Raw genomic sequence first — 57,671 nt, 5'->3', positions numbered from 1 at the left:
TCCGGTTCTAACTTTTCAATTGCAAAATCAATTTTTTTTGCCTTATCTCTAATTGATCTTGGTAACCAGTCTTCTTTACGAAGACCATCCAATATATTACCACTTATTCTAATTGAAGCATATGTTTCAAACTTTAAATCTCTTTTCGGATCAAATTTCTCTAATGCGTCATATAAGCCCATCATTGCTAAACTGTGTAAATCATCTCTGTTGACATTTGAAGGTAATCTTTGAGCCATACGATTTACTTGGAAATGAACTAGTGGCATATAAATCCGCATTAACGCATCTCCAGCATCTAGATCACGATCTTCAATCCACATTTTCCAATAACTTTGTGAAACATTTTTTTGAACTTGCAACACTTCTTTCACCTCAGCGAATTACCATATTATGTTTAATACTTGATTGACAATTTGATTTTAAATAGTGAGTTTTTGGTGAATATTAAATTTTTGGTCATCATTTTAATAAAAGGAATTAAAAATTTACACAAGTTTTTTCGTGCTATTGAAAAAGAAGTTCTCGATTAAATAACCCTACTATTAAACGGTTAAATAGTAATAAATATGAATCTATTAATTTTATTCAATATTCGTTACGGATCAATCCAATTCGCATTCAAAAGCACCACGTATTTGTATAATTTTATTTTTTTCTATCCTTTTAAAAATTATATTATTAAAATTCTTTAATTTATTCACTCATTCTTTAAAATAATGTGAAATTTTCTTTAGCACAATAAAAAATATTAATTTTTTTCATTTTTTCAAAATAATTGTACCTATATTCCAGAATTCTATTTTTAGTATAAGGATGACCTAATTTTAGTTATACTTAATAAAGAACAAATTTTAATCGTACAAAAATCTTTATTTATAGTATTAAAAAAGTAGCCTTTTTTGAATAATTGTTGTTTGTAATTAACTGTTTATGACAATAATTTATTAAAGCTAACGAGGTAGACATAAAAATAGAGTTAAGAATAAAGAAAGTAGGCTAACTCTAGAAACTTTCCCTATTTGTTTGATATTTTCCTTCTTTATCTTCGTCTAAAGGAGAGTATGGATCTGGAGTGGAAATAAACTGAGATATACTAGAAAAACAACAATATATTTGAAAACAGCCAACAGTATATAAGCAAATAACACCATTACAATTCTATTATCTAATTCCCTCTCAAAAATAATTTTTATATTTTATCACTATAATCAAGTAAATATTTTCTTATCATACCATAATTTTCAATTCGTCTATATACATCATTTATACAAAAAAAAGGAAAATAGCCTCTATTTAACTAATCTTTTTATTCTAATATAAAAATTTGTTCATTTCTAACCATTTTTAATTTAATAAAGACTAAAAAAAACCTTTTCCCAAGTTTACATTGAGAAAAGGTTTAAACTTAATTTTATCTTTTAGTTTACTTTAAGAAGTGACTTTATTAATTAGTTAGATTTTAATTTCTCTAACTCTAATAAGAATTTATCATTTAGTACTTTAATATAAGTACCTTTCATACCTAATGATCTAGACTCGATAACACCAGCACTTTCTAATTTACGAAGTGCATTTACGATAACAGATCTAGTAATACCTACACGGTCAGCAATTTTACTAGCTACTAATAAACCTTCATAGCCATTTAACTCTTCAAAAATATGTTCAATTGCTTCTAATTCGCTATAAGAAAGAGATGAAATAGCCATTTGTACAACAGCTTTACTTCTAGCTTCTTCTTCAATTTCTTCTGCTTTTTCACGTAGAATTTCCATACCTACTACTGTTGCGCCATATTCAGCTAAGATTAAATCATCATTTTCAAAATCGTGATTAATTCGAGCTAGAACAAGAGTACCTAAGCGCTCACCACCACCGATAATCGGTACAATAGTTGTTAAACCGCCAGAAAATAAATCTTTATTTTCAACTGGGAATGCAGTGTGCTCACTATTGATGTCTATATTTGATGATGTTTCATTAATATTAAATAGGTTTTGTGTGTATTCTTCAGGGAATTGGCGATCGCTGAACATTTTTTGCATGCGCTCATTTTCGATTTTTTGGTGAAGACCGTAACCTAATAATTTCCCTTTACGACTTAAAATAAATACGTTTGATTCAATAACTTCTTCTAATGTATCTGCCATTTCTTTAAAGTTAACTGGCTTCCCTGCAGATTGTTGTAATAACTTATTAATCTTTCTTGTTTTTTCTAATAATTGCATCTTTCTAAATGCCTCCTATTTAATTGTACGTTTCCATTGAACCGATTGAATTCAAAAGTGTTCATAGCTAGATCATAAAATGAATTGACTTATATCTTTATCTTTTGCAATATTTGCGAGCTTTTCATTTACATATTGTGGTGTAATCATAATTGTTCCCATTTGAATTTCAGAAGCTTCAAACGATAGGTCTTCAAGAAGTTTTTCCATAATAGTATGCAATCTTCTTGCGCCTATGTTGTCAGTTGTCTGATTAACTTCAAATGCTATTTCTGCTATTCTACGTATAGCATCGTCAGAAAATTCGATTTGTATACCTTCTGTAGACAATAAAGCTTTATATTGTTTAATAATTGAAAAATCAGGCTCAACTAATATACCAACAAAATCTTCAACAGATAATTTACCTAATTCTACACGAATTGGGAAGCGACCTTGTAATTCAGGTATTAAATCTGATGGTTTGGAAATATGAAATGCACCAGCTGCTATAAATAGAATATGATCCGTTTTAACCGATCCATATTTTGTCACAACTGTACTTCCTTCAACAATTGGTAAGATATCTCTTTGTACTCCCTCTCTCGAAACATCTTGAGTAGAGTTTTGCTTACTCGCAATCTTATCAATTTCATCAATGAAAATAATCCCTAATTGCTCAGCCCTATAAACTGCTTCTTGTGTTACTTCGTCCATATCGATTAATTTCTGAGCTTCTTCATTCGTTAAAATCTTACGAGCTTCTTTAACAGTAAGCTTTCTTTTTTTAGTTTTCTTTGGAAATAGACTACCTAATGACTCCTGGAAGTTCATTCCCATTTGTTCCATTCCAGTTCCTTGCATAAAATCTAGCATCGGAGCTTGTTGTTGCTCTACTTCAATAGACACAAGATCTTCTTCTAGTTTTCCAGATAATAGTTGAAATTCTATATTTCTTCTTTTAGATGTTAATTCTGTATCATTCTCTTCTTGCTCAGCATTCGAGTTTTGTGAATCTTGATTAAAAAGCATCTCAAGTGGGTTTTTGAATGAAGCTTGTTTTTTCGTACTTGGTGCTAGAAGTTTTACTAATCTTTGATTCGCATTTTTTTCAGCTTGATCTTTCACCTTATTCATACGCTCTTCTTTTACAATTCGAATAGAAGTTTGGACTAAATCACGAACCATTGATTCTACATCTCTACCTACGTAACCAACTTCTGTAAATTTAGTAGCTTCAACTTTAATGAATGGCGCTCCAACTAGTTTTGCCATCCTTCTAGCAATTTCAGTTTTACCAACACCTGTTGGTCCAATCATTAAAATATTTTTTGGTGAAATTTCATCACGGAATGACTCTTCAAGTAAACTTCTACGATATCGATTTCTGAGTGCAATTGCTACTGCTTTTTTCGCTTGTTGCTGTCCAACAATATATTGATCAAGTTTTTCAACAATTTGACGAGGCGTGAAAGAAGTACTCATAATACACTCTCCTATTCTAATTCTTCTAAAATTATATTTCCGTTCGTATACACACAAATATCACTTGCAGTTTTTAAACTAGCATATGCAATTTGTTTTGCTGAAAGATTTCCCCCTGCGTTTTCCTTTAATGCACGGCCTGCTGCGAGAGCGTAATTCCCTCCAGAACCGATTGCAAGAATTCCATCGTCAGGCTCAATTACTTCCCCAGTACCAGAAATTAATAATAATGAATTATGATCCATTACGATTAGCAATGCTTCAAGTTTATGTAATACTCGATCTGTTCTCCATTTTTTTGCTAATTCAACAGCAGCTCGTTGAATATTACCATTATATTCAACTAACTTGCCCTCAAAAAGTTCGAATAAAGTAAATGCATCCGCAACAGATCCTGCAAAACCAGCTAAAACTTTTCCATTAAAAAGCTTTCTAACTTTTCTTGCAGTATGCTTCATTACTACTGCATTACCAAAAGTTACTTGGCCATCGCCAGCCATGGCACTTTTACCATCGTGTCTGATTGCGAAAATCGTTGTAGCATGAAAATTGGACATGTGAATCCTCCTTAGAAACGTCGATTAATTTCTAAAATTGAGCGAATTTATGCTCTAGGATGATGTAAATTGTATACTTTTTGTAATCTTTCCTTCGTTACATGTGTATAGATTTGAGTAGATGATAAATTCTCATGTCCAAGCAATTCTTGAACACTACGAATATCAGCACCGTTATCAAGCATATGCGTAGCAAAGGTATGCCTTAACATATGTGGATAGATTTTATTAGTCAACGAAGTATCTTTGATCATTTTTTCTAATATACCGCGGACACCTCTTGTCGTTAGTTTTGTACCACGGTGATTCAAAAAAAGATCATCATTCATTTGCTTGTTAGCTACTATCAGTCTATTTCGGCCATCTTCTATATATGTATGAAGAGCTTTTTCTGCATAACTGCCAAAGGGAATATACCGCTGTTTATTCCCTTTGCCAGTTACTAAAATAGTCCCAATTTGAAAATCTATGTCTTTTAATTTCAAATTACAGCATTCGCTTACTCGGATTCCGGTAGCATATAGCAATTCTAAAAGAGCTTGATTTCTTTGTCCAAGTTCCGTATCTAGATCGCTAATCTTAAATAGTTTTTCAAGTTCTTCCTTGTATAAAAATCTTGGTATCATAGTTTCTTTTTTAGGAAGTGACGCTAATACAAAAGGATTCTCTTTTGCTTCATTTTCTCTCATAAGAAAACGATAGAAACTTCTTAAACAAGAAATATGCTTTGAGACTGTACGTCTTGATAGCTGTTTGTCATGCAAAGTTGTTAAATAGAGACGAACATCAGAATAAGTAACTGAAGAAAATGAAATAATGGATTGTTGCTCCATAAAAACTAGAAATTGTTCAACAATTTTTTTATAACTATTTAATGTGTATTGTGAAGAGTTTTTCTCTAATTGTAAATACTGAATGAATAATTGACACAATATTTTAATATTCAAGGTAATTTCTCCTCACAAGCCACTACATACTAACATATTAAGTAGCTATTTGCAATTTATTTTCTTAACATTCTACAAAATTCATAATTGATTCTAATGCACGGTTTGCATATGCTTCATATCGTTCTTGTTTTCTTTTAATTTTCACATCAAGCTTAGGGAACAGACCGAAATTAGCGTTCATAGGTTGGAAGTGTTTTGCACTTGTTGTCGTTATATAATTAGCCATACTTCCAATTGCAGTTTCCGCAGGGAATTCAACTAACTCTTTCTCCATTACGAATCTAGCTGCATTTATTCCTGCTACTAAACCAGATGCTGCAGATTCTACATAACCTTCCACTCCAGTCATTTGACCTGCAAAGAATAAATCTTGACGCCCTTTAAAACGATATGTTGCCTCTAATAGTTTCGGTGAATTAATAAACGTATTTCGATGCATTACACCATAGCGTACAATTTCAGCATTCTCAAGCCCTGGTATTAATTGCAATACTTCTTTTTGAGGGCCCCATTTTAAATGCGTTTGGAATCCTACTATATTATATAAAGTTCCAGCACTGTCATCCTGACGTAGTTGTACAACTGCATGCGGCGTCTTACCAGTCTTTGGATCCTCTAAGCCTACTGGTTTCATTGGTCCAAATAATAACGTTTGTTTACCACGTTTAGCCATTACTTCAACTGGCATACATCCTTCAAAGAAAATCTCTTTTTCAAATTCTTTTAAAGGAACTGTTTCTGACGTAGTTAATGCTTCATAAAAACGATCAAATTCCTCTTCCGTCATTGGGCAATTTAAGTAAGCTGCTTCACCTTTATCATATCTTGATTTTAAATATACTTTATTTAAATCAATACTTTCTTTTTCTACTATAGGAGCCGCTGCATCATAAAAATAGAAATAATCTTCACCCGTTAATTCTTTTAATTGCTGAGATAACTCAGGTGATGTTAAAGGACCTGTTGCGATTACAGTTGGTCCTTCAGGAATTTTAGTCATTTCTTCGTTATGCACAGTTACATTTGGATGATTTTTTACATACTCAGTTACACGGCTAGCAAACTCATGTCGGTCTACAGCTAATGCACCACCTGCTGGTACAGCGCACTCATCAGCAGATCGGATAATAACTGAATCTAATCTTCTCATTTCCTCTTTTAATACACCTACAGCGTTCGTTAATGTATTCGCTCTTAGTGAATTACTACAAACTAATTCAGCAAACTTGTCAGTATGATGAGCAGGTGTTTGTCTAACTGGTCTCATCTCGTATAAATGTACTTTAATTCCTCTTTTTGCGATTTGATAAGCAGCCTCGCTTCCTGCTAAACCTGCTCCAATTACATTAATAAATTGTTCTTTCATTGTTAACTCCTTCTACGCTGATTCAATCTAAATTACGTAATAATATTTTATAATTTTTTTCTTAAAGATTTCTTAATTAAAAGTTGATATGAAAAGTAAAAGTGAGCAAATTAATTGCTCACACTTTTATTTAGACAAAGTCTCAGTAAATATGAATTTCAGTCTGATTGAGAACGATTGACTTTCGATTCGCGAATCCTGATGAGGAACTAAAGTTAACCTAAACGGTAATAAACTCCTCAGCAGGCAGGCGAATCAACGAGGAAAGCAAGCGTTTTTGCTGGTCGTCTAAGTGTGAGAAAATTAATTGCTCACACTTGTTGATCTTCTTTGTAGTCACATGATACACATTGAACTTGGATACCTTTTTTCATTTTCTTTTCAACTAATAAGTTTTCACATTTCGGACATGGTCTCGCAATTGGCTTATCCCATGATAAGAATTCACATTCAGGATAATTCGTGCATCCATAGAATATTCGATTCTTTTTCGATTTACGTTCGATTATATTCCCATCTTTACATGTAGGACATTTGACACCAATATCTTTAACGATTGCTTTTGTATTTCTGCAATCTGGAAAGTTTGAGCAAGCCATGAACTTACCGTATCTGCCCATTTTAAATACCATCGGGCTTCCACATAAATCACAGTCTTCACCAGCAGGTTCATCTCTAATTTCAACTTTTTGCATTTCTTTCTCAGCTATTTCTAAGTGCTTCTCAAAACCTCTATAAAATTGATCGATGATTTGAATCCAGTTCACATTGCCGTCTTCAATTTTATCAAGGTCACCTTCCATTTGAACCGTAAACTCAATATTAATTACTTCTGGGAAAAACTCTACGACTAAATCAAATACTATTTGACCTAGCTCAGTAGGGACAAATCTTTTATTATCTAATGAAACATAACCACGTTTTTGTATCGTTTCTAAAGTTGGTACATAAGTTGATGGACGACCAATACCTAACTCTTCAAGAGTTTTTACTAATCTAGCTTCCGTGTAACGTGGAGGTGGTTGAGTAAAATGTTGTTCAGGTAATAGATCTTCTAATTTAACTTTCTCACCTTCAGCTAACGGTGGAAGGATACGGTCTTTTTCTTCTGTGCCATCATCATTACTTTCGATATACACCTTCATGAAGCCAGGGAATTTAACTACTGACCCATTAGCTCTAAATATTACATCATTATTAATTAAGTCAACTTTAACCGTATCTAGTACTGCTGATGCCATCTGACTAGCAACAAATCGTTCCCAAATTAATTTATAAAGACGATATTGATCGCGGCTAACATGTGCTTTGATTGTATCAGGTGAACGTAAAGTTGACGTTGGTCTAATTGCTTCGTGTGCATCTTGAACTTTATCTGATTTTTTTTCATTTTTTTTATTTGTAGCAACAAAATCTGCACCATAAGTATCAATTATATAAGATTTTGCTTCCTCAGTCGCAACATCGGATATTCTAGTCGAATCAGTTCTCATATATGTGATTAATCCGACCTGTCCTCCACTACCTAGGGAAATTCCTTCATATAATTGCTGTGCAATCATCATCGTTTTCTTTGCACGCATATTTAATTTTCTTGCTGCTTCCTGCTGTAGTAAGGAAGTAGTAAAAGCAGTGGCTGGATTACGTTTACGTTCTTTTCTAGTGACACTTTGAACTTCAAAGTGATCACCTTTAATTTGCGATAAAACATTTTTTACATCAGTTTCAGAATTTAATTCCAATTTTTTACCATTAACTCCGTAAAAAGAAGTATCAAATGTTTCTTTCTTTGTTAAAGCCTTACTTTTAATTGTCCAATATTCTTCAGGTATGAAGATTTCAATCTCTTTTTCTCGTTCGATGATTAGTCTAAGAGCGACAGATTGTACTCGACCAGCACTTAAGCCCTTTTTCACTTTCTTCCATAGTAATGGGCTTATGTTATACCCTACTAAACGATCTAGTACACGTCTTGCTTGCTGAGCGTCTACTAAATTCATATTAATTGGTCTAGGTTTTTTAAAAGACTCTTTAATAGCATCTTTTGTAATTTCATTAAACACTACACGACAATCTGATGATGTATCGATATTGAGTGTATTCGCAATATGCCACGCTATTGCTTCACCTTCGCGATCTGGATCGGCTGCTAGATAGATTTTTTTTGCTTTTTTCGCAGCAGATCTTAAATCCTTTAAAACTGGACCTTTTCCACGGATAGTTATGTATTTTGGGTTGTAATCGTTTTCTATTTCAATCCCCATCTGGCTTTTAGGTAGATCTCGAACATGTCCCATTGATGCGATTACTTTGAATTTTTTACCTAAGTATTTTTCGATTGTTTTAGCCTTTGAAGGGGACTCCACTATAACTAAATTTTCTGCCATCTTTTAAGCCTCCCGAGAGTTTCCTATTCATTACTCTCTGTATTCCTTATTTCTTACTTTTATTCTTATGTATTCTCAAAATCGATTCATAATAAGAAGAGTTCAATTTATATTTTTGATTTTCCTTCATACAATTTCAAATTGTATAGTTTATTCTATACATTAGTCAAATTTTATTTAGATATAAAATAACACAAGTCGCATTAGTATTGTCAATATTTTGTAATATAAACATATTTTTTTATTTTTTAGTATATTCCTAAAATTCCTCCAAAATATCATTTGTACATGTAATTAATTTCGCTCCATCCTGAATTAGTCGATGATTTCCTTTATATTCTTCCATTATAATCGGACCTGGCACTGCAAATACCTCTCTATTGTATTGAATTGCAAAATTTGCAGTAATCATCGTCCCGCTCTTCTCTTTAGCCTCTAAAACGATTAAACCTTTTGATAACCCAGCAATAATTCTATTTCTTCTAGGAAAGTATCTTTTTTCTGGTCTAATATAGTATGGATATTCGCTAATTACTAGATGATTTAACGATATTTCATTAAATAAGATACGGTTTTCTTTCGGATAAATATAGTCTAACCCACATCCGACAACTGCAATCGTTGTTCCGTTGTGGAAAATAGCTGAATTATGTGCAATTGAATCGCATCCAGATGCCATTCCACTTACAATAACACAATTTTCTTTTATTAGACCTAAAATTATCGAATCACATATAATTTTCGCAAATAACGTTGGTTTTCTAGCTCCAATTATACTCAACATAAATTGTTCATTAAGGATATTTTGATTACCTTTTAAATATAAAACAAACGGAGGGTCACATATTTCTCTCAACAAATCCGGATATAAATCATCATAAATTGTAATAATTTTAATATTTTTTTTATAGCTTTCTTTTAAAATATCAAAAATGGAAGTTGAATGAAGTTGATCATATAATTTTTCGGCGGCTTTAGAAGTCATTTGAAATGTAGTTTTAAATGTAGAAGGTGAGTATTGATAGAGGTTTTCTAAATGTGGATCATAAAGAAGAATCTTCTTGATTGCTTGATAGTTTTCAAATAAAAAATGATGCAAATGAATAAGTCTAATTTTCTTTTTCATACATTCTCCTTTCTTATAAGAAAGTAGCCTCCTAACGGAGGCTACTTATTTTATCATTCTTATACTAAAGCTTCATGTGTCTTACATTGTTCATATAAGCCACGCTCTTTTAATGCACCAATTAAAGTTTCGCCCATTACTGCAGGAGTAAGTGCAACTTTAATGCCACAGCTTTCCATTGTAGCCATTTTCTCTTTAGCAGTACCTTTACCGCCTGCGATGATTGCACCAGCATGTCCCATACGTTTACCTTCTGGAGCTGTTTGACCGCCAATGAATCCTACTACTGGTTTCGCCATATTAGCTTGTACCCACTCAGCAGCTTCTTCTTCTGCAGTTCCACCGATTTCACCAATCATAATAACTGCATAAGTTTCTGGATCTTCATTGAATGCTTTTAATACATCGATGAAGTTTGTTCCATTTACAGGGTCTCCACCAATACCTACAGCTGTAGATTGACCAATACCAGCTTGAGTTAATTGATGTACAGCTTCATAAGTTAATGTACCAGAACGTGATACAATTCCTACATGACCTTTTTTATGAATGTAACCAGGCATGATACCAATTTTACACTCATCTGGAGTGATAACACCAGGACAGTTAGGACCAACTAATCTAGTCTTTTTGCCTTCCATGTACTTTTTAACTTTTACCATATCAAGTACTGGAATACCTTCTGTAATACAAATAGCGATATCTAATTCTGCATCAACTGCTTCCATGATTGCATCAGCAGCAAATGCTGGTGGTACGTAGATTACAGATGCATTAGCACCAGTAGCTTCAACTGCATCTTTAACTGTATTGAATACAGGTACGCCAGCAATGTCAGTTCCACCTTTACCAGGAGTTACACCACCAACGATTTTAGTACCATACTCTAACATTTGAGTTGTATGGAATAAGCCTTGTGAACCAGTAATACCTTGTACAATGACTTTTGTATCTTTATTAATGAATACGCTCATTTTTATCCTCCCTTTCTTAGCCTACAAGTGCAACGATTTTTTCAGCGCCATCCGCCATTGAATCTGCTGCAACAATGTTTAAGCCTGACTCATTAAGAATCTTCTTACCTAATTCAACATTCGTTCCTTCTAAACGAACAACTAATGGTAAGTGTAAACCAACTTGTTTAGTTGCTTCGATTACACCTTCAGCAATAACATCACACTTCATGATGCCACCGAAGATATTAACGAAAATACCTTTAACATTTTGGTCAGAAAGGATGATTTTAAACGCTTCTGTAACTTTCTCAGCTGTAGCACCGCCCCCAACATCAAGGAAGTTAGCCGGATCTCCACCGTAGTGTTTAATGATATCCATTGTAGCCATTGCTAGACCAGCACCATTAACCATACATCCGATATTTCCGTATAAAGAAATATAGTTTAAGTCATACTTAGAAGCTTCGATTTCTTTTGGATCTTCTTCTTCTAAGTCACGGTAAGCTAAAATGTCTGCATGACGATATAAAGCATTTGAGTCAAAGTTTAACTTTGCATCTAATGCCATTACTTCTCCATCACCTGTAACTACTAATGGGTTAATTTCAGCAATTGAGCAATCTTTTTCGATAAACGCAGCATATAAGCCCATCATGAACTTAACAGCTTTGTTTACTAAGTTGCTTGGAATGTTGATATTGAACGCAATACGACGAGCTTGGAAGCCTTGTAGACCTACTGCTGGATCAATATACTCTTTAAAGATTTTTTCAGGTGTTTTTTCTGCTACTTCTTCAATTTCAGTTCCACCTTCTTCAGAAGCCATTAATACAACTTGTGAAGTAGCGCGGTCTAAAACTAAACCAACATAATATTCTTTTTTAATATCGCAGCCTTCTTCGATAAGTAAGCGCTTAACTTCCTTACCTTCTGGTCCAGTTTGATGAGTAACTAATACTTTACCTAGAATTTCACTAGCATATGTATTTACTTCATCTAAATTTTTCGCTACTTTTACGCCACCCGCTTTACCGCGGCCACCAGCGTGAATTTGAGCTTTTACTACGCATACAGCTGTACCTAATTCTTTCGCTGCTTCTACTGCTTCTTCAACTGTGAATGCAACTTTACCGTTTGGTACTTTTACGCCATAGCTTCGTAGGATTTCTTTCCCTTGATACTCATGGATATTCATGATCCATCCTCCCCTTTTAGAACAAGACAAATTAAAACACATTCCTATTGTATCTCTTACAGAATATACTGTAAATACTTTAGTAGAAAAGAATTAAATATTCTATGTTTTTCTATAGAAAACCCTTTCATATACAATAGTCAATGTAGTTTATCATATTACAATATTATTTTTCCAATAATTTATCTTTATTCTATAAAAAATAGATTAACGACAGTCGGATCATTTTTGATTTTAGGTTTACATCATTTCGATTCATTTATCTACCTAATATAAACTTAGAATATTATGTAATCTTAAGCGTCGTTAATCTTTTATATTTTAGTCCAGTTCAGTAAATTGATGTAAGTTAACTACCAATTTTTTTACAATCAAACTTTTTCTTTTATTGGTGCAAAGGACCTTCTATGTTCATTAATGATTCCATGCTCATCGATCGCTTTTAGATGTTCCTTTGTTCCATATCCCATATGCTTTTCAAAGCCGTAGTTTGGATGCTTTAAACTAAGTTCGTACATTAAAGAATCCCTAGTTTCTTTTGCAAGTACAGATGCAGCAGCTATACTGATGCTTGTTGCATCACCCTTAATGATTGATGTTTGAGAAATATCCAGTGGAAGTTTCATTGCATCAATTAATAAATGTTCAGGCAAATGAGTAAGTTGTTCGATCGCACGTCTCATCGCTAATTTAGTTGCTTCATAAATATTGATTTTATCTATTTCAGTTGAACTGGCCATACCAACTCCGTAAGAAATTGCTTCTGCCTTGATTCGCTTTACGAAATACTGTCGTTTCTCTTTCGATAATTTTTTTGAATCATCTAATCCAATTAGCTCAGTATTTTCCGCTAAAATTACTGCTGCTGCTACAACAGGACCAGCTAATGGACCGCGACCAACTTCATCTACCCCCGCAATTAACTTTATATTTTGGTTATAAAGATTCTGTTCATATTCCATCATTTTAAGGAATTTCTTTCTAGCTAAATCTTTTTTTTCTTGTTCTCTATACCATTTAGCGACTAGCTTTTGCACACCAATTCTTTGATCACTTTCTAAGTCTTTTAAGAGTTCATTCGTTGGGTCAGTTAATTCACTTAGTATATTTTTTATTTCATCTATTTTCAGAGACATAATTTAGAACTCCTTTTATACACATGTTTAAGTTTGAACCGTAAAATTTTCATTAAAAAAGAAGAAAGTACGCTTAATCTTGCGCACTTTCTTCTAATATTTCATCAGTCACTTCAAGCATTGATGGATTTTCGAAAGTTAATCTTCCTAATTTCCCCGCTCTTAGCTCACGTAAAAATAAATCAGATGTTTTATCATAATCTATAATTCCGCCTGACATAAGTAATCCACGTTTCTTTCCAATATGATCAAAAATATCGACGACTTCTTCAGAAAATAAAACTTCCTCATTCATGTCATATCTTTCTTTTAACACATTTGGATAAAACTCTCTTAAATATTTAATCGCATAAATCATTACCTCTTGTAGGTTAATGATACTATCTTTAATTGCTCCTGTAGTTGCTAAACGAAGTCCTACAAGTTGGTCTTCAAATTTAGGCCACAATATACCTGGAGTATCAAGTAGTTCAATTTCTTTCCCTACTTTTATCCACTGCTGTGCTTGTGTTACGCCTGGACGGTCACCAGTTTTAGCAATATTTTTTCGTGCGAGCTTGTTGATTAAAGTCGATTTACCAACATTCGGGATTCCAACAATTAACGCTCGAATTGCGCGAGGTTTAATCCCTTTTGATCTCATTTTATCAAATTTCTCTTTTACGAGTATTTCACAGGAAGAAATAATTGCTTTTAACCCTTGTCCAGATGCCGCATCAATAGCAATTGCCATTACGCCTTGTTTTTCATAATGAGCTAACCATTGCTGAGTAATTCTTGGATCTGCTAAATCCGCTTTATTTAACAAAAGTAATCTTGGTTTATTTGAAATTATTTCATCGATCATTGGATTTCTAGAAGCTGCAGGTACCCTTGCATCCGCTAATTCAATTACAACATCAATTAATGAAAGTTTTTCTGTAACCTGTCTTCTAGCTTTTGCCATATGGCCCGGAAACCATTGAATCGTCATGTTGCCACCTTCTTATACATTGAATAATCAAGATTAATTTGGCTTTTATTTAGCCATTTCAACCTCAGATAAAGGCCAAAAAACAAAACTTGCTCGGCCTAAAATTTCTTTTTGACTAACTGTTCCGATAATACGACTATCTTTACTTAATCGACGATTATCACCTAAAACGAATACTTGTCCTTTAGGTACAGTTTTTCTACCAGTAATCTCTTCTAACTTAAAGTCTTCAGTTAGAGGACCATCTGTCGTTTCTTTTTTATATTCGTTCAAATATGGTTCTTTATACGGTTTACCGTTTACATATAGGACATCGTTTCTATATTCTACTGTGTCACCTGGTAATCCAATTACTCGTTTAATATAATCTTTTTCCTTTGTAGCATGGAAGACTACAATATCAAAACGTCTAGGTTCATGTAGTTTGTATACGATTTTATTTACAATCATTCTACTTTGATCCTGTAGTGTTGGCATCATTGAGATCCCGTCAACTAAAACCGGTGTAAAAAGGAATGTTCGAATACCAAGTGCAAGTACAAGCGCAATAAAAATTGTTTTAACTAATTCCCAAATTCCACCACTATTGCTTTCTTTCAACCTAATCCCTCCATTTAATAACCATACGTTTTGCAGTTATAAACCAGTAAAGTTAATAACTTTATTTATGTATTCTATTTTACTTTTTATTATATCCATAATCTACAAATATTGGAAAAAAAGGAGCTTGTTTTATACAAGCTCCTTTCAAAAGACTATCGAAGTTCTTTAATTCTTGCTTTTTTACCAGTAAGTGCACGTAGGTAGTAAAGTTTAGCACGACGTACTTTACCGCGACGAACAACGTCTAATTTAGCAATTTTTGGAGTGTGAATTGGGAACGTACGTTCAACACCAACTCCGTAAGAAATTTTACGAACTGTGAAAGTTTCGCTAATTCCGCCACCACGACGTTTAATAACTACACCTTCGAATAATTGGATACGCTCACGAGTACCCTCAACAACTTTAACGTGAACTCGTACAGTATCACCAGGACGGAATGCTGGTAAGTCAGTTCTTAGTTGTTCTTTTGTAATTTCGTTGATTAAATTTTGCATAATTTATGCTCTCCTTTTCCAACCGATGCTCTTACAAGATTTAGTGACTCGCAGCGGAACACCGAGAATAAAGGCTTAAGTATTTACTCAAGCCACAAGTTATATTAACATATTCTATTAGTGCACGCAACTAGTTTTCTTGTTTTAATTCTTCTTTTACTTGATCCATCCATTGTGACTCTTTTTTAGAAAGTGAGTAGTTTCCAAGTAAATCTGGACGACGCGTTATCGTTCGTTTAAAAGATTGTTTTGTTCGCCATTCTTCGATTAGAGCATGATTTCCAGATAATAAAACATCTGGTACTTTATGGCCTCTAAAATCGGCAGGTCTTGTGTAATGAGGATGCTCTAATAAACCTGTACTAAACGAATCTTCAATTTTTGAAGTTGTATTACCAAGTACCCCAGGTAATAAACGAACAACGCTATCAGCAATTACCATAGCACCTAGTTCTCCACCTGTTAATACATAATCTCCAATTGAAATTTCATCCGTCACTATATGTTCACGAATTCGTTCATCATAACCTTCATAATGTCCACAAATAAAGATTAAATGCTCCTCTTTTGCAAGCTCTTCAGCTTTACGTTGACTAAATCGCTCTCCTTGAGGGCATAGAAGGACTACCCTCGGCTTATTTTCACTTTTTGATACTAATTCATCAACTGCATCAAAAATCGGCTGTGGAGCTAGTACCATACCAGCCCCGCCACCATATGGATAGTCATCAACATTTGAATGTTTATTTGTGGAGAAATCTCTAAAATTTACACAACGAAACTTAACAGCCTCTTTTTCCTGTGCTTTTTTTAAAATAGAAGAATTTAAAACACCTTCAAACATTTCTGGGAAAAGGGTTAGAAAATCTAATTTCATCATAAAAGACCTTCCATTAATTCGATTTTAACTTTTTTATTCTCCACGTCTATTTCTTTCACAATTTGCTCGATATAAGGAATAAGGGCATCTTTTTGACCTTTTCTTTGTATAACCCAAACATCATTTGCACCTGGAGATAATATTTCTTTTATTTTTCCGATTTCTTCTCCATCAATTGTCTCAACAACACAACCAATGATTTCATGGTAATAGTACTCATTTTTACTTAGCTCGTGTAATTGATCTTCAGTAATCTTTAAAATCCCATTTTTAAGTGGTTCTACAGAGTTTAAAGACTCATACCCTTCAAATGTAAGTAAATCAAAATTTTTATGTACACGGTGACTTGTTACGATTAATTCAATTGGTGTCGATTCGTTTTCTTTAAAGAAATATAGTGTATTACCTTTTACGTAACGTTTCTCTGGAAAATCAGTTCTTGAAATAACACGAACTTCTCCTCGAACTCCATGTGTATTTACAATTTTTCCGACATTTAAATATTTTTTCATTCTTTTACCTCTATATTAAAATTTCTTCTATTCATTATTAGTTTGACCATTTAGATTGTATATATGTCTACCTGAGACTTCAACGGTTAATACAGCTTGCCTAATGCCAAGTATAGCATATCTTAAAGTCATTAAAGTATCAAAAGCTACCTTTTGAATAAACGACTGTATCCTTTTCATAAAAAGTGGCTACCACACCACATTATATTCGGTTTTCTAAGTAAAACTCTGTAATGTTGAAAACGGTCCTTAGCTATAGCCAAGGACCGTTTTACATTACTGAATATCTAAGTGAATACGTTTTGCGTGTTCATTACTTGCTGCATATACAACCGTACGAATCGCTTTAGCAATTTTACCATGTTTGCCAATCACTCTACCAGCATCTTCAGGGTTTACCTGTAAATGAAAGAATAGATTGTTCTCATCTTCTTTAACTTGAAGTGAAATATCCTCTGGATGATCTACAAGACTTGAAACAATTGCATTTATGAGTGTATTCATCTTTTTTTCCATAATTACTTGCCGTTGCGAGCGTTGTGGAATTTCTCTAAGATACCAGCTTTAGAGAATAAGTTACGAACTGTATCAGATGGTTTAGCACCTGTTCCTAACCATTTTAATGCTGCTTCTTCGTTAATTTTGATTTCAGCTGGTTGAGCAACTGGATTGTAAGTTCCAATTTCCTCGATGAAACGTCCATCACGAGGAGAACGAGCGTCTGCTACTACTACACGGTAAAAAGGAGATTTTTTAGCTCCCATACGTTTTAAACGAATTTTAACTGCCATTTTTAAAGCACCTCCGAAAATATTTACAACGATTTATATATTATCAAAAACCAATACTGTTTGTAAAGTAAAATTTCTTAACAGCATAATTTTTTATTAAATGATGTTTAAATGTTGGAAAATTATACAAATAGATTAGAATAAGCCCGGAAATTTAAAACCTTTCTTCTTCCCTTTTTGCATGCCGCCCATCATTTTCATCATTTTTTTCATTTCTTCAAACTGTTTTAATAAACGGTTTATTTCTTGTACAGGGCGACCAGAACCTCTAGCTATTCGCTTTCTGCGACTAGAGTTAATAATATCTGGTGTAAGCTTTTCCTGCTTTGTCATCGATTGAATAATTGCCTCTACATGAGCGATTTGTTTATCGTCAATTTGCACATCATTCAATCCTTTAATTTTGTTTGCACCTGGCATCATTTTTAAAATATCACCAAGTGGTCCCATTTTTTTAACTTGAGAAAGTTGGTCTAAGAAATCATCTAAAGAAAAAGATGCATTTCTTAATTTTTGTTCCATCTCTTTTGCTTTTTCTTGGTCTACGTTTTCTTGTGCCTTTTCAATTAAAGTAAGCACATCACCCATTCCTAGAATACGTGATGCCATTCGTTCTGGATGGAACGGCTCAATTGCATCTAGTTTTTCACCAAGTCCAACAAATTTAATTGGAGTATTCGTCACTGCACGAATTGATAATGCGGCACCACCACGAGTATCGCCATCAAGCTTCGTCAAAACGACTCCAGTTAAACCTAATTGATCATTAAAGCTTTGTGCCACATTGACTGCGTCTTGTCCTGTCATTGCATCAACAACAAGGAAGATTTCTTCAGGTTTTGAAAGTTCTTTAATTTGTGCAAGTTCTTCCATTAAACCTTCGTCAATATGTAAACGACCTGCAGTATCAATTAGGACATAGTCATGATGTTCATCCTTAGCGTGTTGAATCGCTTGTTTCGCAATTTCAACCGGACTTACTTGATCACCTAATGAAAATACTGGCAAATCTAATTGTTTACCTAATGTTTGAAGCTGTTTAATCGCGGCAGGACGGTATATATCTGCTGCAACTAAAAGTGGCTTACGATTGTACTTTTTTCGAAGTAAATTCGCTAATTTACCAGTCGTTGTTGTTTTACCAGCACCTTGTAAACCAACCATCATAATTACAGTCGGCGGGCGATTTGCAACAGCAATTTTGCTTTGTTCTCCACCCATTAAAGCTGTTAGTTCTTCTTGAACTACTTTTACAACATGTTGACCAGGTGTTAAGCTTTGTAATACTTCTTGTCCTACAGCTCGTTCAGAAACACGTTTCACAAAATCTTTAACAACTTTAAAGTTAACATCCGCCTCAAGTAAAGCAAGACGAACTTCTCTCATCATTTCCTTGACATCAGATTCAGATACTTTACCTTTGCCTCGAACCTTTTGTAATGTCTTTTGAAGTCGGTCGGCTAATCCTTCAAATGCCATAAAACCGTCCTCCTTATTATTCTAATTTCTCTAACTCATCGATTACTCGAAGAAACTCGTCATCTACAACTTTACCTGTTTTAGCATAAGTTTTCAAATGATTTAAAAGTTCATTTCGTTGTTGAAATTTTTTTAGAAGTAATAATTTCTCTTCATATTCTTCTAACATAGCTTCAGTCCGTTTTATATTATCATAAACCGCCTGTCGACTTATGTTAAACTCTTCCGCAATCTCACCTAAAGAATAGTCATCCAAATAATATAATGACATATAGCTTTGTTGTTTAGGAGTTAAAAGAGAATGATAAAAATCATATAGATAATTGATTCTCATCGTCTTATCTAACATTGTATGATTTGCCAAAACTATCACTCCTTTGTTAAGTGATTTGCCTTTACATATGTTAGTTTACCTAATACACAAATATCTGTCAAGTTTTTTACTTGACGATTAAAAAAATCAAACCTGCAAAATTAATTTGAACTTTTATCATAAACTAAATAAAGTTGAAATTAACGATATTTTTTTTTGCACAAATTTAAAAAAGTGGATATGTTTTTCAATTTAAACATATCCACGTCATTTCTTAATTTACATTATGCTTCTTTATTCATTAAATCTCCAAATAGGCCATATATAAATTGTTCTGCTTGGAATGGTTGTAGGTCGTCCATTTTTTCTCCAAGCCCGACAAATTTTACTGGTACTTTTAGTTCGTTTCGGATTGCTAAAACAATACCACCTTTAGCCGTTCCGTCTAGTTTCGTTAAGACGATGCCAGAGACATTTGTTGCTTCAGAGAATGTTTTTGCTTGAACAAGACCATTTTGGCCAGTTGTTGCATCAATTACTAGTAATACTTCGTGTGGTGCACCAGGCACTTCTCTAGCAATGACATTACGCACTTTTTCAAGTTCTTTCATTAAGTTTACTTTATTTTGTAGGCGGCCTGCTGTGTCACAAAGTAAAACATCTACTTTACGAGCTTTTGCAGCTTGAACCGCATCATACATTACTGCAGCCGGGTCTGAACCTTCACTTTGTTTAATTGTATCGACACCAACTCGTTCTCCCCAAACTTCTAATTGATCAATAGCTCCCGCTCTAAATGTATCACCAGCAGCAAGTAGAACTTTTTTGCCATCAGTTTTTAGTTTATGAGCGATTTTACCAATTGAAGTTGTCTTTCCTACTCCGTTAACTCCAACGAATAAAACAACTGTTAAGCCATCAGGATTTAAATTTAACTCAATTGAATCATCAGTTAAATCATCACCTTTATACAATTCAACTAGTTTTTCAGAAATAACCTCTTGTACACCTTTTGGATCTTGAATATTTTTTCGTTTAACTTCAAATTTCAAGTCCTCTACTAGTTCCATTACTGTGTTTACACCAACATCAGCCATAATTAGAATTTCTTCAAGTTCTTCAAAAAAATCTTCATCTACTTTACGGTATCTAGCAAATAAATCGTTTAACCCTTCTGTAAGGTTATTTCTAGATTTCTCTAATCCAGTTTTAAATTTTTGAGTCACTGACTCTGTTTGTTTTGAGATTGTTTCTTTTAATTTCTTAAAAAAGCTCATAATTTCAATCCTTTCTAATTACCATTCGATAATAATGCTTCGCCTTCATCCAAACGAACTGATACTAGCGTAGAAACTCCATATTCTTGCATTGTAACACCGTATAATACATCGCATTCTTCCATTGTACCTTTACGGTGTGTAATAACTATAAATTGAGTTTGTTCACTAAAATATCTTAAGAATTTTGCAAATCGAGCTACATTGGCCTCATCTAGTGCCGCTTCAACCTCATCAAGTACACAGAAAGGTACTGGTCGTACTTGTAAAATAGCAAAAAGTAGTGCGATTGCCGTAAGCGCTCGTTCGCCTCCTGATAATAAGCCTAAATTTTGAAGCTTTTTACCAGGTGGTTGTGCAACAATATCGACACCTGTTAACAATAAATTTTCTTCATCTGTTAGAACTAAATCAGCTCTTCCTCCACCAAACAACTGAGTAAAGACGACTTGGAATTTTTCACGAATTGCACTAAAACTCGTTTCGAACCGTTTTGTCATTTCTTCATCCATCTCACTAATTACATTGTAAAGCGTGATTTTTGCTTCATTTAAATCAGTTCTTTGTTCTTGAAGAAAATCATGACGTTCAGAAACTCGTTCATACTCATCAATTGCACCAATATTGACAGTTCCTAATTCCTCAATTGAAAGCTTTAATAGTTTAACTCGTTTTCTTGCATCATCAACTGTCATTTCAAGTGTATATTTCATTTTTGCCGCTTCGTAAGTAGTCATATACTTTACATTCAGTTGTTCTAGACGATTTTCAAGCTCTACATCAAGTCGATTACTATTTACTTCTTGCTGTTTTAGTAAATCAGAAAGCGACTTGTATTGACGTTGCTTTTCACGTAATGATTGAGCATAATCTTCTAGTTCAGTTTGGTAAGCAATTCGTTGCTCTCGACGTTTAGAAATAATTTCCGTCGTTTTTGAAAATTCGATTCGAGTATCCGATATTATTTTCTCGAGCTCTTCCTTACCATTTTCATTCGTCATAAGTTCACTTGATAAGAAAATTATTTTTTCCTTCGTTTCTTCAAGAATTTGCTTTTGTTTTATAGAATTCTCTACAAACTGGCGAATTCTTTCGTTACTATAACTTAACTTTTGCTCTTCTTGTGCTAGTGAAATTTTCAGACTAGTTAACTTCGATTGTAATTCATCTTTAATTTCCTTTTGATTTAGCTTCCGTTCAGTTAATTCATTTATCTGCTGTTCTTTTGAACTAATCTCATTTTTCACATTAGCATTTAACGATGATAATTCCTCTAGACGGTCTTTAACCTTTAATAAATCACTTGCTGAACTTCCCATTTCTAAATCATAGATTGCTAAAGCATCATTTATATTTTTTTCTTCAAATTCGATACTTTTTAGTTGTTCCATTATTGAAACAATTATTTGCTTAACCTTTAGAATTTCATCATTTAATGTTTGAGCTTTAGAAGAACTTTCTAGATTTGTCGCTTTAAGGGTTTGAACCTCACTCTCAAGCGAGTTAGTCTTTTCTTGCATATCTTTTAGCTTTACGGTGATCTCCTCTAATTCTCGCTGTCTTCCAATAAGTGAAGAATTCGTAGTTCGCACGGCTCCACCAGTCATCGCTCCACCAGGATTAACTACATCACCTTCAAGCGTGACAAAGCGATAGCGATGTCCAACGAGTTTAGCCAGTTCATTTGCACCTTTTAAATCTTTTGCGATTAAAACTGTTCCAAGTAAGTTTTGAATCACTTGCTCATACTCGCTTGAATAACTAACAAGGGATGATGCAACTCCAATAAAGGAAGGATTTCTTTTTAATCCCTCAATAACATTAGCTGGTACAAAACGAGCTTTAACAATATTCATTGGTAAAAATGTAGCTCGGCCTAATCGTTGCTGCTTTAAAAATTGAATTGCTCTTCTAGCATGCTCGTCATTTTCAACAACAATTTGTTGTGTTGCTGCACCTAGTGCAATTTCAATAGCAATTTCGTATTGTTTGTTTGTTGTAATTAGTTCAGCAATTGCACCTTTAATACCTTCTAGTTTTGTGCCTCTTGCTTTCAAAATTTCTTTAACACCTTGATTAAAACCAGCAAAATCTTCTTGAAGTTCTTCAAGTGTTTCTTTTCTTGATTTTGTTTGTTGAATAAACTGATAAGCTTTATTTAGTAATTCTTCTTTTTCCTTTAATACTGTTGAAGTTTCATCAAGCTGCTTATTTAGAGATTCAAATTTTTCATTTAAATCTTTAAATGTTAAATCAAATTGTTCTTTCTCTTTAAGCAATTCGGTTTTTCTATACTGTAATTGTTCTCTTTGACGAATGTATTTTTCATTTTCTAAATCTAATCGACTCGATTTTACTGAGTATTGTTGGCTTTGCTTTTCAAGCATCGTTTTTTCATTTTTAATCGATGCTTGATTATTTAAAAGCTCAATATAATCAGATTTTATTAATTCGATTTGTTCTTCGATATCACCCTCGTAAGATGTAATCTCATTTTGGATCTCAACAATATTTGTTTTCGTTTTGTTTACATTTTGACGAGAACATTTTTCATGTTCTTTTTCTGCTTCGATCAATTTATTCGTCTCGTTTATTTGTTCAGTAACTTCATCAACTTGTTTTCTTAATTGTTCAGATTGAGTTGAAGTATTTCTTTTTCGTTCCTTCATTAGCTCTTTCTGACCTTCATATTTTTCCAAGTTCTTCGTAACGGTTAATAAAACTTGTTGCAATTGATCGATTGATTCATCTAATGCATTTAATTTCTCTTGTAATTCGTGTTGTTTTGATTCTTCAGTCGAAATCTCTGTCGATAACGAAATTTCTAAATCAGAGTTTTGGGCAACTTCCTGTTTAAGCTCCTCCCATTTCTGGTGAAGCGATTCAATTTCGTATACTAATAGAGCTGCCTCAACTTTTTCTAGCTCATCTCTATGTTCTATGTATTCCTTTGCAATTGAAGCTTGCATTCTTAGTGGTTCGATTTGCGAACTTAATTCAAATAAAATATCATCAACTCGATTTAAGTTTTCTTGCGTTTCGAATAATTTCGCTTCAGCCTTTTTCTTTCGGTTTTTATACTTTAATACTCCAGCTGCTTCTTCAAAAATTCCTCTTCGTTCTTCTGGCTTACTGCTTAATATTTCTTCAACCTTTCCTTGAGAAATAATAGAGAATGCCTCTCTTCCAAGTCCAGAATCCATAAATAAATCAACAATATCTTTTAACCGACAAGATTGTTTATTAATATAAAAATCACTATCTCCAGAACGGTAAACACGTCTAGTTACACTTACTTCATTATACTCAAGTGGTAATTGTTGATCTTCATTATCTAAAGTCAGTGTAACTTCTGCATAATTTAATGGTTTTCTTCCTTCACTACCAGCAAAAATGATATCCTCCATCTTCGCTCCTCGTAATGATTTGACTGACTGTTCGCCTAGTACCCATCTAATGGCATCTGTAATATTACTTTTACCACTTCCATTTGGTCCTACAACTGCTGTAACACCTTTTACAAAATCTATATTAACTCGCTGAGCGAATGATTTAAATCCAATTATATCTAGTCGTTTGAGGAACAACTGAATTCCCCCTTTTTTGATTTAATTATATACACAAAAACTCCCCCATAAAAGGGGGAATTCGTCATTTTTATCTTTTATCCGACAAGTTTCTACTAGATTTTTTAGTTAATCTATTTACTTGACTCTTTTAATTTTAATAATGCTTCTTTAGCTGCTTGTTGCTCTGCTTCTTTCTTAGATCTACCACTACCGATTCCTAATGTTTCACCATTTAATAATACTTTTGAAACAAATTCTCGGTTATGAGCTGGTCCTTTTTCTTGAAGTATTTTATACTCAATTGAACCTGTGGAGTCTCTTTGGACAAACTCTTGTAACTGACTTTTAAAATCCATCACATGCGAAAAAGCACCATCGTTTATTTTTGGGAATATATGAAGAGATAAGAAGTTAATAACTGTTTGTAATCCTTGGTCCAAATATAATGATCCAATGAATGCTTCAAAAACATCCGCAAGTAATGCTGGACGCGTTCGACCACCTGTCAATTCTTCTCCGCGACCAAGTAATATATATCGACCAAGATCTAATTCATACGCAAATTTCACAAGTGATGGTTCACAAACGATTGCGGCACGTAATTTTGTTAACTCGCCTTCACTCATTGTAATATATTTTTGAAATAAATATTGTGAAACGGTAAGCTCTAAAACAGCATCCCCTAAATATTCTAATCTCTCATTATCTTCATATGGTTTTTTACGATGCTCATTCACATAGGATGAATGTGTAAACGCTTGAATTAGCAAGCCCTCATTATTAAACATAATATTTATTTGTTTTTGTAATTTTACAAAATTCTCTTTTTCAACATCAGAAAGTTTATATTCTCTTACTCTTCTTGAATGCGGCATATTTACCTCCAACTAAAAAGCAGTTTGATATGCTGCTAAACCTACTAGTCAAGAAAATGATGAGAAGTCCCGTATAAAATACGGGACTTTTCTCATTACATGTTGCTCTCTATGTAGTTCACAACATCACCAACTGTGACGATTTTTTCAGCATCTTCGTCAGAAATTTCTAATTCAAACTCATCTTCTAATTGCATTACTAATTCAACTACGTCTAATGAGTCTGCGTCTAAATCTTCTTTGAAACGGCTTGTAACTTGGATCTCAGATTCTTCTACACCTAAACGGTCAACAATAATCTTTGATACGCGCTCTAATACATCTTGCATTATTATTCACCTCCCCCCAAAGATTGTCTACTTATGCATTATACATAAAAATTTGGCAAACGCCAAACTAATTCATTACAAGTCCACCATCAACATTAATTGTTTGTCCAGTAATGTATCTACTTGCATCCATTGCTAAGAATACTACTGCATTTGCAATATCTTCTGGTTGACCAAAAGATTGCAATGGAATATTCGATAACATTTGTGTTCTGATTTGCTCATTTAATTCATTTGTCATATCAGTTTCAATAAAACCAGGTGCAATTGCATTAACTGTAATATTTCTAGAAGCTAATTCCTTTGCTGCTGTTTTTGTTAAACCTAATACGCCAGCTTTTGCAGCTACATAGTTCATTTGTCCTGGATTACCAATTTGTCCAACAACTGAACTAATATTTATGATGCGGCCATTACGTTGACGAGTCATAAACTTCGCTGCTGCTTTGATACAATTGAATACACCTTTTAAGTTTGTATCAATTACATCATCCCAATCAGCATCTTTCATACGTAATAAAAGACCATCTCTTGTAATACCTGCATTGTTTACTAGTATATCAATACTACCAAATTCATCAACAGTATTTTTTACTAATGCAGCAACTTCTTCACCATTTGATACATTTGCTTTATAGCAAATAGCTTTAACTCCAAGAGCTGTAATTTCTTCTACAACTTTAAGAGCAGCCGCTTCATTCCCTGAATAATTAACAACTACATTCGCACCATTTTTTGCTAAAGATAATGCGATTGCTCGTCCGATACCTCGAGATCCACCTGTAACTAATGCAACTTTACCATTTAGCATGATTTTATTTCCTCCCATTCATTTAAAAATTGGTTTAATGTTTCAACATCATAAACATTTACTAATTTTGATGATGGAGAGATTGCTTTTACTAATCCAGTTAAAACTTTTCCAGGACCAATTTCAACGAATGTATCAACACCAAGGTCAACTAATTCTTGAATAGATTGGTTCCATTTTACTGGAGAATACAATTGATTAACTAATAATTCCTTAATTTCATTTGCATCTGTAACAACTTTAGCAGTAACATTTGAAATTAATGGAGTTACACAATCATTAACATTTATTTTACCAAGCTCATTTTGGAATTCTTCGCTTGCAGGTTTCATTAAAGATGAGTGGAATGGTCCACTTACTTTTAAAGGTAATACACGTTTAGCTCCAGCTTCTTTTAGTAAACCTGAAGCAATTTGTACACCTTCTGCATCTCCAGTAATAACTACTTGTGTAGGAGAATTATAGTTCGCAATACCTACAGAATGACCATTTTTATTCACTTCAGAAATAACTTCTTCAATTTTTTCTGGAGCTAAAAATAATACAGCTGCCATAGCACCTTGTCCTACTGGTACAGCTTGCTCCATTAATTGACCACGTTTATGTACTAATTTAACACCGTCTTCAAATGAAATGCTATTCGCTGCTACAAGGGCTGTAAACTCACCTAAACTATGACCAGCGACAAAGTCTGGTTTAATTCCAGCCGTTTTAATCTTCTCAAGCATAGCAATTGAAGTTGTTAAGATTGCTGGCTGTGCATGATATGTAGCAGTTAACTCTTCATCAGTTCCATTGAAAATAATTTCAGAAAGATTAAATCCAAGTTGTTCGTTAGCAGTTTCAAAAATAGATCCACATTCATTATAGCTCTCAGCTACATCTTTACCCATTCCAACTTTTTGTGATCCTTGTCCAGGAAAAATAAACGCCACTTTACCCATTGGAGTGACCCCCTTATGAATTTGATTCGATTTTCTCCATGTGATCACTTACTAGTTTTACAACATTATGTTCAACCATCGTTTGAGTTTGCTTAATTGCACTATAAATTCCCATAGCATCAGAACTTCCATGAGCCTTAATAACAGGTGATTTTAAGCCAAATAACGCTGCTCCACCATACTCAGAGTAATCCATTTTCTTTTTAACACCTTTTAAGTTTGGTTTTAATACAGCTGCAGCAAGCTTCGATGTGAAATTAGTAAGCATCGCATCTTTAATTAATGAAAACATTGCAAGTGCAGTACCTTCAATAGCTTTTAAAGCTACATTTCCAGTATACCCGTCTGTAACTACTACGTCTGCTACTGAGTTCATTAAGTCTCTAGCTTCAACATTTCCTATAAAATTCAAATTACTTTCTTTTAGTAATTGGAATGTTTGTTTAGCAAGTTCATTACCTTTTTTATCTTCCGTACCGACATTTAGTAATCCAACAGTCGGATTATGTATACCCCTAACTTTTTCGGCATATACAGATCCCATTATTGCATATTGTAGTAAATGGTTTGCTTTTGCATCAACATTAGCACCTACATCGAGGAATACAAAGCCTTTGCCATCTAAAGTAGGCATTGTAGGTGAAAGTGCAGGTCGTTCTACACCATCCATTCGACCAACAACTAATAAGCCAGCTGTCATTAATGCCCCAGTATTTCCAGCAGAAATACAAGCATCAGCATTACCTTCTTTTACTTGGTTTGCCATTAGGACCATAGAAGCATTCTTCTTTCTTCTAACCGCTCTAACTGGCTCTTCAGTTCCTTCAATTACTTCATCTGTATGGATAATCGTTATATTTTTATCATTCGTTAAGAATGGTTTTATTTTTGATTCATCACCAATTAAAGTAATATGTATATCATTTAATTTTTCAACTGCAAGCATCGCACCTTCTACGATGGCTTTTGGGGCATGATCTCCACCCATTGCATCGATCGCTAATTTCATCTTGTTCACTTCCTATTCTTCAATACTTCGGTGGTACATTTCGAATAAGCCATGGAATACATGTTCTTTTTCAACATAGCCATTGATATCAACTGTAGTACGCCTTGGGTCTCCTTTTTGCGGTAAAACCTTTGCCTTCGCAATTACTCGATCATTTGTTCTTACTGGTTTAATAAAAACAAAATTGGACTTAGCTGTAAGAGCTAAATCATCATGAATAACTGCAACTGCTAAAGAATTAGCCTGGGCAAATAAGTGATGACCTCGGGCAATTCCATTTCTACTAAAAGTATGCTCTTCCTTAACGTCAAATATAGAAATGGCACTTTCGTTTAAATGAATATCAATAACTTCACCGATTATTTCATCTACTGGTAGTGATTTTACATCTTCTAATTGCTGAGTGGCAACATTTTTGATGCGCTCTCTTAACTCAGGAATTGATAATTCAAGACGATCAAGACGAATAGTTTGTATGCTCACAGATAATTGATTAGCTAAATCTTCATCTGTAATAAACGGATTTTCTTTTATTATTTTTTTTAACAATTCATGACGATCTTTTTTATTTCTTCTCATATTACATACCTCAACTACTAATTTGTGACCAGGTATTAAATACAGTTTATATTAAATATCCACGTATTACAATAGTTTTTTGACAAACTTTTAATACCTAGTACTAATCTAATTTTTCTGAATTAAATAACCCCGTTCTGTCTAAGTACATTCTTAATCCTTGATATTCATTAGCTTTCCAAAATACATCTGAATTAACAAGTAATGTTGCATCATTTCGCGCAACTTCTAATGCACGATAGTCATGTACCATATCAGCCATTTTAAATTCGGGTACACCACTTTGCTGTTTTCCAAAGAAATCTCCTGGTCCTCTAAGTTCTAAATCTTTTTCACTTAGCTCAAAACCATCGTTTGTTTCTGTCATGATTGTTAATCTTTCTTTTCCTACTTCACTTTTTGGATCGCCAACTAAAATACAATAAGATTGTTCTGAACCTCGTCCAACTCGTCCTCTTAGCTGATGTAATTGTGAAAGTCCAAATCGATCTGCATCATAAATAACCATCACAGTTGCATTCGGTACATTTACACCTACTTCTACAACTGTCGTTGATACTAATATTTGAACATCATTAGCTGCAAATGCCTTCATCACGTCATCTTTCTCTGTTGATGAAAGCTTTCCATGCATCAATCCAACCTTCGCCATATTTTGATAATGAAAAGATAGAACACTATGTAAATCTAATGCATTCTGAAGATCTAATTTCTCTGACTCCTCGATCAGTGGGCAGATTAAATATGCTTGTCGTCCATTTTTAATTTCTTTACCGATAAAATCTAAAACGCGATCAAACATTTCTTGTTTAACCCAATACGTTTCTATTTTTTTACGACCAGCCGGATATTCATCAATAATCGATACATCCATTTCACCAAAAGCTGTTATTGCCAAAGTTCTTGGGATTGGAGTTGCTGTCATAAATAAAACATCAGGGAAATAACCTTTTTCTCTTAAAACTCTTCGCTGACCAACACCAAATCGATGTTGTTCATCTGTTATTACAATGCCTAATTTATTAAATTGAACCTCATCTTGAATTAAAGCATGAGTTCCGACTAAAATATGTACCTCACCGTTTTTTAATCGTTCCAGGATTTCACGACGCTTTTTACCTTTTACAGAACTTGTAAGAAGCTCAACATTTACTTCAGTATGTTGTAGCATTTTTGCTAACGATTCAAAATGTTGCTCAGCTAAAATTTCTGTAGGCACCATCAATGCCCCTTGGTAACCATTAAGTGTACATGCATACAATGCTATGGTAGCGACAACTGTTTTTCCCGACCCAACATCACCTTGTAATAAGCGATTCATTCGATAAGGACTTTCTAAATCTGTGAATATTTCTTGTACAACTCTATTTTGAGCTGATGTCAGAGGAAATGGTAAGGATTGGATTAGTTGTTGAATTTTTTTAGTGTTTAATGTTTTTGGGATACCTTTTGATTGATTACGCTGAATTTTTCGAAGTGCTTGCATTTTTAGTTGAAAAAGAAAAAACTCTTCATAAACAAAGCTTCTTCTAGCTTGTTTTAAACTATTCGCATCAATTGGATGGTGAAGTAATCTCATTGTTTCTGAACGATTTAAAAGTTTATATTTTTGAATTAGTTCGTTTGGCACTAAGTCATTTATTAAATGTCCAAATTTCTTAAAAGACTGCTCAACAAATTTACGCATTGTTTTTACAGACATTTTGCCCTTAATTGAATAGACAGGCTCAATTTCATGACTATTCGTACGAGAACCAAATACAAGATCTGATAATGAAATGGTTTGTTTATGTTGATCCCACTTACCAGAAACAGTTACATGCTCATTTAAGTTTAACTTTGTTTTAAAATACGGTCGATTAAAACAAATAACAGTAATTAAGTATCGATCAACTAAAAGTCGAAATGTTAGTCGTGATTTATTTTTGCCAAAATATTGAAGAAGAGGAGCGCTATGAACAATCCCCTCGACAGTCACGCGCTCTTCATGCTTCACTTCTGATAAATCCTTATTTCGAAAATCCTCATATCGATACGGTAAATATTCGATTAAGTCATTTATAGTAAAAATACCCATATCATTTAATTGTGTTTCAGTTTCCTCGCCAACACCACTTAATACAGATATTTTTTGTTCAAGTTCATTACTCACTATTTTTTTAGCGAAACACCAAATATTTTTGCTTCTAACTCACGACCTGTTGGCGTTGCCGCTAGTCCTCCTTCTGCAGTTTCTCTTAGTGCAGATGGCATTGTTTGTCCAATTCGATACATAGCATCAATTACTTCGTCACATGGGATTCGACTTGTAATACCTGCTAATGCCATATCTGCTGCTACCATTGCGTTAGCAGCACCCATTGCATTTCGCTTAACGCATGGTACTTCTACTAAACCTGCAACCGGGTCACATACTAGACCAAGCATATTTTTTAATGTAATAGCAAATGCTTCAGCACTTTGACTTGGCGTACCACCAGCCATTTCAACGATCGCTGCTGCTGCCATACCACTTGCAGAGCCTACTTCCGCTTGACAGCCGCCTGCAGCACCTGAAATTGACGCATTATTGGCTACAACAAAACCGAAAGCACCTGATGCAAATAAGAATTCAATCATTTGCATTCGAGTAGGATTTAATTTCTCTTTTACAGCAAAAAGGGTTCCAGGTACTACCCCAGCAGAACCGGCTGTAGGAGTTGCACAAATCGTACCCATTGCAGCATTTACTTCGTTTGTCGCAACCGCTTTACTAACAGCATCTAAAAGTAAATGGCCTGAAAGGTAATTACCTTTTGCAATATAATTTTGAAGTAATACAGCGTCCCCTCCTGTTAAACCTGTTGGTGAGTGAACACCTGCAAGACCTCTTTCAACTGCCTTTTCCATAACAACAAGATTTTGCTCCATTTTACCGATAATCTCTTCACGGCTTCTTCCTGTAAATAACATCTCTTGTTGAATCATTATTTCTGAAACTTTAACATTTTTTGATTCAGCTAATTCAACTAATTCAGCAACATTTTTAAACATTTAAGTTCCCCCTCTTCTTAATCAACCATTTTCGTAACACGAATGATATGTGGTAAAGATTCAATTTCTTTTATAACTTTATCATCTAGATCGTGGTCGACCTCAATTGCCATCAATGCAATTTGTCCGACTTCTTTACGTGAAACTTCCATATGGCCAATATTTACAGCATATTTCATAAGGACATTTGTTACGCCTGCAATTGAACCAAAACGGTCATTATGAACAACAAGGATTGCAGGGTAATTACCCGAAAGTTTAAGTTCAAATCCATTTAACTCAATAATTTCAATTTTTCCACCACCGATTGAAATTCCCACTAATTCAAATGGTTGGTCATCATCGAGAATAGAAATTTTCACTGTATTTGGATGCTCAGTTACTGCATCTTCTTCAATGAAATCAACTGTCATCCCTTTTTCTTGTGCAATATTTAATGATTCTGGAATACGCTCATCAAATGTATCAAAATCTAATAATCCACCAATAAGCGCAACATCTGTGCCATGTCCACGATATGTTTTAGCAAATGAACCATATAATGAAATCAAAATCTTTTTTGGTTCTTTTCCATAAAGATTTCTTGCTACACGACCAATTTTAGCCGCTCCCGCTGTATGTGAACTAGAAGGACCAATCATAATTGGACCAATTATGTCAAAAACACTTTTATATTTCATCACGTTTCCCCCAATACGTTATTGTAAAAGCGTATTTTATTTAGTTTTTGTTTTGTTAGAACAAATCATTTAGATAAAAAGTTGGTATTACGGACAAAACAATGTCCACTTTATAGTGTAATACGAAATTCTACAGAGTTCTACGTTATTTTACATTAGTCTTTAAATAAAGTACAAAAAAAAGAAGAAGTGATCCCACTTCCTCTTCTGTCTTGCTATATTTTATCTTATTCAATCGAAAAAATATATGAATATAAAGGCTGTTTTCCGTTATGAACTTCAATTTCTAAGTGATCAAAGCTCTCTTCGGCAAATTCGACTAATTTTGAAATTTCTTCATCCGATACATCTTGACCATATAAGATTGTTAAGATTTCAGAATCTTCATCAATCATATCTTGTAGTAATTTTTTTGCAGCCTCTAATTGATTTGCATCTGTTGTAACAATTTTACTTTCAAGGATTCCCATGAAATGATCTTTTGTTATTTCTACACCATCAATTTCAGTATCTCGAACCGCATAAGTTATTTGACCTGTTTTTACTGTCTTTAAAGCATCTTGCATACCTGATTTATTTTCATCTAATGATGCAGTAGGATTAAATGATAATAAAGCTGACATACCTTGAGGTACTGTTTTAGACGTTACAACTGCTACATTACATTCTGCAACAGATGCCGCTTGCTCAGCAGCCATCACAATATTTCCGTTGTTAGGAAGTACAATAACATTTTCTGCGTTGCATTGTTCAATCGCTTTTACAATGTCTTCTGTACTAGGATTCATTGTTTGACCGCCTTCAATTACAACAGTTGCCCCAATACTTTCAAATAATGCTTTAATCCCTGATCCCATAGCTACTGTAACGATACCAAATTCTTGTTTTTCAGTAGTTTGAGTAGACTCATTTTTAGAAGGAGATTCATTTGAAACCTCTTCATGTAGTAAGTTAGTATGTTGTTCGCGCATATTTTCAGCTTTTAGTTTTAAAAAGCTTCCAAATCGTTGACCTAAATTAAATACTTCCCCAGGGTACTCAGCGTGAATATGAACTTTTACAATTTCATCATCAGCAACTACTAATAAAGAATCTCCCCATGCACTTAACTCTTTACGGAAAGTGTCAATATCAAAAGGATGTTTTTTTAATTTATCTTTTTCAAATCGCACCATAAATTCAGTACAGTATCCGTAAACAATGTCTTCAGTATTTAACATACTTTGTACATTACGATGTTCTGCTTCAACTAGTTCCTCAAGTGAAAGAGTCGCCTCAGCACCTTCTAGAGAAATTTCTTCACCTTTTAATGATGCTAAGAAACCTTCATAGACAAGTACTAAGCCTTGACCTCCACTATCGACTACACCAACTTGTTTTAACACAGGTAGTAAGTCTGGAGTACGGTTTAATGATGCATTTGCTTCAGTAATTGTTTCCTCAAGAAAAGGAATAAATTCTTCTTGTGTTTTTGCGATGACAACTGCTTTTTTTGCTGTTTCTCTTGCAACTGTTAAGATTGTTCCTTCAATAGGCTTCATAACAGCTTTATAAGCAGTTTCTACCCCTGCTTCTAATGCTAGAGCAAAATCAGTTGTTGAAATTGTTTCCTTTGTTTCAATTGATTTAGAAAAACCTCTAAATAATTGAGAAAGGATTACACCAGAATTTCCACGCGCACCCATCAATAAGCCCTTTGCAAAGCTTTGACCAACTTTCCCTACATGACTATTTGGTTTTTCTTTTACTTCCTTTGATCCAGAAGTAATAGAAAGATTCATATTTGTTCCAGTATCACCATCTGGTACCGGGAATACATTTAATGAATCTACAAATTTTACATTTTTCGTTAAGTTATTTGCACCTTGAATCACCATATCTGCAAATAATTTACCGTCAATACGTTTTATCGACACAAATTCTCCTCCTTAATGCGTCTTTACAGGTTTGCTACTTTCACACCTTGAACAAAAATATTAACAGAGTCAACTGACAAGCCTAATGTTTGATCAAGAGTATACTTCACTTTATTTTGTACGTTATTAGCAACTTCAGAAATCTTCGTACCATAGCTTACAATTATGTACATATCGATATTAACGTCTTCACCTACTTGGCGAACAATAACACCTTTTGTAAAGTTATCTTTTTTTAGGATTTCTGTAAGACCATCCTTAATTTGTTTCTTAGAAGCCATTCCAACAATACCGTAACAATCAATGGCAGCTCCACCAGCAATTGTAGCGATCACATCTGTACCAATCTCAATTGTTCCATATTGAGTTTTCATTTCTAATGACATAATTTGGTCCCCCTTATTGGATAATCCAAGTATAGTTAGTTATACTACTTACTTATTATTGTATACCTTTTTCCAAAATAATTCTATTGACTCACTACTATTATTAGCATTTCAATAATATTCATGGTTAATTATAGAAAATACAATTTTTAATGAATTTCTTAGGAGGTCCCTCTTTAATATTTAGTATATCATACATTTCGATGTCAAGGTTTTTTTCTTGAACAACTTGCCAATAACTGTTGCATTAAGTAGAGCGGTATGATAAATTATAGTAGTGTTTGAATGAAAATAATCATTGAAATGTTATTCCGTTTTTTGTTAGGAGGGAAATAGATGGCTCGTGTTTGTGTAATCACAGGAAGAAAGTCTCGTTCTGGTAACAGTCGCTCTCACGCTATGAATGCTTCAAAACGTACTTGGGGTGCTAACCTTCAAAAAGTTCGTATTTTAGTTAACGGTAAACCAAAGCGTGTTTACGTTTCAGCGAGAGCATTAAAATCAGGTAAAATTGAGCGCGTTTAATTAACGTACTAAAAAGCATAGCGATCCGCTATGCTTTTTTACTTTTTTTATGACTCCTATTGCATCTAACCAAAAAACCTACTCCGACTAAGTTAAGCGTCTTTTTTAAATGTACTCAGCATGGCGCGAACAAGTCCGCCAAGAAATTTAGGTAATTTAATCGTATAAAATCTCATGCTTTCCCTCCTACAAGCTTTCTAGCATTTTTAAGGAAAAGATTAATCCTATTACATTCTACTTGCGTTGAGCGAAAACTATGACATGAAATTGTTAATCTTTGCTCCTTACTACTAATGCTATGCCTTCGCTAAATGAAATAGACCCTTCACCCTCCAGCAGTTCATTGCTTACACATAGTGATGATCCTATCTCCAATAAATGATTCGTTAGTGGGTATTTAAACCCCTTTAAAGTTAAATTTTCTACTGTAGCACCTAATGAAAAAAAGGATACGTATTTAAACTGCTGCAGCTTACTAATATAATGGGTCCCTTCCTTAATGACATATATTTCGTTATATTCATCAACGATTTTTATTGGAACACCCGAATTCATAAATTTTATTAATAATGTAATACTGCCAAATTCATGATCTAAGCGTTTTCCAGTTACACAATGGATGAAAATCTTTTCTGGTTTTTTTGTAATTGCCCATTGAATAGCAAGTTCTAAATCCGTTTCATCTTTTTCGGGAGGGTAAATAAAAACATTTGGGACAAGTCTTTTTATCTTTTCTAAATTTTCATCGCTTAATGAATCAAAATCACCGAATATTGCCTCTGGAATTAATCCTTCTTCAATTAAGTAATGAGATCCATTATCTACACCAATCAGCAACTGGTTTTCGTCTTTTTGGGTAATTTCAGTTATTGTATTCGATTTCGGTCCTGCACCTACAATATGTATAATCAACTTTTTTCCACCTTTAAAAAAAATGCAATCGAATGTCGATTGCATTTTTTGTTTCATAATTAGATTTTCCATGCAATTTTAGATGATTACATTATCCTCTAATTTTCGCGATTGCTTCTTTTCTGTCTTCCTTATTATAAACTGCTGAACCGGCTACTAATACGGTAGCACCTGCTTCTATACAAAGTTTAGCTGTATGCTCGTCTACGCCACCGTCTATTTCGATTTCAACTGTTAAATTGCGTTCTTTAATTAAATTAGCAACTTGTTTAATTTTAGGAACAACTGAATGAATAAACTTCTGTCCTCCAAAGCCTGGATTTACTGTCATTAAAAGGACCATGTCGACATCATCTATAATCTGTTCAATTGATGAAACTGGAGTCGCTGGATTAAGAACAACTCCTGCTTTAATACCAAATGATTTAATCGTTTGAATCGTGCGGTGCAAATGCGTACACGCTTCAACATGAACCGTAATAATGTCCGCTCCAGCTTTTACAAATTGTTCTATGTATTGATCAGGTTTTTCAATCATTAAATGTACGTCAAGTGGGAGCTTCGTCACTGGTCTAATTGCTTCAACAATTAGTGGTCCAATTGTAATATTTGGTACAAAATGACCATCCATTACGTCAACGTGAATATAATCTGCTCCTCCACGTTCTACATCTATAATTTCTTCTCCAAGTTTAGCGAAATTCGCTGAAAGGATTGATGGTGCAATTTTAACCATGATTAATACCTCGGCTTTCTATCTCTTATTTCTTCTATGAATGATACATAATGATCATATCGTTTAGGAGAAATTTCCCCACTTTCAACCGCAGCTTTTACGGCGCATTTTGGTTCTTTCAAGTGGGTACAACCTCTAAATTTACATTCTTGACTTTTTTCTCGCATTTCCACAAAACAATACGATAAATCTTCGGATTCGATTCCCATAAAGTCCAATGAACTAAAACCAGGAGTATCTGCAACTAGCCCCTGTCCAATTTTTATTAATTCAACATGTCTAGTTGTATGTTTTCCTCGTCCTAAATGAGTGGAAATAATACCTGTTTTTAAATCTAGCTCCGGATTAATCGCATTTAGTAAAGTTGACTTACCAACACCAGATTGTCCTGCAAATACAGATATTTTATTTGACATATGTGGAAGTACTTTTTCTAATCCTTCCTCAGTTTTTGAAGAAGTTAAACATACTTCATATCCAATTTGGCGATAATAAGAAACGTATTCATACACTAATTTTAATTGTGTTTCGGAACACAAATCGATCTTTGTAATGACAATTAACGGTTTAATTTCATTAAACTCAATTAATACAAGGAATCGATCTAATAATATTGGAGAAAAATCGGGCTCTACTGCTGAAAAAACTAAAATTGCTTGATCAACATTTGCAATAGGTGGTCGAACAAGTTCATTCTTTCGCTCTTTAATTTCAAGTAGATAACCTTCTCCACTTTTTTCGATATGATATTCTACCTCGTCTCCAACTAAAGGTGTTATTTTCTTATTACGAAAATTTCCTCTACCACGACAAGTAACAACTGTCTCATCTGTTTCGACATAATAGAATCCACTCAATGCTTTTATGATTTTGCCTTCTGGCATATACTCACTCCTACAGCTCTTTAATTCGATGGATAAGGTACATCTCTTTCTGCAATAACTTGACCATCTTTAACAATTTTATAGGAAGCAGTTTGTCCAGGATCAATTGTCACTTCTACTGGTATAGTAGTTGTTTCGGTGATCGATTTTGAAATTGCAGGTTTTTCACCATTATTATTTTTATCCCTAATAAATACCTCAATTAACTGAGGTGCACTAGGATTGGTTGGGGTATATGGTACTTGGATATTGATTGTTACTTTTTTCGTCTTTTCTTTTTGTTTTCCTGAAGAAATAACGACATTTAATGTATCCCCTTCTTTTACAGCAACGTTAGCAGATGGAGATTGAGAAATAACATGATTTTCAGCAACAGTTCCAGAATCTTCTTTCGTTACATTAAGCTTTAGGTTATTGTCACCTGCATAGGTTTCAACATCTTTTCTAGACCATCCTTTTAAGTCACGAAGAGTGATCGTAGATGCCCCTTTACTAATCCATATATTTAAATCTGTTTCTGAAGGAACGACTTCAGCTCCGACGTTTGGAGATTGGTCGATTATTTCACCTTCTCGTTCATCACTTTCGATAAAATGCGTTGTAACAGAGCGATAATCGTCTTGTAATCGAGATTTTATCGTGTTGTATTGGAATCCTTTTAAGTCTTCCATCTCATTACTTTTTTTACCTTTTGATTTATAAATCGTTATCGATGAATTTTCTTTAACAGTTTCCCCAATATTAGGAGAAGTTTTTACTACTTTACCTTCATCAACTTCATCATCAAAAATTTCTTTTGGATCGCTTATCTTTAACCCTTTTGATGCAAGCAACGTAACCGCACTTTCGTAAGTCATATCTTTAACATCTGGAATTTCTACGTCTTCAGGTAAAAATAACGCAGGAATCAATGTTATAGCTAATAAACCACCAATTAAAAGTGCAATAAATGTACCTATAATAAACTTTGCAAAAGAATTTTTCTTCTTCCGTTTTAATTTATCAGGTTCATTTTTGGCAGGCTCTTTTTTCACAGGTTCTTTTTTGATCGGTTCTTTTTCTTTATTTGATTTTTTCTTTGTTGGTACGACAACAGTATCATCATTAGTTGATACAGGAATATCCTTTATGATCGGAATTACCTTCGTTTCATCATCATTTGTAGGAATCACAAAAGGTTTTTCATTCAAACGATTACTATCTAAAGCAGTTTGTAAATCTAGCTTCATCTCATCTGCAGTATCATATCGATAAAAGATATCTTTGGCAGTAGCTTTTAAAACGATATTTTCAACACTTTGTGGTATTTCTGGATTAAATTTTGTTGGTGGTGGAACTTCGCTTTGTAAATGTTTTAATGCAATCGCAACTGCACTCTCACCCGAAAATGGTAGTTTTCCAGTTAATAGCTCAAACATTACAATTCCTAAAGAATAAATATCTGACTTTTTATTCGCAACTCCACCTCTTGCTTGTTCAGGTGAAAGGTAATGAACAGAACCAAGTACTGAATTTGTTTGTGTAATTGTTGCAGCTGTCGAAGCTGTTGCAATTCCAAAATCAGTTATTTTTACATTTCCTTCTTCATTGATTAAAATATTTTGCGGTTTTACATCTCTATGAACGATTTGAAAATGATGCGCATGAGCTAATGCTGAAGCTAATTGTTCCATAATCCTCAATACTTCTTTTGGCTTTATTGGTGTATGATGCTGAATATACTCCTTTAAAGTCTCACCTTCAACGTATTCCATAACGATATATTGTAATCCATCTTCTTCCCCAACGTCATATGAGCTTACGATATTTGGATGAGATAGCGAAGTAACTGAATATGCTTCACGTTGAAATCTTCTTAAGAAATCAGGGTCGTTTGAAAAATCAGCTTTTAACATTTTTACAGCTACATCTCGATCTAATATCATATCACGGGCTAAATAAACGTTTGCCATACCGCCAACACCAATTAATTTTAAGATCTTATATCGGTCGTTTAGGCGTCTACCAATCATCACGCTCATCATCACCCTTTCTCTATATTTCTAGGCTCAAACTTAATAATGGCAAGCGTGATGTTATCTTCCCCACCAAAGTCATTTGCGAGTGAAATCAACTGGTTACCGAGAAGATCGATTGGTAGATTTTCATTTAATTTTTCATTAAAAAGTTCATTTGATATTTTATTTGATAAACCATCTGAACATAAAATGATTAAATCATCTTCTTCCCAAGTTAAAGTTTTAATATCAACATCAACTGTTTCCTCTGTACCAAGTGCTCGCGTAATAACATTTTTACGAGGATGAATTTCTGCATCCTCCATAGAAATTTGCCCAAATTTAACGAGTTCAGCGACAAAAGTATGATCTTCTGTTATTTGCTTAAACCCTTCATCATTCCTCAAATAACTTCTACTATCTCCTACATGTGCAATCGTAAAAAATAAAGGAGTACAAATAATCGCTTCAAGGGTTGTCCCCATACCCTTGCACTCTTCATTTTGCTCTGAATGAACTAATAAGTTTGTATTTAATTGCGCTACAATATTTTTTAGCCATGATTCGGCTTCGATCGGTGTTTCAAAATTACTAGTATTTTTCCACTCTGCTTCAAGGAAATTGATCGCCATCATACTGGCAACCTCACCAGCTAAATGGCCACCCATTCCATCAGCAACTACAGCTAATACGATTCCAGAATCGTTCGTAAATATACCTACGCTATCTTCATTATGCTCTCGAACTTTCCCCGTATTAGTTTGAAAAAAAGTTTGCATTGTTTCACCTCGTCTCCTCTTTACGCTCCTTTGCACGCAACTGTCCACAAGCTGCATCTATATCATGACCTTGTTCACGACGAATTGTAACATTAACTCCATTGTTTTTTAGTACTTTTTCAAATGCAAAAATTTGTTCCTTAGGAGTTCTTACGTAATCTCTTTCAGGTACATAGTTAACTGGAATTAAATTAACATGACATTTAACCCCTTTAAGTAACTTAGAAAGTTCTTCCGCATGCTCAACTTGGTCATTTTCGCCACCGAATAATCCATATTCAAACGTTACACGTCTACCAGTCTTTTCAACATAGTAACGAACAGCGTCCATTAAATCCGGTAATTTGTATGCACGATTAATTGGCATTAATTTAGAACGCAACTCACTGTTAGGAGCATGTAATGAAATCGCGAAATTAATTTGAAGACCTTCATCTGCAAAGTTATAGATTTTTGGAATGATTCCACTTGTTGATACTGTAATATGTCTTGCACCTATGTTAAGACCTTTTTCAGAATTAACAATTCTTAAGAAATCCATTAAACCATTATAGTTATCAAATGGTTCGCCTATACCCATAACTACGATTGAGCTTACTCGTTCTTCAACTTCATCAACAGCACGTTGTACTTCTAATACTTGTGCAACGATTTCACCTGCTTCAAGATTTCGTTTTAAACCGCCAAGAGTCGATGCACAAAAAGTACATCCAATTCGACAACCTACTTGTGTCGTTACACATACAGAATTGCCATAATTATGCCTCATTAAAACAGTTTCAATTGAATATCCATCATGTAATTCAAATAAAAATTTCATAGTACCATCTGAAGAGGTTTGTTTAACTAATGTTTTTAATGTCGTTATTGTAAAATTCTCTTCAAGTAACATACGTAGATCTTTTGGAATATTTTGCATTTCTTCAAAGCTTTCAACTCGTTGTACGTATAGCCAATTATAAATTTGCTTAGCACGGAAAGCCTGCTGCTTTTGCGCCTTTAACCAATCCTCTACATCACTCACTTTTAACGAGTAAATTGAGGGTTTATGAGTTTTTTCTATTTTGACTGAATTTGTAGTATTTTCTAATTTCAACGTTACACCTTCTTCCTTAATCTTGCAATAAAAAATCCATCCGTTCCAAAATAATGTGGTAGAAGCTGTACATACCCTTTTTGGACCGATTTATTTTTATTTAATTTTTCCGGAACATGATCAATTAATGAGTGATCTAATTCATAATCATGATGCTCATCTAAAAAAGCTTCGACGACATCAATATTTTCTTCATGTCCAACAGTACAAGTACTATATACTAAAGTTCCACCTGGCTTAACTAACTTTGAAGCTTCGTCTAAAATTGACTTTTGAACTCTTTGTAAATTTGTTACATCAGAAGCATTCTTTTTTAATAGAATATCTGGTTTACGACGAATAACCCCTAAACCAGAACATGGAGCATCTACTAATACTTTATCAAATAATCTTCCTTCAAACTCTTCAGGTGCTTTTCTTGCATCTAGAGCTTTCGTTTCTATATTATCTAACCCTAAACGATTAGCTTGTTCTTTAATTAACTTTACTTTATGCTTGTGTAAATCTAATGAAGTGACTGATCCAGTACCGCCTAACAACTCAGCAATATGTGTTGATTTCCCGCCAGGTGCTGCACATGTATCTAATATATCTTCACCTTTTTCAACTCCAAGTGCTTGTGCGACTAACATCGAGCTTTCATCTTGAATTGAAAGGAAACCTTCTTTAAAGGCATTTGTATAGGCAACATTCCCTTTTTGGATTTCTATTGCAAATGGCGATAGTTTTCCTTCTTTTACCTGTACTCCTTCATCTTCAAGCATTTTGAGCACTTCTTCTCTTGTTGCTTTCATTGTATTTACCCTTGCAGTTTGAAACGGTGGTAGTATGTTCTCTTCACATATCTTTCTTGTTTCTTCTTCACCGAATTCTTTTACCCATTGTTCAATCAACCAGTTTGGATGATTCGTTTCAATTGAAAGCTTTTCGATTGGGTCCTTTATTGCATCGATTGATCTTAAACCATTTCTTTGAATATTTCTTAAAACCCCATTAACTAAAGAAGCAATTCCTTTATGTCCACGTTTTTTAGCAATATTAACAGCCTCATTTAAAACTGCGTGAGGTGGTATACGATCTAAAAAATGCAATTGATATAATGAAAGTTTTATTAATATATAAACCCATTCTTCTAATTTCTTTTGATTTTTTATGAATGGTTCTAAATAAAAATCTAATAATTGATCTCTTTGGATTGTTCCATAGATTATTTCTGTTAATAGTCCTGAATCAGCAGAAGATAAGTCATTCTTTTGAATATAGTTATTTACTAACAAATTACTATACGATTGATTTTTATAAACTGAAAGAAGAGCCTCTAAGGCAATCTCTCGTACATTATTATTCATGTTATTCTCCTAACTTCATTCCACGTTCAATAAAAGAACCTGCACCATTAATATATTGCTTTGCTTCCATTCGCTTTTTACCAGCGGGCTGTAAATCAGTAATTTTGATAGCAGTATGATTACCTGTTGCCACTAATAATCCATCGTTTAAAACATCAATTATTTCACCTGGTGTAGAATTTTGATTCGTATTTACTTTTTCACCCCACCAAACTTTTAAAACTTCTCCGTTTAATGTAGTATAAGCTACTGGCCAAGGGTGTAAACCTCTTACGTGATTATAAATCTCTTCACCAGTTTTTGACCAATTAATTTGTTCTTCTTCACGTTTAATATTTTTTGCAAAGCTTACTTTACTTTCATCTTGCTTCACTGCTGTAATTTCACCTTTTAATAAAGGTGGGATTGTTTCTGAAAGTAAATTCGCACCCGCAATACTTAATTTATCGTGAAGCGTTCCAACGTGATCTTTTTCTTCAATTGGAACAACGACTTTGGCTAACATATCACCAGCATCTAACTTTTCAACCATATACATAATTGTTACACCAGTTTCACTCTTACCTTGAATGATCGAATAGTGTATTGGAGCTCCACCTCGTAATTCAGGTAACAATGAAGCATGTACATTTATACAACCGAATTTAGGAGCTTCAAGAATATCTGTAGGAAGAATTTGTCCAAAAGCAGCAGTTACAATTAAATCTGGTTTCAATGCCAACACTTTTTCTGTTTCTTCTGCAAGTCTAATTTTTTCAGGTTGTAAAACTGGGATATTATGTTTTAAAGCCTCTACTTTAACTGGAGGTGGAGTTAACACTCTTTTTCGACCAACAGGGCGGTCTGGCTGAGTTACTACCCCTACTACATCATATCCTTCTTCGATTAATCTTCTTAAAACAGGAACAGAAAAATCTGGCGTCCCCATAAAAACAATCTTTGTCATTTTTTTGCCTACCCTTCTAATTCACTTTCTTCATAGTATTTCGAGACTTTAGAAGTGAATAAAACTCCATTTAAATGATCAATTTCATGTAAAAGTGCACGAGCTAAAAATCCACGAGCTTCTATAATAAAATATTTTCCACGTTTATTTTGTGCTTTAATTTTCGCATAGCTAGGTCTTGTTACATCACCATATAAGTTAGGGAAACTTAAACAACCTTCAACATCAGTTTGCTCGCCTTTTGTTTCCATTACGATTGGATTAATTAAATCAATTCTTCCATTCTCATCTTCAACATCAACAACAGCTACTTGTTGCAGAATTCCAACTTGTGGGGCTGCTAAACCAACACCATCAGCTGCTAGCATTGTCTCATACATGTTATTTAAAAGTTTTACTAAATTTTTATCAAATGACGTCACTTTTTCACAAGGTGATTCAAGTACTTCATTTGGATATTCTACTATTTTTAATAAAGCCAATTTCACAACTCCTATCTTGATTGTTCGTTTTCATTTAATTTCTATAGAAAGACCTTCGTTTTATGCTAGTCGGATCTGACCAGTCGCCTCCACTTTTCGTTCTGTCTAGCTCCAGGCGTTAGCCCCTCGAGGTGTCGGGTCTGACCAGTCGCCTCCGCTTTTAGATTTGTCTAGTTCCGGCTCCTAGCCCCTCGAGGTCATAAGCCAAAGTCCAATTAAGGTAAAAACCAACCTTAATCGGCCTTCGTCTTATGCTTGTCGGGTCTGACCAGTCGCCTCCACTTTTCGTTACATAAACATAGTAGGTTGAAAGTCGATTGTTAATTGTAGTTTACCTTTGTCCGTTTCGTCTTGGTAGTATTGTTGGATTCGGTTTAGTACGTCATAGAGTGCAGGTTCAGATTTGTATTTTATCACACATTGATATCGAAAATGGTCTTTTATTTTTGCGATTGGTGATGCTACTGGTCCGAGTACAATTGATCCTTCTGATAAGTACTCTCTTAAATAGCCTGCAATTTGTTCACTTACTTTTACTGTTTTTATCAAATCATTATGTGCTATTGATATTAAAACTAAATAATAAAAAGGTGGATATCGAAATGAGCGTCTTATTTTCATTTCTTCTTCATAAAACGCAACATAGTCCTGTGTTTTAGCTAATTCAATACTATAATGCTCTGGTGAATATGTTTGTATAACTACTTCACCTGGTTTTTCATGACGACCAGCTCTTCCACTTACTTGTGTCAATAAGCTAAATGTTCGCTCACTTGCTCTGAAATCTGGTAAATGAAGCGAACTATCTGCTGCTAAAACACCAACTAATGTAACATTTGGAAAATCAAGTCCTTTTGCAATCATTTGTGTACCTAGTAATATATCAGCCTCACCATTACCAAATTGATTAAGCATTTTTTCGTGGGCACCTTTACGACTAGTCGTATCATTATCCATTCTAATTACTCGTGCTTCTGGATAGGTTTTTGTAATAGCTTCCTCTACCTTCTGCGTCCCAGTTCCAAAAAATCGAATATGTTCACTTTGGCACGATGGGCATTGTTTTGGCATATAGGTTTCATAGCCGCAATAATGACATTTTAAATGATGGTTATGTTTATGATAAGTTAAGGAAACCTCGCAATGGGGGCACTGAATTGTGTAACCACAATCTCTACACATTACAAACGAAGAATAGCCTCGACGGTTTAAAAATAAGATGATTTGTTCCTTCTTCTCTAATCGATCAATTATTTTTTCATGTAAAGCTGTAGAAAACATCGTACGATTTCCGATTCTTAACTGCTCTCTCATATCGACTATTTCCACTTCAGGTAATGGGCCCTGATTAACCCTTTTGGACATTGTATTTAGTTCGTAAACACCTTTACCAGCTCTTGCAAATGATTCTAGAGTAGGAGTCGCACTTCCTAAAACGATAGGACAATGATGATATTCTCCTCTCCAAATTGCAATATCTCTTGCATGATATCTTGGATGTTCATCTTGTTTATAGGTCGTCTCGTGTTCTTCATCAATGATGATCATCCCAATATTTTCAAATGGTGCAAATATAGCTGAACGGGCACCCACTACTACCTTAACTTCTTTTCTTTGAATCTTTCTCCATTCATCATATTTCTCACCAATAGATAGACCACTATGTAGAACGGCAACATCATTTCCAAATCTACTTTTAAAACGACCTACAATCTGTGGGGTAAGTGAAATTTCTGGTACTAATACGATTGCTTCTTTACCTTCATATAGGACCTCTTGAATGGCTTGCAAATAAACTTCTGTCTTTCCACTTCCTGTTACTCCATGTAAAAGATGAATCTTATTCTTTCTTTCATGAAATGAAGAAACGATTTGCTCAAATGCCATCTGTTGTTCTTCTATTAGTGGTAAAGGCTTAGATCGTTCAATTTCCCTACCTTCATATGGATCACGATAAACTTCAACAGTTTTAATTGAAATTACCTCGTTTTTCTCCAATGTCTTTATAGGTGAATCAGTGATTCCAAGACATTCTTTTAACTCCTTCACACTTGTTTGACCATTCATACGTAAGTATTCAATAATGTCTTTTTGTTGTGGAGATGAGATTGCAGGTAATTCATCGTCTAATACTTTTAATAGAGAAACTACACGTTCTGTTTTTTTATTTGCTTTATTTTTCACTTCATATTCAATTTCAAGCAGCCCTTCTTTAATAGCTCGTTGAACTAATGAAATTTTACTAACAAGACTTTCTATTTCGGTCCATTCTCTTCTTTTAACGATCGAAAATAGATTTGCTAATTCAGGAACTAATTGATCTAAAGCTTCTTCAGATGTAACTTGAACATGTTTTTTATAAACAGCTTTAATAGCAGTAGGAAGCATTGCTTGATATGCAGAAATGAAAAAACAAAGTGTTTTTTGGGATAAATAAGAACCTAAAAGAAGAAGTTCTTCTGTTAAAACTGGCATGACATCAAGAACTTCTTCAATTTCTTTAACCTTCTCTAAGTTAGTTGTTTCTTTTATAGACAATACGAAACCTTGAACTTTCCTTGGCCCAAACGGAACTATTACTCGCATTCCAGGTTGTATTGCATCCTGCCACCTAGTAGGTACTTTATAATCAAAAGGACGGTCTGTTTGTCTGACTGATACATCAACTAAAACTGATGCGTATGTCATCTTTCTACCTCATTTAATAAGTGATGAACTTCAAGTAGTATTTCTTCTGCTACTTCTTTTTTACTCATTTTAGGAAGTGGCTTAACTTCACCATTCCGCTTAAAAATGGTTACAATATTCGTATCAGATCCAAAACCAGCCCCTGTTTTCGTTACATCATTTGCAACAATCATATCAGCATTTTTCTTTAAAAGTTTACTTTTTGCATACTCATCTACTTGATCAGTTTCTGCAGCAAACCCTACTAAAATTTGATGTGTTTTATGTTGACCTAAAGTTAGAAGAATATCTTTCGTACGTTTAAAAGCAATTGAAAGATCACCTTCAGCTTTTTTCACTTTTTGATCATACGTAATTGAAGGTGTATAATCAGCAACCGCTGCTGTTTTTATTACAACATCCGCCTCATTATAATAAGACCAAATCGCTTCAAACATTTGCTCCGCAGACTCAGTTTGGATAAATTTACAGCCTTCAGGTGGCGTTAAATTGGTTGGTCCAGAAACAAGGATTACCTCTGCGCCTAATGAGACTGCAACTTCTGCGATACTATAGCCCATCTTACCCGTTGAATGATTTGAAACAAAGCGAACTGGATCAATTTTTTCAACTGTTGGACCAGCAGAAATGATAATTTTTTTACCTTTTAATACTCCAACTTCTCTTTGGAAATGTTCATTCACGAATTGAACGATTTCTTCCGGCTCTGCTAATCTACCTTTTCCTACATAACCACATGCTAAATACCCTTCATTTGGCTCAATAAATCGATGACCAATCTCTTTCAATATGCTCATATTCTTTTGAACAATCGGATGGTTATACATATTAACATTCATAGCTGGTGCGATCCAAACCGTTTTTGTTGCAGCCAGTAATGTTGCCTGGATCATTTCATCCCCAAGACCATTTGCTAATTTTCCAATTGTATTAGCAGTTGCTGGAGCAACGATTATTAAATCAGGCCAATCACCTAAATCGATATGTGCAATTTTTGCACTATCTTTTTCATCAAAAGTATCTATATAAACATCATTTCTTGATAAAGCTTGAAACGTTAAAGGTGTCACAAATTTTGTAGCGGATAAGCTCATCATTACTTTAACGTCATATCCTGCTTGTACTAGTTTACTTGTAAGTGCTGCTGCTTTATAGACTGCAATTCCACCTGTAACGCATAGGAGAATCTTTTTTTGTTCCATTCACCTTCACCCTTTCAAATTTTATTCTTTCTATGTAATATGTCAAAAAATAGGTCTTTTGGATGTTCTATGTCTAAGATACCACAAATATGTTTGAAATAAATATTATAGGCTTTTCTAAAAAATTCACCAAAGATTCTAATCGTCTAACTCAGAAGCCAAAATGAGCTTATCCTTTTTTCATAAATCAACGCTTTTCCTTGATTAAACTACTCGCTGCCATTTTATCACAAAAATAAGACTGCCCCCATTTCTAATCACCACGAAACTTTTAGGAGAGGTGTTAAACACCACGTTGTCCTTTTTAGTCATATGGATAATTAGCAAATGTTTTGGGACAGCCTCATCACACAGTTAAATATTAATCTTCTTTAAATTCTTCAAGTTTTCTATAAGATAATAAGCCAGCATTAATTTCTTCTAATGCTTTTCCTACAAATTTATCTGACACTGGTTTTTCAACACGAGTATCTTTATTTACTTGCATTTCGCGAGCACGCTTTGAAGCAACTGTTACAAGCGTATATTTTGAGTCTAATTTTGTTAATAAACGGTCAATCGAAGGATATAACATAGTTTATTCGGCCTCCATCATTCTTTTATAATAATTTGCAACTCGTTCACGTTTTAAATGTTCACTTAAAATAATTGCTTTAATACGGTCACAAGCTAAATCAACTTGATCATTTTCAACTACATAATCGTAAGCATCCATCATTTCAATTTCTTCTTTTGCTGCATTCATACGATTCATAATTACATCTTCAGTTTCTGTACCTCTTGTTACAATTCTATTTTGTAATTCTCTCATACTCGGAGGGGCTAAGAAAATAAAAATACCTTCAGGAAAAGCTTTTTTTACTTGCAGGGCACCTTGAACTTCAATTTCTAGGAAAATGTCTTTTCCTTCGCTTAATGTTTTTTCAACATAATCAATTGGCGTTCCATAGTAATTACCTACAAACTCAGCCCACTCAAGAAACTTATTTTCATTTATTTTCTGTTTGAAATCTTCTTTTGATGTAAAGAAATAATCTACTCCATGTACTTCACCTTCACGAGGATTTCTTGTCGTCATCGAAATACTATATTGCAGATCTAAGTCCTTATTATCAAAAATAGCTTTACGCACCGTACCTTTACCTACTCCTGATGGACCAGAAAGTACGATTAATAAGCCTCTTTCATGCCTCATTTATGACCCTACCCTTCTAATTCTAGACAGTTTAATTTATTAAAGGTCAATCTATTGTTACATACTGTGTTGGAGTCAATTAATAAAAAATTAATTAGTCTTCTACTTCACATTGTTACCGGACCTTTGAAACGATAAACAAATCTTTTACATTATTCAATATTTTGAACTTGCTCTCTAATTTTTTCAAGATTATTTTTAATTTCAACAACTTGTTTAGAAATATCTAATGAGTTTGCTTTAGAACCAATCGTATTCACTTCTCGATTCATTTCTTGTACGATGAAATCTAGTTTTCGACCAATTGATTCCTTTACTTGTAAAGTTTCATTAAACAATTCTAAATGGCTAGTTAGTCGAACTAATTCTTCAGATATGTCACATCGATCTGCAAAGAGCATAATTTCTGTTAATAATCTTTGCTCATCAACCGCTGTTAATTCAACTTCCGCTAATTTAGATTGAAGTTTTTCACGATATGATTTCAAAACAAGAGGAGAATGCACAGTAATCTGTTTTTTACATTCTTCAATTGCTGTTAATCTTTCTATTAAATCTTTTTTAAGTTGTCCACCTTCTTTGCACTTAACATCAAAAAATTGCTGACATGCATTTTCAGTAGTCGTTAATAATAATTCTTCAAAATTATCATTGATTTGTTCTACTTCACTTACTGTAGTAACTTCAGGTAGGTTTAATAAATCGATTGGATTATAAGAAGATTTACTTTGCTCTTCACCTGATAGATTTTCAATCGCTTTTTTATATTGTTGAATTAAGCCTTCATCTATTTGTAATGTACGTTGTAATAAGCCCTCAATTGTAACAAAAACCTCAACCCGACCTCGACTAGTATACTCAGCTACAATTTTCTTAATTGCATCTTCATATGCTAATAATTGTCTCGGCATTCGAACGATTGTCTCTAAGTATCGATGATTCACTGCTTTCATTTCAATATGTATTTTGTACTGTTCATTTGACAAAATGGCTTTACCATATCCTGTCATACTTACGACCATTGTTCCACTTCCAATACACTAATTTTCTCTCTAATTTATTTCCCAAATTTCATTCAATATGTAAAAGAGAAAAGGTAATAGAGCATACCTCTACTACCTTAAGGAATTATAACATATTTTAAATTGGTTATCCATTTTGTTCGTAAATTATTTTTTCTTTGTAAATAATGCTCCAGCAAGCATAAAAGTTGGAATTGATGAAAGACCTCCAATTAAGAACCAATCCCTAGGCACGATCGGAATCGTTTTGAAAATAGGTTGTAATGGTGGGTAGTAAATAACAACAAGCATTAATAGCATTGAAACGATAACAGCACCAATTAAATATAAATTTCCAAATACATTTCGATGGAAAATGGAACGTTCACTTCTACAATCAAATACATGAATTAATTGAGCTAAAACTAATGTGGAGAATGCTACAGTTTGTGCGTATTCTAGTTGATTTGGATGTTGATTATAGGAAATAATGAATGCTAATAGTGTGACAAATCCAATTAAAAACCCTCTTGAAATAATTTTCCATCCTAAACCTCTTGCAAAAATCCCTTCTGATAATGAACGAGGACTTCTTTTCATTACATCATCTTCAGCTGAATCAACACCTAATGCCATTGCAGGTAAACCATCAGTCACTAGATTTACCCATAGAATTTGTACTGGAACAAGAGGTAGTGGTAACGCTAATAACATTGCAAACAACATTACTAAAATTTCACCAACATTTGAAGCTAATAAATAACGAATAAATTTACGAATATTACTATAAATATTGCGTCCTTCTTTAATTGCAGACTTGATTGTAGCAAAATTATCATCCAGTAAAACTAATGCTGAAGCTTCCTTTGCTACATCTGTACCAGTAATCCCCATTGAAATTCCAATATCCGCCGCTTTAATTGCTGGTGCATCATTTACACCATCACCAGTCATTGCTACAATATGACCATTTGCTTGGAATGCTTTAACAATCTTCAACTTATGTTCAGGCGAAACTCGAGCAAACACTGCCGTATCTTCAACAAATTCCTGAATTTGCTCTACAGAAAGTGCATCTAATTCTTTTCCTTCTACTACTCTACCATTATCTCTTAATATTCCTAGTTTTCTAGCGATACTAGAAGCAGTTAATTTATGATCACCCGTAATCATAACTGTTTTAATACCCGCTTCTTTACATTCTTGAACAGCTTGTGCAACTTCTACTCTTGGTGGATCAATCATCCCTTGTAAACCAATAAAAGTTAAATTTTTTTCGAGATCCCTTTCATCAATGATCGAATTTGGATTTAATGGTTTAAAAGCAATCGCAATCGTACGAAGTGCATTATTTGCATAAGTTTCGATTGTACTTTCCACTGAATTTTGTCTAAACGTATTTAATTGTTCTTCTCTTTCATGCCATAAAATTGTATTACATTTTGAAAGTAAGACGTCTGGTGCACCCTTCGTAATTACAAATTGTTCGCCAGAACGATTTTTTACAATGACCGACATCATTTTCCGTGTACTATCAAAAGGAAGCTCATGTATTCTAGTAAAATTCGAATTTACGTAATCTCGGTCAATCCCAGCTTTATAACCTGCAACAACAATCGCACCTTCAGTAGGATCACCATCTAGTACGATTTCTTTTTTCTTTTGAATTAATTGTGCATCACTACATATCGATCCGAATACAAGAGTTTGAAATAATTGTTTATTTAAAGTTGGATTAATGGTTCTCTCTTTATTCATAAATTCTCCATCGATTGCATATCCATTTCCTGATACTTCAAAACTAGACCCGCCCGTCCAGATATTTGTAACAGTCATTTTATTTTCTGTCATAGTCCCTGTTTTATCTGAACAAATGACTGAAGCACAACCTAATGTTTCAACCGCTTGAAGCTTTCGAACAATTGCTTTCTTTTTAATCATCCGCTGTACACCAAGAGATAAAGCAACCGTTACAATTGCCGGTAAGCCTTCTGGAATCGCAGCAACTGCAAGTGACACACCCGCTAAAAACATATGATATAATTCATTTCCTTGATAAACACCGATAAATACAACTAAAGCTGTTAAAAATAATGCAAGAACAATTAATATTTTACCTAATTGTTCTAATCGTCTTTGTAAAGGTGTAACAATGGTTTCTGTATTTTGAAGTAAATTCGCAATTTGCCCCATTGCTGTTTTCATTCCTGTCGAAACAACAACACCTTTACCATTTCCACGCGTAACGAGTGTTCCCATAAAGCCCATATTATCTTGATCACCAATACCAATATCATCGGTCTGAATTGATTCAAATCTTTTTTGAACCGGTACAGATTCACCTGTTAGCGCTGATTCTTCTATGTATAAACTTGATGCCTCGATTATGCGAATATCAGCACCAATCCGATCGCCACTTGAAAACTTAATAATATCCCCAACAACTAAATCCCTTGAAGGGAGCTTAACAAACTGCCCATCACGCAAAACATTTACTTGTGGAGCAGCCAATTCTTTCAAAGCCTCTAATGATCTCTCTGCCTTTGCTTCTTGAAAATATCCTAAAATCCCGTTAATTAATACAATTGCCATAATCGCAACTGCATCTACTACTTCCTTTAAAAAGATTGATATAATCGTTGCGCCTAATAGAACAAATACCATAAAATCATTAAATTGATTTAAAAATAAAACGAGTTTGGAAGTTTTCTCTGATTCCTTTAATTCATTTGCCCCAAAAGTTGCCCGCCTTTTCTTTACCTCCTCATCAGTTAAACCGGAGGAAACATTTGTATTCGTTACTTGCACGACTTCTTCCGCTCTCATCCGATAAAAATTCATACCCGCGTTCACCCCTAATTAAACATTAGGTAAGTTGTCCCCCTTACCTCTCATAAAATCATATTCAGACTCGTCCAAATAAATGATATAATGATGAAAATAAATCTAGCTTTTAACCGCCAAGAACTGTGACAAGACCAATCAAGATATTGTATGATTGAATTCCCTTAAGAAATTTCTTGATTGTTTATTTAATGGATATGAGTCAGTTTATGAAATATGATGATTTGAGAAATAGATTGAATGTAATTAGAAGTTAATTGGAACTTTAGGATAGTAATTAGAAGGTAAACTTAAAAATACGGTTGAATGGACTTTTAAAGTCTTTAAATTAATTTGAATTTTTTTCGTTCCTTAGAACTCGATCTTAAGTAACTCGTCCATTCTAGAGTAGAAATCAATGAACCTTTTTCACGATTACTAAGTCACTTAGTTTGAACCCTCATCATTTTATTGAACCAATAATTGAATTAGAATTGAATACAATTAGAGAAGTGATTGGAACGAAAAGGGTGCTCGGCTCCTATGGGAGATGCGGGAAGCCTTAGACCCCGCAGGAACGAGGAGGCTCAGGTTCCGCCCCATGGAAAGCGGGAACTCTGTAGTGGAAATCAACGTTCTATTTTCCATTGATATTAAGTCACATTAAAAACCCATCATTTAATTGATAATGATTAAAATTTATAATTTCAAAAAAAAATAGTGTTTTAAAGAGTAGGACGTGATACATATGTCTTTTGACGGACTTTTTACAGGAGCTATGACAAACGAAGTAGCTTCTAAACTAACAACTGGAAGAATATCAAAAATTGTACAACCAAGTAACTATGAAGTACTACTTACCGTGAGAGCAAATGGTGCCAATTACAAACTATTATTAAGTGCTCACCCTAGTTACGCAAGATTCCATTTTACAAATCAAAACTATGATACCCCATCAGAACCATCAATGTTTACAATGCTTTTAAGAAAACATTTAAATGGTGGGTTCATTGAAAGCATTACACAGTTTGAACACGAGCGAATCGTTAACATTAAAGTTCGTAGTAGAAATGAAATTGGTGATGAACAATACCGAACATTGATCATTGAATTAATGGGTAGACATAGTAATATCATTTTAATTGATGAAGAAAGAAAAATAATCTTAGACAGTGTTAAGCATGTACCGATGGCAGTTAATCGTCATCGAATTGTACAACCCGGTGCAACTTATATTTCTCCTCCAAATCAAGAAAAACATGATCCATTTCAAGTTATTTCTGAAGAGGAGTTTAATCAAAATATTAGCCAAGGTGAGGTGTCACTATCCGAAGCAATTGTTCAACAGTTCTCCGGAATCTCTCCATTACTCGCAAATGAAATTGTCTTTAATGGAAAAGAAGATGTATATAATTCATTTAAAACAATCATGAATGAAATACAACTAAAAAAGTTTACTCCTTCACTTTTCCGCTTAGAATCGAGAGAAATGTTTTATTTCATAAACTTATCTCACTTACAAGCCGAACAAACTGTTTTCCCTAGCTTAAGTGAGCTTTTAGATGTTTATTACTTTGGTAAAGCTGAACGTGACCGTGTAAAGCAACAAAGCGGAGATTTAGAAAAACTGTTACAAAATGAACTTACAAAAAACAAGAAAAAAATTAAAAAGTTACACAAAAGTCTTGAAGATACTGATAAAGCAGATAAAATTCAGTTACAAGGCGAATTGCTTACTGCAAATATGTTTGCACTACAAAAAGGCATGAAAGAAATTGAAGTAATTAATTACTATGACGAAAATGGTGCCACAATGGTCATTCCGTTATCGCCATTAAAAACACCTTCTGAAAATGCACAAGCTTATTTCACAAAATATACTAAGCTTAAAAATTCAGTAGCACATATTGAAGAACAAATTAAATTAACGATAGAAGAAAATGATTATTTAGAGACAGTTATTCAACAAATCGAGTCTGCTTCACCACGTGATTTGGAAGAAATTAGAGAAGAACTAGTTGAGACGGGTTATATAAGAAAGAAAAAATCGAAAAAAGCCCAAAAGTCAAACAAACAAAAAGTTACATTAGATGAATACATCTCTACTACAGGCGAACAATTATTAGTCGGTAAAAATAATAAACAAAATGATTATCTAACAAATAAACTTGCTAGTAGAGACGAGCTATGGTTTCATACAAAGGATATCCCAGGCTCCCATGTTGTCATTCGTGCTAAGGATCCTAGTGAAATTGCAATTAAAGAAGCAGCTATTATCGCTGCATATTTTAGTAAAGCACGTCAATCAAGCTCGGTCCCAGTCGATTACACGGAAATCCGCCATGTAAAAAAACCAAATGGTTCCAAACCAGGTTTTGTCATATACGAACAAAACAATACGGTTTATGTAACACCTGATGAAGAACTTGTTTTAAAATTGAAGAAATAAAAAAATGGTGCCTATAAAAAAGGCACCATTTTTATTTTCATGACCTACCGAGCTAAACTATTTACTTTTTTATTTCACCTTTTTCAATTTTACTACTTAGTAATGATCCTAAAAATAGTACAAGTCCTACGCAAAATCCAAAAATTAAGTTCGAAAAAATCTCATCTTCTCTTATATATTTAATGATGAAATAAGCAGCAAAAAATAGCATCGTAATGACACCGAAATACTTTAATACATCCTTTATTTTTACCATTTATATACAATCTCTCCTCTTCTATTAATAGATAAAAGTTTACAATAGATTGACCTTAACAACTATTCGATCATAAACAATATTAGACCTGTATTTAAAAATAAAAAAAGATAAGCAATAGCTTATCTCGGTGTGTAGACAAAGTACGAAAAACTTGGATTTCAGACTGATTGCAAGCGCTTGTCTTTCGAGGCGCGAAGTCTGGTGAGGAGCGGAGTTACCTTAGACGGTAATGAGCACCGCAGACAGGCGAAGCAACGAAGAAAGCGAGCGTTTGGCGGGCAGTCTGAGATAAGCTAAATCTAGCTTATCTCTTATCTTTCATTCTGTAAGTAGCTTAACGCCTGTTTTGTCTTCTCAATATATTCTACGTCATTATTCGAACACATAAATTTGACATTTGTTTGACCAGTTTCATTTAATTGGCCATTTTCTCCAAGTAACTGGATTAATCTTTTTACAGTACCATTGCTTCCATCAACAATTTGAACATCTTCAGGTAAAATCTTTTTTAAGATGTTTTTATAAAATGGATAGTGAGTACAACCCAAAACAATTGTTCCATATTGCTCAATATTAAATAATGAAAGTTTACTTTTAAAATAATCAATCATAAAATTTTCATCAAAATTTAATTCCTCACAATAATGAACAAGCTCTGGTAAAGGCAATGAATCTACAATACTTAAATCGTCCACCCTCGATATAAGCTCATTATACTTTGTTTGCTTTAACGTTAGTGGAGTCGCAAAAACTAATACTCTCTTACCAGTTGTTCTGTTCATTTCAACAGCTGGTTTTACAGCCGGTTCCATACCGATAATCGGAAAATCATACATTTCTCTTAATTCATTTACTGCAATACTAGTCGCCGTATTACATGCAATTACAAGTGCTTTTACATCTTCTTTAATAATCATTTCAACAGACTTTTTTACAAATGCACTTACTTCTTCCTTCGACTTTGTACCATAAGGAACGTGAAGGGTATCAGCAAAATATAAAAAATCTTCATTTGGTAATTTTTTCAGTGCCTCATTTAAGACAGTTAACCCACCAATTCCTGAGTCAAAAAAAGCTATTCTCATTTCAATTCACCTAATAATTTTAATTTAATGAAGTCATTTGTGAAAGTGTCAACAAATCATTACATTACTCAACAGGGACAATCTTTTACAAATATATAATACTAAATTAACCTAATTATGGATGAATGTAAACTTTTCAGAAAATAGTTAACTCAAGAAGGGATTATTCGCAATTCTTGTCAAGCTTGCTAAACCTATATTTCTCACTATTCCCTAAACATTCAAAATGATTAGTTTAAAAAGATAAAAAGTTTCTCATTTCGTGTATTTTTTTACGATTTGTGGAACAACCTTATTCACTTATATACTTGTAGCCCCCTCCTGTCACCTATTCTTAAAATAATGATTTTAATATTGTTGAATTAGAAACAATATTTTATATAATATTGATAATGAACCAACGGTTAGGAGGATTGACTATGAACAGAGAAGAACAGCT

At 33.8% G+C, this 57,671-nt stretch carries 55 protein-coding genes (2 of these 55 only partly in view); 3 read left to right on the top strand and 52 right to left on the bottom strand.

Annotated features, from left to right (window positions below; all coding sequences use genetic code 11):
- From ACFVR2_RS11080 to ACFVR2_RS10915, 34 genes are all read right to left on the bottom strand, one after another.
- Window positions 1-362 carry the 5' portion of a FliA/WhiG family RNA polymerase sigma factor gene (locus ACFVR2_RS11080; protein WP_387361586.1) on the bottom strand. Its footprint begins 409 nt before the window's first position, so only the first 362 of its 771 coding nucleotides appear in the window; the start codon lies at window positions 360-362; the stop codon falls past the left edge of the window.
- Window positions 363-1,451: 1,089 nt separating this feature from the next.
- Window positions 1,452-2,231: a GTP-sensing pleiotropic transcriptional regulator CodY gene (codY, locus tag ACFVR2_RS11075; protein ID WP_056470865.1), complete on the bottom strand. Its 780-nt coding sequence runs from the start codon at window positions 2,229-2,231 to the stop codon at window positions 1,452-1,454.
- A gap of 72 nt (window positions 2,232-2,303) precedes the next feature.
- Window positions 2,304-3,695 (bottom strand): ATP-dependent protease ATPase subunit HslU, encoded by a 1,392-nt coding sequence (gene hslU, locus ACFVR2_RS11070; protein ID WP_387361584.1) that lies wholly within the window; start codon window positions 3,693-3,695, stop codon window positions 2,304-2,306.
- A gap of 11 nt (window positions 3,696-3,706) precedes the next feature.
- Window positions 3,707-4,252: an ATP-dependent protease subunit HslV gene (gene hslV, locus ACFVR2_RS11065; RefSeq protein WP_387361582.1), complete on the bottom strand. Its 546-nt coding sequence runs from the start codon at window positions 4,250-4,252 to the stop codon at window positions 3,707-3,709.
- Window positions 4,253-4,299: 47 nt separating this feature from the next.
- Window positions 4,300-5,199 carry a tyrosine recombinase XerC gene (xerC, locus tag ACFVR2_RS11060; RefSeq protein ID WP_387361580.1) on the bottom strand — a complete coding sequence of 300 codons (900 nt, stop codon included), beginning with the start codon at window positions 5,197-5,199 and terminating at the stop codon, window positions 4,300-4,302.
- Between the two features lie 64 nt (window positions 5,200-5,263).
- The gene (trmFO, locus tag ACFVR2_RS11055; RefSeq protein WP_387361578.1) at window positions 5,264-6,568 is read right to left on the bottom strand and encodes an FADH(2)-oxidizing methylenetetrahydrofolate--tRNA-(uracil(54)-C(5))-methyltransferase TrmFO; all 1,305 of its coding nucleotides are present in this window, start codon (window positions 6,566-6,568) and stop codon (window positions 5,264-5,266) included.
- 311 nt (window positions 6,569-6,879) lie between these two features.
- On the bottom strand, window positions 6,880-8,955 hold the full coding sequence (gene topA / locus ACFVR2_RS11050; RefSeq protein WP_387361576.1) for a type I DNA topoisomerase: 2,076 nt from the start codon (window positions 8,953-8,955) through the stop codon (window positions 6,880-6,882).
- 259 nt (window positions 8,956-9,214) lie between these two features.
- Complete coding sequence (gene dprA / locus ACFVR2_RS11045) at window positions 9,215-10,081, bottom strand: DNA-processing protein DprA (RefSeq protein ID WP_387361574.1); 867 nt, start codon at window positions 10,079-10,081, stop codon at window positions 9,215-9,217.
- 59 nt (window positions 10,082-10,140) lie between these two features.
- Window positions 10,141-11,055: a succinate--CoA ligase subunit alpha gene (gene sucD / locus ACFVR2_RS11040; RefSeq protein WP_056470883.1), complete on the bottom strand. Its 915-nt coding sequence runs from the start codon at window positions 11,053-11,055 to the stop codon at window positions 10,141-10,143.
- 16 nt (window positions 11,056-11,071) lie between these two features.
- On the bottom strand, window positions 11,072-12,232 hold the full coding sequence (gene sucC / locus ACFVR2_RS11035; protein ID WP_098234358.1) for an ADP-forming succinate--CoA ligase subunit beta: 1,161 nt from the start codon (window positions 12,230-12,232) through the stop codon (window positions 11,072-11,074).
- A 371-nt stretch (window positions 12,233-12,603) separates the two neighbouring features.
- Window positions 12,604-13,371, bottom strand: a complete 768-nt coding sequence (locus ACFVR2_RS11030) for a ribonuclease HII (protein ID WP_387361775.1) — start codon at window positions 13,369-13,371, stop codon at window positions 12,604-12,606.
- Between the two features lie 70 nt (window positions 13,372-13,441).
- Window positions 13,442-14,341, bottom strand: a complete 900-nt coding sequence (gene ylqF, locus ACFVR2_RS11025; RefSeq protein ID WP_088012952.1) for a ribosome biogenesis GTPase YlqF — start codon at window positions 14,339-14,341, stop codon at window positions 13,442-13,444.
- A 45-nt stretch (window positions 14,342-14,386) separates the two neighbouring features.
- The gene (gene lepB, locus ACFVR2_RS11020) at window positions 14,387-14,941 is read right to left on the bottom strand and encodes a signal peptidase I (protein WP_056470894.1); all 555 of its coding nucleotides are present in this window, start codon (window positions 14,939-14,941) and stop codon (window positions 14,387-14,389) included.
- A gap of 155 nt (window positions 14,942-15,096) precedes the next feature.
- Window positions 15,097-15,441, bottom strand: coding sequence for a 50S ribosomal protein L19 (rplS, locus tag ACFVR2_RS11015; protein WP_025569026.1), 345 nt, complete (start codon window positions 15,439-15,441; stop codon window positions 15,097-15,099).
- 130 nt (window positions 15,442-15,571) lie between these two features.
- Entirely contained in the window at window positions 15,572-16,318 is a 747-nt protein-coding gene (trmD, locus tag ACFVR2_RS11010) for a tRNA (guanosine(37)-N1)-methyltransferase TrmD (protein WP_387361773.1), read from the bottom strand.
- Window positions 16,318-16,833, bottom strand: a complete 516-nt coding sequence (gene rimM, locus ACFVR2_RS11005; RefSeq protein WP_387361570.1) for a ribosome maturation factor RimM — start codon at window positions 16,831-16,833, stop codon at window positions 16,318-16,320. Before rimM ends, trmD begins: the two co-directional genes overlap by 1 nt.
- A gap of 27 nt (window positions 16,834-16,860) precedes the next feature.
- The gene (locus ACFVR2_RS11000; protein ID WP_387361568.1) at window positions 16,861-17,013 is read right to left on the bottom strand and encodes a hypothetical protein; all 153 of its coding nucleotides are present in this window, start codon (window positions 17,011-17,013) and stop codon (window positions 16,861-16,863) included.
- 96 nt (window positions 17,014-17,109) lie between these two features.
- Window positions 17,110-17,337 carry a KH domain-containing protein gene (locus ACFVR2_RS10995; RefSeq protein WP_025569023.1) on the bottom strand — a complete coding sequence of 76 codons (228 nt, stop codon included), beginning with the start codon at window positions 17,335-17,337 and terminating at the stop codon, window positions 17,110-17,112.
- A 14-nt stretch (window positions 17,338-17,351) separates the two neighbouring features.
- Complete coding sequence (gene rpsP, locus ACFVR2_RS10990) at window positions 17,352-17,624, bottom strand: 30S ribosomal protein S16 (protein WP_025569022.1); 273 nt, start codon at window positions 17,622-17,624, stop codon at window positions 17,352-17,354.
- A 135-nt stretch (window positions 17,625-17,759) separates the two neighbouring features.
- Window positions 17,760-19,103, bottom strand: coding sequence for a signal recognition particle protein (gene ffh, locus ACFVR2_RS10985; protein ID WP_335413313.1), 1,344 nt, complete (start codon window positions 19,101-19,103; stop codon window positions 17,760-17,762).
- A 16-nt stretch (window positions 19,104-19,119) separates the two neighbouring features.
- On the bottom strand, window positions 19,120-19,452 hold the full coding sequence (locus ACFVR2_RS10980; RefSeq protein WP_387361771.1) for a putative DNA-binding protein: 333 nt from the start codon (window positions 19,450-19,452) through the stop codon (window positions 19,120-19,122).
- A 248-nt stretch (window positions 19,453-19,700) separates the two neighbouring features.
- Window positions 19,701-20,693, bottom strand: coding sequence for a signal recognition particle-docking protein FtsY (ftsY, locus tag ACFVR2_RS10975; protein ID WP_387361565.1), 993 nt, complete (start codon window positions 20,691-20,693; stop codon window positions 19,701-19,703).
- Window positions 20,694-20,707: 14 nt separating this feature from the next.
- Window positions 20,708-24,280, bottom strand: coding sequence for a chromosome segregation protein SMC (gene smc, locus ACFVR2_RS10970; protein ID WP_387361563.1), 3,573 nt, complete (start codon window positions 24,278-24,280; stop codon window positions 20,708-20,710).
- A 113-nt stretch (window positions 24,281-24,393) separates the two neighbouring features.
- The gene (rnc, locus tag ACFVR2_RS10965; protein WP_335413833.1) at window positions 24,394-25,137 is read right to left on the bottom strand and encodes a ribonuclease III; all 744 of its coding nucleotides are present in this window, start codon (window positions 25,135-25,137) and stop codon (window positions 24,394-24,396) included.
- 95 nt (window positions 25,138-25,232) lie between these two features.
- Window positions 25,233-25,466, bottom strand: coding sequence for an acyl carrier protein (gene acpP, locus ACFVR2_RS10960; protein ID WP_088012963.1), 234 nt, complete (start codon window positions 25,464-25,466; stop codon window positions 25,233-25,235).
- Window positions 25,467-25,533: 67 nt separating this feature from the next.
- On the bottom strand, window positions 25,534-26,277 hold the full coding sequence (fabG, locus tag ACFVR2_RS10955) for a 3-oxoacyl-[acyl-carrier-protein] reductase (RefSeq protein ID WP_387361560.1): 744 nt from the start codon (window positions 26,275-26,277) through the stop codon (window positions 25,534-25,536).
- Window positions 26,271-27,221, bottom strand: coding sequence for an ACP S-malonyltransferase (fabD, locus tag ACFVR2_RS10950; RefSeq protein WP_387361558.1), 951 nt, complete (start codon window positions 27,219-27,221; stop codon window positions 26,271-26,273). Before fabD ends, fabG begins: the two co-directional genes overlap by 7 nt.
- 13 nt (window positions 27,222-27,234) lie before the next feature.
- The gene (gene plsX / locus ACFVR2_RS10945) at window positions 27,235-28,230 is read right to left on the bottom strand and encodes a phosphate acyltransferase PlsX (protein WP_387361556.1); all 996 of its coding nucleotides are present in this window, start codon (window positions 28,228-28,230) and stop codon (window positions 27,235-27,237) included.
- 12 nt (window positions 28,231-28,242) lie between these two features.
- Window positions 28,243-28,809 (bottom strand): transcription factor FapR, encoded by a 567-nt coding sequence (gene fapR, locus ACFVR2_RS10940; protein ID WP_025568940.1) that lies wholly within the window; start codon window positions 28,807-28,809, stop codon window positions 28,243-28,245.
- A gap of 103 nt (window positions 28,810-28,912) precedes the next feature.
- Entirely contained in the window at window positions 28,913-30,961 is a 2,049-nt protein-coding gene (gene recG / locus ACFVR2_RS10935; protein WP_387361553.1) for an ATP-dependent DNA helicase RecG, read from the bottom strand.
- Entirely contained in the window at window positions 30,961-31,842 is an 882-nt protein-coding gene (gene sdaAA / locus ACFVR2_RS10930; protein WP_387361551.1) for an L-serine ammonia-lyase, iron-sulfur-dependent, subunit alpha, read from the bottom strand. Before sdaAA ends, recG begins: the two co-directional genes overlap by 1 nt.
- A gap of 17 nt (window positions 31,843-31,859) precedes the next feature.
- Entirely contained in the window at window positions 31,860-32,522 is a 663-nt protein-coding gene (gene sdaAB / locus ACFVR2_RS10925) for an L-serine ammonia-lyase, iron-sulfur-dependent subunit beta (protein ID WP_387361549.1), read from the bottom strand.
- A 227-nt stretch (window positions 32,523-32,749) separates the two neighbouring features.
- Complete coding sequence (locus ACFVR2_RS10920; protein WP_387361547.1) at window positions 32,750-34,438, bottom strand: DAK2 domain-containing protein; 1,689 nt, start codon at window positions 34,436-34,438, stop codon at window positions 32,750-32,752.
- 23 nt (window positions 34,439-34,461) lie between these two features.
- Window positions 34,462-34,824: an Asp23/Gls24 family envelope stress response protein gene (locus ACFVR2_RS10915; protein ID WP_088012978.1), complete on the bottom strand. Its 363-nt coding sequence runs from the start codon at window positions 34,822-34,824 to the stop codon at window positions 34,462-34,464.
- A gap of 336 nt (window positions 34,825-35,160) precedes the next feature.
- Here ACFVR2_RS10915 and rpmB point away from each other — a divergent pair, with 336 nt between their 5' ends.
- On the top strand, window positions 35,161-35,349 hold the full coding sequence (gene rpmB / locus ACFVR2_RS10910) for a 50S ribosomal protein L28 (protein ID WP_025568947.1): 189 nt from the start codon (window positions 35,161-35,163) through the stop codon (window positions 35,347-35,349).
- A gap of 92 nt (window positions 35,350-35,441) precedes the next feature.
- Here the strand turns inward: rpmB and spoVM are convergent, their stop codons facing one another.
- From spoVM to ACFVR2_RS10830, 16 genes are all read right to left on the bottom strand, one after another.
- Complete coding sequence (gene spoVM / locus ACFVR2_RS10905) at window positions 35,442-35,525, bottom strand: stage V sporulation protein SpoVM (RefSeq protein WP_056470930.1); 84 nt, start codon at window positions 35,523-35,525, stop codon at window positions 35,442-35,444.
- Between the two features lie 94 nt (window positions 35,526-35,619).
- Window positions 35,620-36,261: a thiamine diphosphokinase gene (locus tag ACFVR2_RS10900; protein ID WP_387361545.1), complete on the bottom strand. Its 642-nt coding sequence runs from the start codon at window positions 36,259-36,261 to the stop codon at window positions 35,620-35,622.
- Between the two features lie 91 nt (window positions 36,262-36,352).
- The gene (gene rpe, locus ACFVR2_RS10895) at window positions 36,353-36,997 is read right to left on the bottom strand and encodes a ribulose-phosphate 3-epimerase (RefSeq protein WP_387361543.1); all 645 of its coding nucleotides are present in this window, start codon (window positions 36,995-36,997) and stop codon (window positions 36,353-36,355) included.
- A gap of 2 nt (window positions 36,998-36,999) precedes the next feature.
- On the bottom strand, window positions 37,000-37,881 hold the full coding sequence (rsgA, locus tag ACFVR2_RS10890) for a ribosome small subunit-dependent GTPase A (protein ID WP_387361541.1): 882 nt from the start codon (window positions 37,879-37,881) through the stop codon (window positions 37,000-37,002).
- 20 nt (window positions 37,882-37,901) lie between these two features.
- Window positions 37,902-39,896: a Stk1 family PASTA domain-containing Ser/Thr kinase gene (pknB, locus tag ACFVR2_RS10885; RefSeq protein WP_387361539.1), complete on the bottom strand. Its 1,995-nt coding sequence runs from the start codon at window positions 39,894-39,896 to the stop codon at window positions 37,902-37,904.
- A gap of 8 nt (window positions 39,897-39,904) precedes the next feature.
- Window positions 39,905-40,657 (bottom strand): Stp1/IreP family PP2C-type Ser/Thr phosphatase, encoded by a 753-nt coding sequence (locus tag ACFVR2_RS10880; RefSeq protein ID WP_387361537.1) that lies wholly within the window; start codon window positions 40,655-40,657, stop codon window positions 39,905-39,907.
- 4 nt (window positions 40,658-40,661) lie between these two features.
- A complete protein-coding gene (rlmN, locus tag ACFVR2_RS10875) occupies window positions 40,662-41,720 on the bottom strand; it encodes a dual-specificity RNA methyltransferase RlmN (RefSeq protein WP_387361768.1) in 1,059 nt (352 codons plus the stop codon).
- A gap of 35 nt (window positions 41,721-41,755) precedes the next feature.
- Window positions 41,756-43,102, bottom strand: a complete 1,347-nt coding sequence (gene rsmB, locus ACFVR2_RS10870; RefSeq protein WP_387361535.1) for a 16S rRNA (cytosine(967)-C(5))-methyltransferase RsmB — start codon at window positions 43,100-43,102, stop codon at window positions 41,756-41,758.
- Between the two features lies 1 nt (window position 43,103).
- Complete coding sequence (gene fmt, locus ACFVR2_RS10865; RefSeq protein WP_387361533.1) at window positions 43,104-44,048, bottom strand: methionyl-tRNA formyltransferase; 945 nt, start codon at window positions 44,046-44,048, stop codon at window positions 43,104-43,106.
- 8 nt (window positions 44,049-44,056) lie between these two features.
- Window positions 44,057-44,530 carry a peptide deformylase gene (gene def, locus ACFVR2_RS10860; RefSeq protein ID WP_387361531.1) on the bottom strand — a complete coding sequence of 158 codons (474 nt, stop codon included), beginning with the start codon at window positions 44,528-44,530 and terminating at the stop codon, window positions 44,057-44,059.
- Between the two features lie 288 nt (window positions 44,531-44,818).
- The gene (priA, locus tag ACFVR2_RS10855) at window positions 44,819-47,218 is read right to left on the bottom strand and encodes a primosomal protein N' (RefSeq protein WP_387361529.1); all 2,400 of its coding nucleotides are present in this window, start codon (window positions 47,216-47,218) and stop codon (window positions 44,819-44,821) included.
- Window positions 47,215-48,420, bottom strand: coding sequence for a bifunctional phosphopantothenoylcysteine decarboxylase/phosphopantothenate--cysteine ligase CoaBC (coaBC, locus tag ACFVR2_RS10850; RefSeq protein ID WP_387361527.1), 1,206 nt, complete (start codon window positions 48,418-48,420; stop codon window positions 47,215-47,217). Before coaBC ends, priA begins: the two co-directional genes overlap by 4 nt.
- Before the next feature lie 361 nt (window positions 48,421-48,781).
- Complete coding sequence (gene rpoZ / locus ACFVR2_RS10845; protein ID WP_387361525.1) at window positions 48,782-48,994, bottom strand: DNA-directed RNA polymerase subunit omega; 213 nt, start codon at window positions 48,992-48,994, stop codon at window positions 48,782-48,784.
- A 3-nt stretch (window positions 48,995-48,997) separates the two neighbouring features.
- Entirely contained in the window at window positions 48,998-49,615 is a 618-nt protein-coding gene (gene gmk / locus ACFVR2_RS10840; protein WP_098808997.1) for a guanylate kinase, read from the bottom strand.
- 152 nt (window positions 49,616-49,767) lie between these two features.
- The gene (locus ACFVR2_RS10835; protein WP_387361522.1) at window positions 49,768-50,637 is read right to left on the bottom strand and encodes a YicC/YloC family endoribonuclease; all 870 of its coding nucleotides are present in this window, start codon (window positions 50,635-50,637) and stop codon (window positions 49,768-49,770) included.
- A 147-nt stretch (window positions 50,638-50,784) separates the two neighbouring features.
- The gene (locus tag ACFVR2_RS10830) at window positions 50,785-53,457 is read right to left on the bottom strand and encodes a calcium-translocating P-type ATPase, SERCA-type (protein WP_387361520.1); all 2,673 of its coding nucleotides are present in this window, start codon (window positions 53,455-53,457) and stop codon (window positions 50,785-50,787) included.
- A 730-nt stretch (window positions 53,458-54,187) separates the two neighbouring features.
- Here ACFVR2_RS10830 and ACFVR2_RS10825 point away from each other — a divergent pair.
- Window positions 54,188-55,888 carry an Rqc2 family fibronectin-binding protein gene (locus ACFVR2_RS10825; protein ID WP_387361518.1) on the top strand — a complete coding sequence of 567 codons (1,701 nt, stop codon included), beginning with the start codon at window positions 54,188-54,190 and terminating at the stop codon, window positions 55,886-55,888.
- Window positions 55,889-55,949: 61 nt separating this feature from the next.
- Here the strand turns inward: ACFVR2_RS10825 and ACFVR2_RS10820 are convergent, their stop codons facing one another.
- Together ACFVR2_RS10820 and murI are read right to left on the bottom strand one after the other, a co-directional pair.
- On the bottom strand, window positions 55,950-56,144 hold the full coding sequence (locus tag ACFVR2_RS10820; protein WP_387361516.1) for a hypothetical protein: 195 nt from the start codon (window positions 56,142-56,144) through the stop codon (window positions 55,950-55,952).
- A 314-nt stretch (window positions 56,145-56,458) separates the two neighbouring features.
- Entirely contained in the window at window positions 56,459-57,232 is a 774-nt protein-coding gene (gene murI, locus ACFVR2_RS10815; protein ID WP_387361514.1) for a glutamate racemase, read from the bottom strand.
- A 419-nt stretch (window positions 57,233-57,651) separates the two neighbouring features.
- On the opposite strand from murI, the gene ACFVR2_RS10810 reads away from it, so the two are divergent.
- Window positions 57,652-57,671, top strand: partial view of a MarR family transcriptional regulator gene (locus ACFVR2_RS10810; RefSeq protein WP_387361512.1) — the start only. 466 nt of this gene lie beyond the right edge of the window; 20 of the gene's 486 nt are visible here — the first part of the coding sequence; it begins with the start codon at window positions 57,652-57,654; its stop codon lies beyond the right edge, outside the window.

The sequence above is a fragment of the Gottfriedia sp. NPDC057991 genome (assembly GCF_042886615.1).
Lineage (GTDB): Bacteria > Bacillota > Bacilli > Bacillales > Bacillaceae_G > Gottfriedia.
The sequence above is the reverse complement of the archived record's forward strand: the minus strand, read 5'-3'. Positions and strand labels throughout refer to the sequence as shown.

What these genes read in the sequence shown, in the direction of transcription:
- fapR (WP_025568940.1), bottom strand. Translation starts at nt 28,809, where the DNA reads ATGAGAAGAAATAAAAAAGATCGTCATGAATTGTTAAAAAAAATAATA.
- spoVM (WP_056470930.1), bottom strand. Translation starts at nt 35,525, where the DNA reads ATGAGATTTTATACGATTAAATTACCTAAATTTCTTGGCGGACTTGTT.
- coaBC (WP_387361527.1), bottom strand. Translation starts at nt 48,420, where the DNA reads ATGGAACAAAAAAAGATTCTCCTATGCGTTACAGGTGGAATTGCAGTC.
- rsgA (WP_387361541.1), bottom strand. Translation starts at nt 37,881, where the DNA reads ATGCCAGAAGGCAAAATCATAAAAGCATTGAGTGGATTCTATTATGTC.
- rimM (WP_387361570.1), bottom strand. Translation starts at nt 16,833, where the DNA reads ATGAAAAAATATTTAAATGTCGGAAAAATTGTAAATACACATGGAGTT.
- priA (WP_387361529.1), bottom strand. Translation starts at nt 47,218, where the DNA reads ATGACATACGCATCAGTTTTAGTTGATGTATCAGTCAGACAAACAGAC.
- ACFVR2_RS10995 (WP_025569023.1), bottom strand. Translation starts at nt 17,337, where the DNA reads ATGAATACACTCATAAATGCAATTGTTTCAAGTCTTGTAGATCATCCA.
- fabG (WP_387361560.1), bottom strand. Translation starts at nt 26,277, where the DNA reads ATGCTAAATGGTAAAGTTGCATTAGTTACAGGTGGATCTCGAGGTATC.
- ACFVR2_RS11000 (WP_387361568.1), bottom strand. Translation starts at nt 17,013, where the DNA reads ATGAAAAGGATACAGTCGTTTATTCAAAAGGTAGCTTTTGATACTTTA.
- dprA (WP_387361574.1), bottom strand. Translation starts at nt 10,081, where the DNA reads ATGAAAAAGAAAATTAGACTTATTCATTTGCATCATTTTTTATTTGAA.
- fmt (WP_387361533.1), bottom strand. Translation starts at nt 44,048, where the DNA reads ATGACAAAGATTGTTTTTATGGGGACGCCAGATTTTTCTGTTCCTGTT.
- ACFVR2_RS10980 (WP_387361771.1), bottom strand. Translation starts at nt 19,452, where the DNA reads ATGTTAGATAAGACGATGAGAATCAATTATCTATATGATTTTTATCAT.
- ffh (WP_335413313.1), bottom strand. Translation starts at nt 19,103, where the DNA reads ATGGCATTTGAAGGATTAGCCGACCGACTTCAAAAGACATTACAAAAG.
- gmk (WP_098808997.1), bottom strand. Translation starts at nt 49,615, where the DNA reads ATGAGGCATGAAAGAGGCTTATTAATCGTACTTTCTGGTCCATCAGGA.
- sucC (WP_098234358.1), bottom strand. Translation starts at nt 12,232, where the DNA reads ATGAATATCCATGAGTATCAAGGGAAAGAAATCCTACGAAGCTATGGC.
- rpmB (WP_025568947.1), top strand. Translation starts at nt 35,161, where the DNA reads ATGGCTCGTGTTTGTGTAATCACAGGAAGAAAGTCTCGTTCTGGTAAC.
- trmD (WP_387361773.1), bottom strand. Translation starts at nt 16,318, where the DNA reads ATGAAATTAGATTTTCTAACCCTTTTCCCAGAAATGTTTGAAGGTGTT.
- ACFVR2_RS10830 (WP_387361520.1), bottom strand. Translation starts at nt 53,457, where the DNA reads ATGAATTTTTATCGGATGAGAGCGGAAGAAGTCGTGCAAGTAACGAAT.
- acpP (WP_088012963.1), bottom strand. Translation starts at nt 25,466, where the DNA reads ATGCAAGATGTATTAGAGCGCGTATCAAAGATTATTGTTGACCGTTTA.
- rpe (WP_387361543.1), bottom strand. Translation starts at nt 36,997, where the DNA reads ATGGTTAAAATTGCACCATCAATCCTTTCAGCGAATTTCGCTAAACTT.
- plsX (WP_387361556.1), bottom strand. Translation starts at nt 28,230, where the DNA reads ATGAAATTAGCGATCGATGCAATGGGTGGAGATCATGCCCCAAAAGCC.
- sdaAB (WP_387361549.1), bottom strand. Translation starts at nt 32,522, where the DNA reads ATGAAATATAAAAGTGTTTTTGACATAATTGGTCCAATTATGATTGGT.
- ftsY (WP_387361565.1), bottom strand. Translation starts at nt 20,693, where the DNA reads ATGAGCTTTTTTAAGAAATTAAAAGAAACAATCTCAAAACAAACAGAG.
- hslV (WP_387361582.1), bottom strand. Translation starts at nt 4,252, where the DNA reads ATGTCCAATTTTCATGCTACAACGATTTTCGCAATCAGACACGATGGT.
- ACFVR2_RS10915 (WP_088012978.1), bottom strand. Translation starts at nt 34,824, where the DNA reads ATGTCATTAGAAATGAAAACTCAATATGGAACAATTGAGATTGGTACA.
- fabD (WP_387361558.1), bottom strand. Translation starts at nt 27,221, where the DNA reads ATGGGTAAAGTGGCGTTTATTTTTCCTGGACAAGGATCACAAAAAGTT.
- murI (WP_387361514.1), bottom strand. Translation starts at nt 57,232, where the DNA reads ATGAGAATAGCTTTTTTTGACTCAGGAATTGGTGGGTTAACTGTCTTA.
- sucD (WP_056470883.1), bottom strand. Translation starts at nt 11,055, where the DNA reads ATGAGCGTATTCATTAATAAAGATACAAAAGTCATTGTACAAGGTATT.
- ACFVR2_RS10820 (WP_387361516.1), bottom strand. Translation starts at nt 56,144, where the DNA reads ATGGTAAAAATAAAGGATGTATTAAAGTATTTCGGTGTCATTACGATG.
- ACFVR2_RS10835 (WP_387361522.1), bottom strand. Translation starts at nt 50,637, where the DNA reads ATGGTCGTAAGTATGACAGGATATGGTAAAGCCATTTTGTCAAATGAA.
- trmFO (WP_387361578.1), bottom strand. Translation starts at nt 6,568, where the DNA reads ATGAAAGAACAATTTATTAATGTAATTGGAGCAGGTTTAGCAGGAAGC.
- ACFVR2_RS10825 (WP_387361518.1), top strand. Translation starts at nt 54,188, where the DNA reads ATGTCTTTTGACGGACTTTTTACAGGAGCTATGACAAACGAAGTAGCT.
- rpoZ (WP_387361525.1), bottom strand. Translation starts at nt 48,994, where the DNA reads ATGTTATATCCTTCGATTGACCGTTTATTAACAAAATTAGACTCAAAA.
- rpsP (WP_025569022.1), bottom strand. Translation starts at nt 17,624, where the DNA reads ATGGCAGTTAAAATTCGTTTAAAACGTATGGGAGCTAAAAAATCTCCT.
- codY (WP_056470865.1), bottom strand. Translation starts at nt 2,231, where the DNA reads ATGCAATTATTAGAAAAAACAAGAAAGATTAATAAGTTATTACAACAA.
- sdaAA (WP_387361551.1), bottom strand. Translation starts at nt 31,842, where the DNA reads ATGTTTAAAAATGTTGCTGAATTAGTTGAATTAGCTGAATCAAAAAAT.
- topA (WP_387361576.1), bottom strand. Translation starts at nt 8,955, where the DNA reads ATGGCAGAAAATTTAGTTATAGTGGAGTCCCCTTCAAAGGCTAAAACA.
- ACFVR2_RS10880 (WP_387361537.1), bottom strand. Translation starts at nt 40,657, where the DNA reads ATGCAAACTTTTTTTCAAACTAATACGGGGAAAGTTCGAGAGCATAAT.
- ylqF (WP_088012952.1), bottom strand. Translation starts at nt 14,341, where the DNA reads ATGACGATTCAATGGTTTCCGGGCCATATGGCAAAAGCTAGAAGACAG.
- hslU (WP_387361584.1), bottom strand. Translation starts at nt 3,695, where the DNA reads ATGAGTACTTCTTTCACGCCTCGTCAAATTGTTGAAAAACTTGATCAA.
- rsmB (WP_387361535.1), bottom strand. Translation starts at nt 43,102, where the DNA reads ATGAATAATAATGTACGAGAGATTGCCTTAGAGGCTCTTCTTTCAGTT.
- rplS (WP_025569026.1), bottom strand. Translation starts at nt 15,441, where the DNA reads ATGCAAAATTTAATCAACGAAATTACAAAAGAACAACTAAGAACTGAC.
- rnc (WP_335413833.1), bottom strand. Translation starts at nt 25,137, where the DNA reads ATGCCGCATTCAAGAAGAGTAAGAGAATATAAACTTTCTGATGTTGAA.